Raw genomic sequence first — 42,209 nt, 5'->3', positions numbered from 1 at the left:
ATCAACTACCGCATTTACTGGGACGGTGACTTGCTCGATGAGTATCATGACCGTGCACATATTGACAAATGGAACTCAGACACCAAGACATGGGACCGCATGACCACGCTTTATGCCAATGGTTATGGTGCAAACAGCATCAACGGTACGAAGTATAACCCCAATCTGCAATGCGATCTCTATGGCGATTGGCGCGAAGAGGCCGTCTATTGGGCACAGCACGAGGGCGACTATTATTTGGTTTCTTTCACATCTACGCGCGAAAGTCAATATAAACTGCCGTGGCTGCGTGATGATCACGTCTACGACATGGCCGTGACATGGCAAAACTGCGGATACAACCAGCCTCCTCACCTCGGTTATAGTCCTGTAGAATACTACAAGGCGCTGAAAGACAATCCTGCAACGGCCATCACAAAGCCTTTGGAAACAGCTTCCGACCACGTTCGGACCATATACAACCTCGGTGGGGTGAAGCTAAATGACAACCGTGTTGCGCCGGGTATATATATCATTGACGGCAAGAAAGTTGCCGTGAAATAAACCGCTGCATTCAAAACAAGTGAAGACGCTTTTCTTGTTTCAGCCATATTGCGAGGTAATATCAGTCCTATTGTGCGCTAAAAAGACTGAGATTACCGTGCAATATGGCTGATATTAGGTGTCGCAATTGAAACCGTCAACTTAGAACTCGTTATTCATAAAAACAACCTGATAGTGTTGCTTTTATATTTCTATTTGTATTTGCTCGGAGCGACACCATATTTGGCTTTAAAACATTTGTTGAAATAAGATGGGTCTTGAATACCTACGCGGTAGCTCACTTCGGCTATCGTGTATTTTCCTGACGAAACCAATTCTGCAGCAATGCGCATGCGCTCGTTCATGATGTACTTGTTGGGTGAAATGCCATAGAGGTCTTTCATTTTCCCATAGAATTTCGTGCGTCCCATTTTCATCATTTCGGCAAGTGCGTCTACTGAGAGCATACAATCATCGAGATGATTGACTATAAGCGCTTCCACTTGCTCTTTGAACAACCTTTCTGCTTTCGATACGATGATTTCTCGTGTACCAGATGATGTAACTTCAAGGGGTTTCTCGTTGCGCCATTTGATGAGCTGTACCATTCGGGCAACGAGCAGCCGATAGTTGCAAGGCTTGATCATGTAATCATCGGCCCCAGCTTGGTAGCTTTTGATTTGGTGGGCCTCGTCGGCAAGGGCTGTCAGCATGATAATGGGAATGTTTTTTGTCGTTTCGGTCTTCTTGAACTTCTTCACTATTTCGTAGCCGTCTGTATCGGGCAACATCACATCGCAGATAATGAGTGCGGGCTTCAGTGCCAAACAGCCTTCATAGCCGGTTTCTCCATTCATGAACCCCTTGGTGTTGAAATAAACGCCCACTTCATGCCTGATTTGCTCCATCATGTCGAAATCATCTTCGATAATTCCAACAGTGATATCATTCAGTGCACGGGGAAGAATTTCGCGGATAAAGTTATCTATAGGCTTGGTATCCCCGTCTTCTACAAGCTCCCGACTTTCTGATTGTTTGTATTCTTCGGCGCTGTAGACGGTCTCAGTGTCGGGCAAGGAGATGGTGAAACAACTTCCACCTACGTCATTTACCTGCCGATAAGTGATACTTCCATGATGTAACTTGGCGATTTGAGCTGCGTTATAGAGTCCGATGCCGATGCCGCCTTGAGCCGTCTGCCCGTTCATGAAAGGTGAGAACATTGATTGTCTGAGCTCGGAACTGATGCCGGCTCCATCGTCTGTGATGCAGATGAGTACATTTCTCTCGTTGCAGGTAATCTTTACGTCGATGTGTCCCTTTGAGGGTGTGTATTTCACGGCATTCGAAAGAATGTTATAAACCATCATTTCAACACCTTGTCGGTCGAAGTAAATTTCGTGGCTGCGGTCAAATGCAGTGAATGTCATAACCAGTTCTTTCTGCTGTGCCACGGTATAGAGATCTTGAAAGATATTGCGTGTAAAGGCGATAATGTCTCCTTTCTCAACGGCGATCCTCATGTTTCCCGTGTTGATCTTGCGGAATTGCATCAGCTGGTTCACCAAGCGAAGCAGTCGGTTAGTGCCTCTACGGGCAGTAACGATGGCCGTTTTTGAAACCGTTTCTGCTTTTTCTAACCGCTCAATCGAGTTTTGAATAATGGCCAACGGGGTGCGGAACTCGTGCGTGATATTGGTGAAGAAGTTGAGTCTGAAGTCGGTCAGTTGCCGTTCTACCTCAAGTTTGCGATTCAATTTCAAGCGTTCGTACCAGAAATGTTGACCGGTGAAAGCGATGCCAGCAATGATAACGACATAGAGCAGCCATGCCCATGTCGTAGCATACCACGGCGATTTAATCGTGATTTGCAAGACAGTCTCGGGACTCCAGCCATTGCTTGATTTGGAACGTACGTGGAACGTATAGTTTCCCGGACGAAGGTTGTCATAGTCGGCAAAATTGTTGCCGGTAGAGTGGCGCCAATATCGGTCTGATCCCTCAAGATAATACTGATAGACTTGGCTGCTGATGTTTCTGTAATAGCAGTTGGAGAAGAAAAGGGTCAGCGAGTTTTTATCATGAGGAAGCTCAATTCTTCTTGTCAGCGACAGGTTCGTGTCCGATAATATGCTTGCACCTTCTTCATAGATATCCGTTCCATTAATAAGCAGGTCGGTAATCAGTACCGTTCGGTTGGCTGCATGGTTCTCAGGAATCATGCCGGGGCTGACAACAGCAAGCCCATTTCCCGAGCCGAAAAGTATCTTTCCGTCGGACATAGACATAGAACTATTGGTACAGAAAGCATTGCTCAGAATGTCGGAACTCAGTTCATAACGGTAGATTTCTTCTCCTTGTTCGTTGACACGCGATACCCCTTCTTCCGAACTTGCCCAAATATACCCTCGTTGGTCTTGTTCTATGCTCTGCACATTGTTGTTTGACAATCCGTCAATACGGGTGAGTTGGGTCATTTGCATATGGTCGATTCCTCGACTAAAATCCAGCTTGAGCAGTCCGCAACCTGTCACACCTACCCATAACATGCCCTTGCGATCAATGCGCAGGCAGGTGACTTCGTCGCCGGGAAGCTTTCCGTTCATGACATTGAATACCTTGAAATCAACGTCAGAGATATGTTTCTTTCTTGTGTCCACAGCATACAAGCCGTTATAGGTGCCAAGGAAGAGAATGCCATCGTTCCGAAGTTCCATATTAGTGATGCGTGCCTCGTTGAAATCTTTATTTATCAGCCGGTGGAATTTGAGGGGTGATTGGTTTTGATTGTCAACCAGATAGAGTCCGCTGTTCCATGTTGAGACCCAAATACGTCCGCGTTTATCTTCCACGATATCGGTACATTCATGACTACTTATTCTGTGGTTTGTTTGTAAATCAGAATAGTTCACACTGCCATGGTATAACCCCATGTCGCGTGTTGTAGTCCATGAAGTACCTTTCGAGTCGGTGATGGAGTTCGTAATCTGCCCAGGCAAGGTTGTTATGGGGCTAAACTGAAAAGACGAAACATCGAAAACATAGCTTTTCTTGTCTTTTGTGTAGATGCAAATCTGGCCTGTTTTATTCTTGAAGATGCTCTGTATATGATTCGACCAGTCGCCCCGTTTTCCCGGTTGGGGATAGGCATAAGTTACCATCCTGCTGAGCAAGGGACTCAAGAGACTGATTCCTGTTCGTTCGGAACTGATCCATATCGCCCCGGAATGGTCGATGAGCACGTCAAGCAGAAAGTTTGAATTAATAAGTGGCACAGGATCTTCAGCCGTATAACGCGTAAGTTTATCTTTCGGATAGTCGTAAGTGAAGAGTCCACCACCATAGGTGGCAATGTAAAATAGTCCGTTCTTGCTGCGTGCCACTTTGTAAATGCCATTCTTGTCAATGGTTGATAGTAGGTTGGGAATAATATCCAGTGTCCTCATCTTGCCTTTAGGAGGGAAGATAAACAGCTTTCCACTTTTGTCAGCAACAAATTGATAACCATCGACAACGTCTTGTAAGTGACCGTTTGTGATCATAAAATCGGTTGGTTTTTCAAATCTTTTCCGCTTGATATCGTAAATGAAGGTACCCGTACTTGCAAGAATATACCATTTCCCCTGCCAAATGAAACTCGACCTTATCGCACCTATCCGTCCCATCATCGCGGGCAAAGGGCATTTGCTGATGATATTGCCGTTGCCATTGTAGGCGAAAACCTGCTGTGATTTGCGTGAATAGGCTAACGCTTCGTTTCCGTTAGCGACACACCAGAGCATCTCTTCACCACGCGACAACCACTTTACATGCCCTTGAGACGTGATGAGAACCATTCCCGAACGCGTTGCAAGGTATATATGATGCTGCGAAGTCTCTGCAAGTTGGCGAATATCGTTGTCGAAAAGTCTACGATTGGCAACGGTATAATCGGTAGTTTTAAATCTTCCCTGCCTGTAACTGATGTGGCGCAAGCCGAATTCTCTGCTCCAAAACCAATAGCTTCCCGGTGAGATATGGCATTTATGGAAAGCGCGAGTCATCTCTTTTTTGTCGGAAAAATCTACAAAACGTCCTTTCTTCAAATTGTAACAACCATAGGTGTCGGTCGAAGTGAACACCCATAACAAGTTGTTTCTTTCATCGGGATAGAACTTCCCCACATGCTGAATGGACTTATGGGTAAGTCCTAAATCATTGAAAGCAACAAAACGATAGCCATCATAGCGGTCAAGTCCACCCGTTCCGCCGAGCCATATATATCCAGTAGGGTCTTGATAGAAGCTGTAAATGGTATTTCCAGACATGCCGTTGATGGAGGAGATGTGTTTTACAGCATACTGATTATGATTCTGTCCCGACATCAGAGACAGTTGAATGAGCAAGAATATAAAAGAAAGGATGCGTTTACTCATTTGTATGATTATTCTTAGAGACCGGAGATGAGTTTTTAACTAATGGCAAATATACTAATATTTTTTTATTAAGTGTACTAAAATACCGTTTTTCGTACTATTTCCCCGAAGGTTATTCCCGAGTTTGGCTATCTTTGTAACAAACAATCTTGGAATGAAAAAATTACGAACTACCTTTTTTCTATGCTTCTTCTCGACAGTTTTGTTGGCACAGACTTTTGATATGACGCTCCAACAGCCTCAATATTCGGACGCCATTGGCTATGGATACGATGTCATGGCTGCTCCACCGAAAGGGTCACAGAAGCCTTTCTTCTTTTCTGTGAAAGTACCTGATGGCAACTATCATGTTACAGTTACACTTGGTTCAAGTAAGCGTAAGGCCCAAACGGTAGTCAGAGCGGAAAGCCGTCGTTTATTACTTGAACAGACAACAACAGACAAAGGTAAGTTCAAGACCTATACTTTTGTTGTCAACAAACGTTCTCCAGTTATTGATGGAAACACGAATGTAGTCCTTAAACCAAGGGAGAAAGACTATCTCGATTGGGATAATCGACTTACATTTGAGTTCAACGGACCTGCACCTGCAGTGAAAACAATCGATATCCGACCCGACACAACCGCTGTGACAATCTTTCTTTGCGGTAATTCAACGGTGGTAGACCAAGCCAAGGAGCCTTGGGCAAGCTGGGGTCAGATGATTCCGCGATGGTTCGATGCATCAATTGCCATCAGTAATCATGCAGAGAGCGGACTCAGTGCAACGTCTTTTATCAACCAAAGACGCCTTGACAAAGTGGTTTCCATGATGAGGCCCGGAGACTATGTGCTGTGCGAATTTGGACATAACGACCAAAAAGAGCACCGTTTCGGTGATGGTGCATATTACAACTTTGCCCATTCTCTGAAAATATTCATCGACCGGGTGAGAGCAGCAAAAGGAATAATCATCTTTGTTACACCAACGCAACGCCGACTTTTTAACAAAGATAGCCACCGTATTCTTGAAACCCATGGTGACTATCCCGCTGCTATGCGCGAGGTGGCACGTCGAGAGTGTGTGCCAATCATCGAACTTCATGAGATGACCCGCACTTTTTTTGAGACGCTCGGTGAAGAAGATAGTAAACGAGCACTCGTATATTACGCAGCGGGAACATTTCCTGGACAGGCGAAGGCTTTAGCCGATAATACCCATTTCAATGCTTTCGGTGCCTATGAAGTTGCAAAAATGGTCGTCATGGGCATGAAACAGCTCGGGCTACCTATTGTTTCTGCATTGCGGAAAGATTGGCATGACTTTCTACCGACAGCCCCCGACAGTTGGCAACGCTTCACATGGTATCCCACTCCGGCTTATGATACGATGAAGCCCGATGGTAACTGATATTCTTTTTCAATCGTATGGATATCTAAAATTTAATCATGAGAACTATACTAACAACTTTTTTGTTCGCTTTGATAATGGCTGCTCCCGTTGTTGCACAGCGCGACACCATCAGTTTGAATGATAGCTGGCAGTTTCACCGCTTTTCAGAGGTCGAAAAACTGCCAACATCGTTTGCCGGACTGAAGTTCGAAGAAACTATCTGTCTGCCCCATGACTTTCAGATTTCACAACCGTGGATAGCCCCTTCGCCCGAAGAGAAAGGCGATGCCACGAATGCGGCCGCCAATATCAAGAGCCGTCTGTCGGCACGTGGCTTCAAAGAACTTACCAAAGGCATCTATCGACGGACGATAATACCCCTTGCTGCCTGGCGAAACAAGCGTGTGTTGCTTGATTTTGGAGGCATCATGCTGGTGGGTGACGTCTATCTCAATGGCCAACATATAGGAAAGACCGATTACGGCTACCTTGGTTTTGAATGCGATGTAACCGACAAGCTCATCTATGACAAGCCCAATGAAATCATTGTTACGGCTGAAACACAGGGCCCAAGGAACTCCCGATGGTACACCGGCGGTGGACTTTACCGCGGTGTTCGCATCATCGTCACTGATAAACAAAACCATTTCAACCGCCACCCGCTCTATATCACAACGCAAGAAAACCGAAAGGTAAACATTCAGGCAGACTTTTGCTACATGGAAAATGTGGACACGGTTTGTGTGGGTGTACGCATTCTTGATGCCAAAGGTTGTGTGGTAAATAATGATAAGTTTAATTTACGCTATTACAAAAACTGGCGATCGCATGAATACCGGCTACCAGCTATCACGCTTGCAGCTCCCCAGCTGTGGGATACGGATCATCCTTATCTCTATACCGCAGAAGTCACACTCTATAACAGGAAAGGAGATGTGCTTGATTGTGTCTCCGACCGTTTCGGGGTGCGCACTATTGAGTTCGGACCGGCCTTCGGCTTCCGTCTTAACGGTAAGAAAGTGCTGTTAAAGGGCAATGCCAACCATCATACCTTGGGTGCTCTTGGCGCAGCTGCCTATCCCCGGGCCATAGAAAAGCGCATCCGGTTACTCAAAAGTTTCGGTTTCAACCATATCCGTTGTTCACATAATCCTTATAGTGAAGACTTTTATCGGCTTTGTGATGAATATGGTATATTGGTTGTCGATGAACTCTATGATAAGTGGTTGAAGCAGTATTCCGGCGGACGTGTGGACTGGACCTTACAATGGCAGAATGATATCACAGAGTGGGTGAAGCGTGACCGTAATCATCCAAGTATCATTCTTTGGAGCTTAGGGAACGAACTTCAACAGGAAGCCGGTATGGCCAACAACGATTGGGGTGTAACCAATTATCAGTTGCTCAAGACTCAACTCCACCGCTATGACAGTTCCCGGCTTACAACCGTAGCCATGCATCCTCGCTATCGCTCGCTCGAAACAAACGCTGTTCCGTCTCCGCTTGCCATTGCCACAGAGGTAAATGCCTATAACTATCGGTACATGTACTTCCCGGGCGACAGTAAACTCTATCCAGAAAAGATCTTTTATCAGAGTGAAGCAAGCACCTCAGCCATGGGAAGTAATTTCTTTGAAATGGCTCTTGACAGTGTTGTCGGACTGGCTTATTGGGGCAGTATAGACTATATTGGTGAGAGTAATGGCTGGCCTGCAAAAGGCTGGAGCCAAGGTTCTTTTGATATTTCCTTGCAACCTAAACCAATAGCCTATCTCCTAAAGAGTATGTTCTCTGCCGACCCCATGGTTCATATCGCTGTGGTAGAGGAGGGAAAGGCTACCCGTTGGTGGAACGGAGTGAATGTGGGCACTTCCTTTTTATCTGAGAATTGGAATCGCATTGCCGGTTCTAAGGTTAATCTTCATATCTTTACCAATACTGAAGAGGTGACCTTGTTGCTCAACGGAAAAGCGATAGCTCGCAAATCAAATTCACTTGATCCTAAAAAACGAAATAAAATCACATTCAACGATGTCGCTTATATGCCGGGGACTATTGAAGCAGTGGCCTATAATGGGCATAAGGTCGTGGCACGTCATCATTTGGAAACCACCAATAAGGCTGAACGGCTGCGACTTGTGCCTGATAAGCAGACATGGAAAGCGGATGGCGTCGACTTACAGCATGTGCTTGTCGAGGTTGTTGACAATAAGGGAAGGCGCATTCTCAATGACAACCGTCAGGTTATATTCTCTGTAGCAGGAAATGCTCACCTTGTTGGTGTAAGCAATGGCGACATTTATTGCAATGATAGTTTTGCTGGTCAGAAGATTCGGCTCTTCCAAGGCTCAGCTATGGTTATTCTCCGAGCCGGAAAGACCGTAGGTAAGGTGACACTTCAGGCTATAGCAGAAGGTTTGAAGGCGGTTTCCATAAAACTCATGTAGACTTATTTCACGATGTATAAGCAATTATTACCAATCGTTTTTTTGATGATGTCTGTGGTATCAATAGCCCGGACGAATGAGAGCATTCTCATGCTTTCAAGAACAGTGAATGATTACTTTATGAAACAGTGGCCCGACCCGACTATTGCCACCCATGTGAAGAAAATAAGACCGAGCCATCTGTGGACACGAGCCGTGTATTACGAGGGGCTAATGGCTTTATATAGCATTGATGCACAACAGCGTTATATAGACTATATAGACAGATGGGCCGATTATCATCAGTGGACGGCACGTGATGGGGTCCATACAACCGATGCAGACAACCAGTGTTGTGAGCAAACCTACCTTGACCGTTATGCGATGGTTGGCAATCCTAAGATGATAAACAAAACCAAAGAGAACCTCGATTTACAGATGGCTACAGACCGAAAAGACTATTGGTGGTGGATAGATGCTATTCAGATGGCACTTCCGGTCTATGCCAAATATGCATGGATAACAAACGAACGCAAATATATCGACTATGGTATGCTGAGCTATCGAGACGCACGCGACCGCCGAGGACTATTCAATAAGGAAGATGGATTATGGTGGCGCGACAGTGTTTATAAAGCACCTTACAAGGAACCTGACGGGAAAAATTGCTATTGGAGCCGTGGAAATGGTTGGGTGTATGCTGCTTTGGTGCGCACGATGGAGACACTTTCACCCCACGACAGTTACTATAAGGAACTGAAAGAGGATTTTATCTTGATGAGTAAGGCCTTGCTGAAAGTACAACGAGCCGATGGGTTTTGGAATGCCTCCTTGGTTTCAACGCATTGGGAAGGGCCCGAAATGACGGGAACAGCCTTATTTCTCTATGGTATGAGCTGGGGTATAAAAAACGGTATACTTCGTGTAAACGTTTACCGACCTAGTTGCGACAAAGCATGGAAAGCAATTGCCTCTTGTGTACACGAGAATGGCTTCTTGGGTTGGAACCAAGGTACGGGAGCTGACCCGTCTGCAGGGCAACCTGTAACTTATTCAAGTGTGCCCGACTTTGAGGATTATGGCACGGGATGCTGGCTGTTGGGAGCCTCATCCTATGCAAAGCTAGTCGGACAATAGGAAAATGAATTGAAGATGAAAAAGTATTTGCTGCTAATGATATTGGTGGGGCAGACCATGGGAGCTATTGCACAATCGTGGCCTGTCTCTTCTGTAATAACGAAACCGGGCACCCGATGGTGGTGGATGGGGTCGGCCGTGGATTCGGTTAATTTAAGGTGGAACCTTGATCAGCTGTACAAGGCGGGTATCGGAACCGTAGAGATAACGCCAATCTACGGCATACAAGGGAATGAAAAGAAAGAATTGCGCTACCTCTCGGCCGAATGGATGAAAGCACTAAGAGCAACAGAAGCTATTGCCAAGGAAAAAGGAATGCAGATCGACTTGAACAATGGAACGGGATGGCCTTTCGGTGGTCCATGGGTACCTAAGAACGAAGCGGCCTGCAAGGCAGTTTTCCACGATACGGTCATTGATGGGCGACGAAAGGTCACGGTTGAAGTGGGACGTACGGGGCAAAAGGTGAAACGTGCCGCACCCGGTGGAGAGGGCTTTGTCATTGACCATTTCGACAAATCTGCCGTTAAGAACTATCTGAACCATATTGATTCGGCCTTCAAGACTTCTGCAACCCCTTACCCCGCAACCTTTTTCAATGATTCCTACGAGGTCTATGGGGCCGATTGGACACCTGCTTTGCCCGCAGAGTTTAAGAAGCGTAGGGGCTATGACCTGCTAACGGTGCTCGACAAACTCGTTGATGGCGCCCCCCAAATCGTTAGTGATTACAGAGAAACACTCAGCGATATGCTCTTGGAAAACTTTACGCATCAATGGGTAAATTGGGCACACAAGAATGGTGTAAAGGTCAGAAGTCAAGCTCATGGTTCGCCGGCTAATCTGATAGACCTCTATGCCGAAGTGGATATTCCGGAGACAGAGGGATTCGGACTCTCTGATTTCGGTATCAAAGGACTGCGTACCGATAGCGGATTCACCCGTAAGAACGACAGCGACATCTCCATGTTGAAGTATGCTTCTTCTGCAGCGCATATCACAGGAAAGCCACTTACGTCGAGCGAAACCTTCACTTGGTTGACAGAGCACTTCCGAACATCGTTGTCACAAATGAAGCCCGACTTGGATTTGATGTTCACTTGCGGCGTGAACCGCATGTTCTTTCATGGCACGACCTACTCTCCGAAAGACGAAGCATGGCCGGGTTGGAAGTTCTATGCTTCGGTGGATATGAGTCCAACGAACTCCATTTGGCGTGACGCCTCGGCTTTAATGACCTATATCGACCGCTGCCAACGGTTCTTGCAAATGGGACAACCTGATAATGACTTCCTTGTCTACCTGCCAATAAAAGACTTTTGGAAGCGCGACACCAAGAATCTATTGATGCAATTCGATATCCATTCAATGGCCAAAAAGGCTCCTGATTTCATCAAAACGGTTTTGGAAATCGACTCTCTTGGGTATGATTGCGACTACATTAGCGACCGCTATCTGCTCTCTACACAATATGTTGGCGGAGAACTGCAAACAGCATCGGGTACACGCTACAAGGCTTTAATCATACCTGAAGGTGCCAATATTGACACAAGGCTGCGTCAACATCTGAATGACTTAAAACTACGAGGGGCAAACATCATGGGTGTTGATCCTGAACGAATGGCCTTGGTAGCCCACCCCGAGCAAATGAGACTTGAAGGCATTCGTACCATTCGGCGTAGAAATGTAACTGGATGGCATTATTTCATGGCTAACCTGTCGCCCCACGACATTCGAAAGCCTATTACATTAGCCGTTCCGTTTAAGGATGCCTACTGGTTCGATCCCATGAATGGGGACATCAAACGCGCAGAAATTGTTCATGGCAAGGTAATAATTGACCTTCGCTCTGGAAGGTCGCTTATCCTACAAACCTATAATTCTCTTCTTGCGCCCTTAAAGAAAAGAAGAGCAAAACGGAATGGCTGTGAGAAGGTATTACTTGACGGACCTTGGACTCTGAATTTCACGGAATCAACCCCGAAAGTAGCCCGCACTTTCAAAATGAAAAGCCCCCATACATGGGAAACGCTTAACGATGCCTCTGTAAAAGTGCTGATGGGCACCGGCTGTTATACGACTTTTATTTATCTTGACAAAGCAAAAGCAAAGAAGCATTGGCAGATAGAATTGGGCGATGTGCGTGAGAGCGCCCGTGTATATATCAATGATAAACCAATTGGAGTGGCTTGGGCGGTTCCTTTCGTGCTTGATTGCAAGGATGTATTGAAGGAAGGATATAATAAGATAAGTATCGAAGTGACCAATCTGCCGGCGAATCGCATTGCCGATATGGACCGAAAGGGTGTGAAATGGCGCAAGATGAAAGAAATCAACATCGTCAATTTGGAATATAAGAAGACTACCTATGCTAATTGGAGCCCGGTCCCGTCGGGGCTTACTTCAACTCCCTTTCTTTGCGAAACAAATAACTAAAAGAAACAATGTCACCCGAACAAGTGTCAACCTATAATTTATGTATTTATGAAGAGAATGTTTTTGATGATGATGGGGCTTGTTTATCTCTTGAATGGCATGGCTGCAAACAAACCAAGGTATACATGGCCCGACGGAACACCGATGGACAGATGGTTCTGTGACACCACACGCATTGATGTCAACAGCTTGGGGCGGAAGTTCATCGTAACCGATTATGGCGTTGTACAAGATAGTACCATTGTGCAAACCGGCCGATTGCAGGCCGTGATAGATTTAGCTTCGCAGCAAGGTGGTGGTGTGGTGGTCATTCCGCGTGGTGTCTTTTTGAGTGGAAGTTTGTTTTTCAAGCCGGGTACACACCTCTATCTTGAAGAGGGGAGCAGACTGAAAGGCTCCGACCGCATTGAGGATTTTGAAATAAAAAAGACGCGCATAGAGGGAGAAACCTGCGATTATTTCACTGCACTTGTGAATGCCGACCAAGTAGACGGGTTCACGATAAGTGGTAAAGGCACTATTGATGGCAACGGTTATCACTATTGGAAACAGTTTTGGTTGCGACGCCAATGGAACCACCAATGTACCAATAAAGATGAACAACGTCCACGTTTAGTCTATATCTCCAATTCTAAGGATGTGACAGTGCAGGATATTAGACTGGTGAATTCTCCATTTTGGACCAATCATCTGTATAAATGCAAGCGCGTACGCTATCTCGGTTGCTATATATTCGCACCAACTGAGGGCGTGAAAGCCCCAAGTAGCGATGCTATCGACATTGATGTTTGCACCGATGTACTCGTCAATGGGTGCTATATGCACGTGAACGACGATGCTATTGCACTGAAAGGAGGCAAGGGAGTTTGGGCAGATACCCTTCCCGAAAACGGAGGAAACGAGCGCATCTTGATAGAGAATTGTCACTATGGCAGGGTGCATGGCTGTCTCACGTTGGGCAGTGAAAGCCTTTACAATCGCAACATCATACTGCGAAACATACGTTGCGATGATGTCAACCGAGTGCTTTGGCTGAAGATGCGTCCCGACACACCACAGCACTATGAGTATGTCACTATTGAAGGAATCAGAGGAAAAACGGGCAGTTTCCTTGTCGTTCGTCCGTGGACACAGTTTTATAAGCCCGAAGAACGCAAGGATATGCCGCTCTCAAGATGTAATAATATTACGATGAAGCATATAGAGATGCTGTGCAAGAATTTCTTTGATGTGGGCAAATCAGAGAAATACAAGCTCGATAACTTTACTTTTGAAAACATAAATATCACCGATGAAAGAGGAGCTTTCTCACCAGAAACCATAGAAAAGACGATGGTGAAGAAAGTTATAATTAATGGCGTTAAAAAATAGACGAGTTTCTTCTAAAGACAATAAGCAAGTTTTTTACCGCAAATGAGCGTAGTCGTCATAAGACATATATGAAGGAATCAACCTTTTGATAAAGTAACTTGAATGTTTGATCGAATGAAGAAGTTACCATCTACACCTATTTATACTACGATGGTCTATTCGATACGATGGGATAGTTGATGAAATCGAACAGAGACCTATAAATCAAAAAGGCCCGCACTCAAGAAGAGTAGCGGGCCTTTCATCGTTAGTATGTTATGAAAAATTTGAGAGAATTGAAACTTCGCAGTTTCATTGTTGTTTTAATTAAACGTGATTTATAGAGAAAGCATAGAAATATTCTTATTTCAGAATGGACGTTGCAGGCGTTCCAACGGCATCGATGCTGCTATGTTGCATGGTGTCGATGGCTGCCGAGTCTCCGAGAGCGACCGAACGGCCCTTATGGGTGACATTGAACCCTGAAACGGGGCTCTGTGGTGCCTCATCGTTCATGGAAACCTGTGCTGCATTGCCCAATGTCAGCATGATGGCTACCACGGCTGCTGCCTTGAACAGCGGTTTGAGCTTCTGCTGCAACGTGATGATGCGGGCCTTTACAGGCGCAGGTTCGTTGATGAGCGACATGATTTTCTCATCGAAATCATCACCCAGTACCTCTTCTTTCGGCTCGGAAAGCGTATAATCGAACAGCGCCTTATAGCGGAGCAGCTCTTCAGGAACGTCTTTTTGGCTGAAGAAAGCCTTGAGAATGTTCTCTTCTTCAAGCGAAGTGCGGCACTCCCAATAGCGTTCAAGCAACTGTGTGATGTATTTATAGTCCATAATTGTCTATTTCTTGAAATCTTTGTTTGACTGTTTGCCGGGCCCGATAGATGTTTATTTTCACCTGTTCTTCGGTGATTTCGAGCATGGCGGCAATGGCTTTATAACTCTTTCCTTCGAAATCGCGGAGCTGCATGCAGCTCCGCTGCTTTTCCGGAAGGCCGTCTACGATTTGTTTCACCACCTTGATTCTATCCCGATGAATGATGTCCTCGTAGGGATTATAGGCGCTGTCCGGTGCGTCTTTCCTGTCGAGCGAGTCGCTGTTGTTGCCCAACTTCTTGATGCTGTCAAGGGCTATGTTGCGGCAAATGGTGAAGCTGAAAGCCTCAATAGACTCGATTTCGTCCCAAGAATCTCGCTTGTTCCAGACTTTTATCAGTGTTTCTTGCACGATGTCTTCGGCTTCTGCGCTGTCAAGCGTGATGCGCAACGCAAGTCGGTAAAGCTGATTCTTCAGCGGGAGTACATCGTTTTTGAAGCTGATATTTTTCATCTGCGCTCTATAGGATTGACGAATGGGAGGTGAATTTGTTACAGAATGGCGTTTGTTTTAACTTTCATTAAGCGTAAACGGGGCGGGAAAAGCACCCTGATTGCGGTCTTAAACCGCGGAAAAATCATTTCCGACGTTGTATGACGGTGCCGTGTTTGCCGTCGATGGCCGTTGCAAGTGTAATGATAACCTTACTTACACCGTGGTCTACGGCCGCAAGTGCATTCTCAAGTTTGGGAATCATACCGCCCGAAACAGTGCCATCGGCCACGTAACCGGAGAATTCTTCGCGTGTGATGACGGGAATAAGGCTTGCCTCGTCAGCAGGATTACGGAGCACACCGGGCTTCTCAAAGCAATAAATCAGCGTCACGTTGAAGAACCGGGAGAGTGCTTTTGCCACCTCAGAAGCGATGGTATCGGCATTGGTATTGAGGATATTGCCCTGCCCATCGTGGGTCAATGGGGCCATGACCGGGGTGATTCCTTGTTGGAGAAGCAGCTGTAAGGCATAGCCATTGACGTGGTCTACATCGCCGACAAAGCCGAAATCGATGCCGTTTTTCAGCGGACGCTTGTGACTTTGAACGGCATTCATGTCGGCTCCTGTCAGGCCCAAGGCATTGATACCACAGGCTTGCAGACGCGCCACGAGGCTTTTGTTGACCAAGCCGCCATAAACCATCGTCACCACTTCGAGCATTTTAGCGTCCGTGATGCGCCGTCCATCGACCATTCGGCTCTCTATTCCGAGTGCGCCGGCAACCTTTGTGGCCCTGCGACCTCCGCCATGTACGAGGATTTTATGGCCCTCGATGGCCGCGAAGTCTTTTAACAATCGGGCGAGTTGTGCCTCATCTTCGACCACGGCTCCGCCCACTTTGACGATTGTGAGTGTCTCTTTCATTCCAAATACGTATATCCGTAGAGGCCCGAACGATAGTTATTGAGGAATTCCTTGCCTTCTTCGAGCGAAATCTTTCCCTGTTTGACGCTCTTGGTCACCCATTGTTCGAGCTGGCGCACCAGTTTCTTGGGATTGTACTGCACGTAGTCGAGCACCTCTTCCACGGTTTCTCCGTCGAAAATCTGGTCGATATTGTACTTCCCATCCTTTACGGAAATATGGGCAGCATTGGTGTCTCCGAAGAGATTATGCATGTCTCCGAGGATTTCCTGATAGGCGCCTACGAGGAAAACCCCAAGATAATAGGGTTCGTTCTTCTTCAGTGGGTGCAGCGGAAGCGTGTGTCCTACGTGCCCATCGGTGACGAAATTGGCGATTTTTCCATCGCTGTCGCAGGTGATGTCCTGCAAGGTTGCATTGCGAGTCGGCCGCTCCGTGAGTCGTTGAATGGGCATAATGGGGAACAACTGGTCGATGGCCCAGCTGTCAGGAAGGCTTTGGAAGAGCGAGAAGTTACAGAAGTATTTGTCGGCAAGTAGCTTATCCAAGTTGCGAAGTTCCTCGGGAATGTGCTTCATGTTCTTTGCCAATGTGTTGATTTCCCGGCACACACTCCAGTACATTGCTTCGATTTCGGCCCGCGTTTTCAGGTCAACAATGCCGTGAGAGAACAGTTCTAACGCCTCTTCGCGTATCTGTTCGGCATCGTGCCAGTCCTCCAACATCGAGCGAGAGTCAAGATTATCCCATATATCATAAAGGTCTTTGACGAGTTGGTGGTCGCTTTCTTTGGGCTCAAACTCCTCACGCATTTCGGGAAGGCCAGCCGTTTCGAGCACGTCGATGACCAAGACCGAGTGGTGAGCTGCCAGACTTCGGCCGCTTTCCGTGATGATATTGGGATGCGGAATCTGGTTTTTATCGGCAGCATCTACAAAGGTATAGACACAGTCATTCACGTATTCTTGAATGGAATAGTTAACGGAACTCTCGCTACTTGAGGAGCGTGTACCGTCGTAATCGACCCCTAATCCACCGCCACAGTCCACAAAATCCACGTCATATCCCATCTTATGGAGGTTCACATAGAACTGTGCTGCCTCGCGAAGTGCCGTCTGTATACGTCGGATTTTCGTAATCTGACTGCCGATGTGGAAGTGAATCAGCCGCAGACAGTCACGCATTCCCACGGCATCGAGCTTTGCCAAAGCGTCTAAAAGCTCGGCACTGGTGAGGCCGAACTTCGAGGCATCGCCTCCGCTTTCGGCCCATTTGCCCGACCCCGAAGAGGCCAATTTGATGCGAATGCCAAGGTTTGGCTTCACATTCAGCTTCTTTGCGGCCTTCGCAATGACGTCTAATTCGTTGAGTTTCTCGACAACGATGAAGATACGTTTGCCCATCTTCTGTGCCAACAAGGCCAGTTCGATGTAGCTTTCGTCCTTATATCCGTTGCAGATGATGAGCGAATCGCTCTGACATTGCACGGCAATCACCGCGTGGAGTTCGGGTTTCGAGCCGGCTTCGAGGCCCAGATTGAACTTGCGTCCGTGGGAGATAATCTCCTCAACAACGGGCTGCATCTGATTTACCTTAATGGGATAGATGATGAAGTTCTCGGCTTTGAAGTCGTATTCTTTCTTGGCTTTCTGGAAACAACTGAAGGTTTTCTCGATCCGGTTGTCGAGAATATCCGAAAAACGCAGCAGCACCGGTGCCGTAACATCACGCAAAGCGAGTTCGTCCATCACCTCGCGCAGGTCTACTTGTCCATTGTCTTTGCACGGTGTCACGTAGACATCGCCTTTCTCGTTGATGCCAAAATAAGAGGTGCCCCAGCCGCTGATGTTGTAAAGTTCCTTAGAATCGTCAATCGTCCACTTTTTCATGCGTTGTCAAAAAACGTAAATGTTAGAATTGTTGCTTGTCGTTGCTGTGTTTCAAAGGCTCAGCATGCCTTTTAACCGCTCGACGTAAGTCTTGATTTTCTCGTAGTTGTCCATCAGGTTTACATCGAGTGTGTGCTTGGCTTTGGCGTAGAAAGGTTCGCGAAGTGCCAGCTGTTCATGGATAAAGGCCTTTACTTCGTCGGGCGTTTTGTCCAAAAGCAGGGGCCTTACCGTGCGTCCCATCTTCAGATGCCCATGGAGCACATCGGGCGTTGCCTTGAGATATACTGTCTCACCCTGCTGGTTCATGTAGTCGATGTTGTCGAAGAAGCACGGCGTTCCTCCCCCGCAACTGATGATGACATGCTCGAATTCGGCCACTTCATGCAGCAGGTTGTGTTCTATTTTCCGGAAACCTTCCTCGCCATGCGCATCAAAAAGCTCTTTGACGGTCTTGTGCATGCGACTCTCGATATACCAGTCAAGGTCGTAAAACGGCATGCCTGTCTCGCGTGAAAGGGCTTTTCCGAGCGTCGTTTTGCCGGCTCCCATGTAGCCGATGATGATGATTCGCCCCATTATCTCTTTCGTCCGGCCTTCGGTTCGGGCGCATTGTTCACGATGTCCATGCACTCCTTGTAGGTCAGTTCGGCCGCTTTCTCGTGCAGGTTCTTCGGCATACGGTAGTTTTTCCCGTCATATACGATATAAGGACCATAGCGACCATTGAGCACTTCGAGCTTCGTGTCCTCGTCAAAGGTCTTGATATGCCGCTTCTGTTCCTGTTCGCGCTTCTCTCCGATCAGCCGAATGGCCGTCTCAAGTGTGATGGTCATGGGATCTTCTTCCTTCGGAAGCGACACGTATTTCTTGTTGTGCATCACGTAAGGTCCGAAGCGTCCGGCACCGATCACCACGTCGCTGCCCTCGAACTGGCCCACGGTGCGCGGCAATTTGAACAGTTCCAAGGCCTCTTCCAAGGTGATGGTCTCGATGCTCTTGTCACTTGGGAGCTGAGAAAAGCGTGGTTTCTCGTTATCATCGGCCGAACCGATTTGAACAACAGGCCCGAAGCGTCCGATTTTCACGAACACGGGCTTCCCGGTGCCGGGCTCTTCGCCGAGTTTTCGTTCACCTGCCTTGTGTTCCGAGCGCGCATTCATCACTTTATCCACCGTTGGTTCGAAGCTTTTGTCGAAGTCTTTCATCATCATGCCCCATTCTTCCTTTCCTTCGGCAATGCGGTCGAACTGCTGTTCCACCTTGGCAGTGAAGTTATAGTCCATGATTTCGGGGAAGTTCTGCATCAGGAAGTCGTTGACTACGATGCCGATGTCCGTCGGAAGCAGCTTTCCTTTCTCGCTGCCTGCCATTTCCTTGCGTTCCTTGCTCGTGATTTTGTTTCCTTTGAGCGTGTCGACGACATACTTGCGCTCCTCACCTTTCTTGTCACCTTTCTGAACATACTCCCGTTGTTGTATGGTCGAGATGGTAGGGGCATAGGTCGAAGGACGCCCGATGCCGAGTTCTTCGAGCTTATGCACAAGACTTGCCTCCGTATAACGAATGGGACCCATACTGAAACGCTCGGTCGAAGTGATTTCACGACGCTGAAGCACGTCGCCCGGTTGCATGGCTGGCAGCTTGTAGCCTGTTTCTTCCTGACCGGTTTCATCGTCGTCGGTCGACTCGCGGTACACTTTCAGGAAGCCATCAAACGTGATTACCTCTCCCGTGGCAACGAATTTGGTCTCCGTTCCCTCGACGTTTATCGTGACCGTGGTCTTGTCTATCTGCGCATCGGCCATCTGACTGGCGGCCGTTCGCTTCCAAATCAGGTCGTAAAGTCGCTTCTCCTGTGCTGTTCCTTCTATTTCGGTCGCGCTCATATACGTAGGACGGATAGCCTCATGCGCCTCTTGTGCACCTTTTGCATGGGTCTGATAGTTGCGCGGACGGCTGTACTCCTTGCCCCATAGCCTGATGATTTCGTCCTTACTTGTGTTGATAGCCAATGAAGAAAGGTTCACCGAGTCGGTTCGCATATAGGTGATGCGCCCGTTTTCATAGAGCCGTTGTGCTACCATCATCGTCTGGCTGACCGTGAATCCCAGCTTGCGTGCGGCCTCTTGTTGCAGGGTCGACGTGGTGAAAGGAGGGGCCGGCGTGCGCCGCAACGGCTTTTTGGTGATACCACCCACGGTGAACTGCGCGTCTTTGCACAGCTCAAGGAATTTGATGGCCTCGTCGTGCGTCTTGAACCGCATGTCCGTTTCGGCCTTCACCTCGCTTTGGCTGCCGTCGCTGTTGGTGATTCCGAACAAAGCGTTCACGCGGTAGTAAGGCTCACTCTTGAAGGCTTGTATCTCACGCTCGCGTTCCACGATCAGTCTCACGGCCACACTCTGCACGCGTCCTGCGCTCAATGCGGGCTTCACCTTGCGCCATAAGACGGGAGACAGCTTGAAACCCACCAAACGGTCGAGCACACGGCGGGCTTGTTGGGCGTTGACAAGGTTCATATCCAGCCGTCGGGGCGATTGGATAGCGTCGAGAATGGCCGACTTCGTGATTTCATGGAACACGATGCGGTTGGTCTTCGCTTCATCTAAGCCGAGAACCTCGCAAAGGTGCCACGAAATGGCCTCTCCCTCGCGGTCTTCATCGGACGCAAGCCATATCTTCTTGGCTTTCTTGGCATTCGACTTGAGTTCCGCAACCAGTTTCTTCTTCTCGTCAGGAATCTCATAATCAGGCTCCAGCGTCTTGGAATCAATACTCAGTTCCTTCTTTTTCAGGTCGCGAATATGACCGTAAGAGGACATCACTTTATAGTCTTTGCCCAAAAACTTCTCAATGGTTTTGGCCTTGGCAGGGCTCTCTACGATAACTAAATTCTCTTGCATACTCCTTATGAACTTTTATCCAAGGGCGCAAAAATAATGAAAACTTTCACGTCCCACCTTATTATATGCGTTTTTTTCTACTTTTTTAAGAAATTGTTTTTGCCGGATGGGCTTATCACACAAAGGGAATTTCCTACCACGTTTGTGGCATTTTTCATCTTTATTGCATGCCGCAGGCGTTCGTTTGGAATTTATTCCCTATATTTGCACCGCTGTTTCAAAGTTTAGGATAGCGAGACAGTAATTCATCATAACATTATTAACGAATAAATTTTATTGAAAGATGGAAAAAATAACATCGTTGCTGCAGGCCGTTCTCAATGTTTCGGCCTCACTGAAGGGCCTTGGCGTCCATTTGATTCGCGTCGCAATCTTCATTATTTTCATTTGGATTGGCGGTCTGAAGTTCTGGAACTATGAGGCCGAAGGCATCGTTCCGTTCGTAGCCAACAGTCCGTTTATGAGCTTCTTCTATGAGAAAGAGGCACCCGAGTACAAGGATTACAAACTGAAAGAAGGCGAATTCGACAAAGTGAAGCATGAGTGGCACCAAGAGAACAATACGTATGGCTTCTCGCATGGCTTGGGTTTGCTCATCATGTCATTCGGCATCTTGACCCTCTTGGGCATTTGGTTCCCCAAAATAGGCTTTGTCGGGTCGGGACTTGTCATATTGATGACCTTCGGTACGCTCTCTTTTCTCGTCACAACGCCCGAGTGTTGGGTGCCTGATTTGGGCAGTGGCGAGCATGGTTTCCCGTTATTGACAGGCGCAGGCCGCTTGGTTATCAAAGACACGGCTATCCTCGCAGGCGCAGTGGTTGTGTTGGCCGATTGTGCCCAGCGCATTTTGAAGAAGAAATAACCCCGCGGCGGACGCACCCCGCGTGCGTCCACCCGTTACATCAGCCATATTACGAACTAATCTCAGCCATTTTGCCGTGCAATCTCACCCATTTTAGCGCGCAATATGGCTGAGATTAGTTTGCAATATAGTTGAGAACGATTTTCCACAAGCTCATTCTCCCCTCCTTTGGAGGGGCCGGGGGAGGCTTCCCATGCGGAGAATGTAGGGACGTACGGCTCGTGCGTCCACTCAAACACGCTCATGAAACCAAGTATATTCCATTCTTGTTGCATCAAACGGAGCGGACGCACGAGCCGTGCGTCCCTACATACCGAGGCCTGCAAGCTTGTTCTCCCCTCCTTCGGAGGGGCCGGGGGAGGCTTCCTCCATACAAAAAACAACTCTTGGCCATGGAAATCGCCATGGAATACCCATATTTAGGTATTGCGACATCATGAGGTTTGTCCTATCTTTGCAGCAAATGAAATACTTTTAATCAAATCGGTTTACAGCTTTATTCAGAGAGAGATATGACGAAAAGGGACGGACTGCTTCGGAAGATATTACGAATCGTGACGGTGGCCTTCTTTTTTTGCCCCTTGATTCATGCCCAAACAACAAACGGGCTTCGTGGTGTTGTGACCGACACGAAGGGCAATCCGGTGGAAACGGCATCTGTTGTGCTGAACAATTCGCTGATTGCCATGTCCGATGCGCAGGGAAATTTCAACTTCACGAACGTCAAAACGGGCGAGTATGAATACCGTGTTTCGTGCTTGGGCTTTGAGGAAATGCGCGGAAAGACAACCGTCAAGGCTGACGGAACCGACCGACTCGTCGTTCGATTGAAGCCGTTGACGCTCACATTGAGGGAGGTTACGGTCACCGCAAATCAGCAGGCAATGGGCTCGAAGTCGGTCATTGGGCAGGATGCCATACGCCATATCCAGCCCAAGAGCGTTGCCGATATGTTGCAATTGCTGCCCGGTGCGCTCACCGTGAACCCCACTTTGAACAACTTGGCACAGGCCAATATCCGTGAAATAGACGAAAACGCGGCCAATGCCTTGGGCACTGCCGTTATTCTCGACGGTATACCGGTGAGCAACGATGCCAACCTTCAGGTATTGTCTACCTCGAAAAGCGGGGAAAAGTTGAGCAAGGGGGAAGACGGAATGAACAAGCAGAACACTGCCGGACGTGGTTCAGACCTGCGAACCATGGGAGCCGACAACATTGAGTCGGTGGAGGTGATACGCGGAATTCCCAGTGTGGAATACGGAAACCTTACATCTGGCGTGGTCATCATCAAGACCAAGGCAGGCTATAGTCCGTTAGAAGTGAAGCTGAAAGCCGATCCTTTTTCCAAATTGGCCTACGTAGGCAAGGGTTTCAAGCTTGCACAGGGCGGTACGCTCAATGTGGGTGTAGACTGGTCGCAGTCTTATTCCGACATCAGGCTGCGGTATCAAGGTTACGACCGCATTACGGCTTCGACCGCTTATTCCAATATTTTCAACAAAAACTCAGCCCATCCGATTACGTTCAACGTGAATGCTTCGTTCTACAGCAACGTCAACAGCTATCGCAAAGACCCGCAGTTGCAGCAGTTGGACCTGAACTATAAGAACGAAAATACGGGCGGCAGACTGGCTGTTCGGGGCAGTGTGCGGTTGAACGGCTTCTTTCCTGTCCTGACGTATGACCTTTCCGGACAGCTTGCCCGCATGCTTGATACCCATCACGACCTGATAGAAAATCCCGATGGTGTGGTCACCAACAGCACAACCAACGGCGAAGCGCCGGCCCGTTTCCTCACAAAAGCCTATTACAGTGACTACCGTATAGAGGGCATTCCTTATAACCTCTATGCGCAAGTCAAGACCAATAAATACATACAGCTTGGCAATCGCGACTTCACCAACGTGAAACTCGGCCTTGAATATCGCCTCGATGGCAACGAAGGGCGCGGACTCACCTTCGATATCAACAATCCGCCGCAGGCCGGTGGAGCCCAAACACTGCGCCCAAGGTCCTATCGTGACATTCCCGCCTTGCAGTCGTTGTCGGCTTTTGTGGAGGATAATGCGACCTTGCATATCGGTGTGAGCACGCTACAATTTGCTGCCGGCCTGCGCATCAGTAATCTTTTTCTGAACGAGAGCAAGGCCCATCGGCCGGCTATCTTCGTGGCCGAACCGCGCATGAACATGGAATATACGTTCCTTACCAAGCAAAATAACGGGCTTTTTGACAAGCTCGCCGTGAGCGGAGGCTTTGGTATTTCCAACAAGATGCCCACATTGCTCTACCTTTATCCCAACAAAGCTTACTTCGATAGCAACAGTCTGAGCTACATGGGGGGCTCGGATCCCGGTTCATCATTGGCCATTATGACCACCAAGGTGATTGCCGACACGCAGAACCCCGACCTACGTCCGACGCGAAGCACCAAATGGGAGCTGGGAATGAACGCGCGCATCGGAAAGATGAAAGGCTATGTGACGTTCTTCCGTGAGCGTCATCGCCATGAATATGGCTTCAACGGCCAGCTGGAATGGCTCAACTATAACATCTATAACGTGCCCGTAGGAGCCTCAAAGCTAAGCTATACTGATGGTACCGTGCGCTATGAGTACGGTGGAACGACCCACACGGCCACCATTACGCCCGGCAATGAAATGGTGAGATGGGGAAGACCGGCCAACAACAGTCGCTCGGACAAGTGGGGAATAGAGTATTCTTGGGACTTCGGAACCTTTGCTCCGCTACGCACTTCGCTCAATTTGGACGGTGCATGGTTCCATATCGAGCGCAAAGAAGAGTGCACCAAACTCAATTTCATCAACAAGACGTTCGATTATGTCTCGGTGTTACCGGCCGGAAAAGGCTCGGTGGAAGACCGTGTGAACACGAACTTCCGCTTCATTACACATATTCCCGAAGTCAAAATGATATTCACGACCACGCTGCAAGTGGTGTGGTACGAGCGATCCCACCTTGTTTATGAAGACAATCACGGCAACCCTCGCTATCATCTTTCGTCGGATGGCACGCATTACGTGGTGTCGCCGTTGGGTTTCTACGACCGACAAGGGCAGTGGACCGACTGGCAACGGGCCTTTGAAGACGACAATCGCTATCGCTTGTTGGCCGACCGATACCTGCTTTATGGCTTCCGTGCCGACACCGTCAAGCCGTGGGTGATGTTCAATTTCCGCTTCACCAAGGAGTTAGGCAGCCTTGCCGAGCTCTCGTTCATGGCCAATAACTTTCTAAACATACGTAAATATCATATCAATTCCAACACGCAAGGCAAGAGTCAACTACACCCCGACACCTATTTCGGGGCAGAAATCAAGCTCAAGTTCTAAAACAATGCACGCGTAATGATTGAATCAGCAACATAACAAACCAAACACAAATAAAATGAAAACAACAAGTAAACTCCTGGCAGCCCTCCTTTTGGGAAGCGCAGCCTTGTTCTCATCGTGCAGCAGCGACGATAAAGAAACTGTAAAGAACTATCCGATGACCGTGAAGTTCATGATGAACGACGGTATGTCGTGGAGCAACCTCTCCGACATGAAGCTCATCGTGACCAACGACAAGGGCCTTCGCGACACCATTGACGTGAAAGCCGACACCACCATCACCTTCGTTCAGGGGCAATATAACTTCATCGTGACCGGAAAAGTGAAGGATGAGGCCGCTGCCTACGCGCAGGGTGCTGCCAATGCCAGCCTGTTCGGGGCCGCTACGGTGAACATTTCGCTCAACAAAATCGTGCGTTCACCGCTCGTGTTCAAGTCTATCTTCACTACTGGTGGGAAGATGTATTACATGAAAGACAGCTATTTTGAAATCGTAAATAATAGCGATGAGGTGCAATATCTCGACGGATTGATTCTCTCTGCCCCGTACGGTCAACAGAAAGGAAAGAACGCTTGGCAGGCCAATGGCTATGAAGATCTCTACGCAAGTGGCCAAGGTCAGGTGCTGGCTTTCCCCGGATCGGGCCATGATTATCCCTTGAAGCCGGGCCAAAGCATTGTGATTGCGAATGATGCCACCGATCATAAGCCTCTTGCCAAGTCCGAAAACTGCCCCGATTTGTCGAAAGCCGATTGGGAGGTCTATCTTTCTTATGCAAATGGAGAGGTCGATTACCCGGCAGAGAATCTGAACGTCATCTTCAAGAACAATCCTTATATGAAAGCTTTCGGGCTGGGTGTCATGGGTCGCGCTTATCTCTTGGCACGCCTTCCTAAGGGAATGACACCTGAAGCTTATGCCGCAGACAAGAAGAACGTGATGACCGAACCGGGTAACCCGGGCGCAAAGATGGAGTATCTGATGATTCCGAGCAAATATGTGCTTGATGCCGTTGATATTTGGAATGAAAAAAGCACCGAACATTATGGCACATTCCTGCCGAAAGACGATGCACAAGGCGTGCTGGCCAGCAAGGCTTGGGAGGGAAAATGCGTGCGCCGCAAGGTCACGAAGATTGTAAACGGCCGCCCATATTACCAAGACACGAACAACTCGGCCAATGATTTCTTGAACAATCAGCCCCTTACACCGGGCGTTACGCCGACGGCCGTAGACAAATAACAATGTGTCTGAACCGGCACATCCCCCTCTCACGTCGCTGAGACCCGGGTCTCACGTGCGTGAGATCCCCCTCTCAGCGCAATGAGATCCCCCTCTGAATGAAACGAGAGGGGGATGTTTCAACTTCTCAATCACTGACGCATCATGAGAAAACCCGTATGCTTTGCCTTATTCTGTGCGATGACGTGTGCCGTCCATGCCCAACCAGCAGGCGGAACATCGCTTGCCGACCGCCCCGATGCCAAGGAAATCAACTTCCTTGACAATGCTTTTGCGGGTACATCGAACCCGGCTGCGCTGTCGTTCAACACCATTCACACGCTCACCCGCGCCACGGTGAACACCCAATTCTTGCGCGGTGGCTTCCATGCCATAGATGAATCTCGGCGCGACAACGCCCTCTCGGTGGATATCTTCGGGTTGAAGCGTATCGGCAGGTTAAGCCTTTCGGGCAACATCGTCTACCTGAATGCGAAGGGTTATGACCACCGTTGGAACAATACCGCGCTGCTCTCCGACCGCAATCCGTTCGTCTTGGCCGACTCTGTGGCAAGCGATGTGAACCGCGAACAGTTTGGTATGCATGCTGCAGCAGCCCTTCAGTTGTCGGAAAAGCTTGTGGCTGCGTTGAAATTCCGGTTCACGACGGTTGCGCTTTCCGACCAAACAGACCCTCGACCGAAGACCAATGCCATGCATTTCGAGGTCGTTCCGGGCGTTATCCGACAGCTGAACGGGCACAACCGCATAGGGGTTGCCGGGCACATTGACGTCTATCGGTCGGACATCTCACACACCGTGATGAACAATTTGGTGAACAATGTGTATTTCCTGATGCGGGGAATGGGAGATTATGTGCAGTTTACCTCGGGCGGTAATGCAAATTATACGCGGAATTATCGCGGAACTCGCTTTGCCGGTTCGCTGCAATGGCACTACACAAAAGGTGACGCTTTCGGCAATATGCTCGAAGTGCGCATGGCAGAGAACCGTGAAATGGCCGAAGATGGAGGTGCGTCCTATACCTATAAAGGCGGTGATTATGACGCCACGCATCTCGATTTCTACGATCGGTTGACGTTCCGCACGGGCACAAGCCTTTGGCATCAGTTCATTTTGCGTGCCGCCTTGGCTACCGATAACGGCTTCTGGTATGATCAGGTGAAGCGGGTAGACACGGAACATGCTAATAGAACCTACTATGAAGTGCTGAACAAATCGAAGGTGCACCGCTCCGTTTATACGCAGGCCGGCTTGGAATATCGGTTAGATGAACGCAAGGGAACAGACTGTTCCGCGTGGACAGCCATTTTTAAAAGCGGAGTTTCCACGCAGGAAACCACGCATTACGAGGCCGAAAGCTATAAGCAGAAGTACAGTATGCTGCATGCGGAGGCCGATTTCACAAAGCGATGGAAATGGAACAACAGCAGGATTGCGGCCACGTTGGGCGTATGTTATGCCACAGGATTGGGCGATCCCACCTATAACTCGGTGCGCGATAAACTCGTGGACAGCTATTCCAAGCCCATGTTTGAATATGCCACAGCCTCACAGACCGGTTTTAAGGCACGCCTTGCCATTGATATTCCCGTCAGCATGTATGGCACACCGACGTGGGTCACGCTGTATGCGCAGGCCCTGAACACGTTTTATATGGGCAACAACCGCTATTCCGCGTGGTATAAGAACACGTCGCGCAGCATGATAGATGCAGGTGTAAGCCTCACGCTGTAGGTTGGCAAACGATAGCATGAGCAATGAAATCTTTAATGAACAATATGAAACCAAGAAATAAGATGAAAAAGAGTTTAATCGGCCTGCTGCTCGCGTGGCTCTCGGTTGCGGGAACGATGCAGGCAGCCCCGGCAAAGCATGGATTTGCCATCGTTGTAGACCCCAAGAGTCATGCCGAGGCCAAGACAGAGATAAATGAATATGCGCATGCCATAGAGACCTTGCAGGGCCTGAAGGTGCATATCGTCATCGACAAGTGGGGCGTTCCCGACTCTATCCGAAAGGAACTGTACCGCCTCTACCGCCAAAAAGACGGTATTATCGGTGCCGTGCTCATGGGAGATATACCGGTTGCCATGATACGTGACGCGCAACACCTCACGAGTGCCTTTAAGATGGACCAGCAACATGACCGGAAAGAATCGTCTGTTCCATCGGATAGATACTACGATGACTTTGACCTTCGGTTCGAATATATCGGAAAAGACGATGACAGTCCCTATTTCTATTACTCGCTTTCTGCCTCGTCTGCACAGGTAGTTCAGCCCGAACTGTTCACCGGTCGCATTCGTCCTACGGCCAAGGGTGCGCTCCGTTACGAGCAGTTGCGCCGTTATCTGCGCAAGGCTACAGCCGAGAAGCAACGCCACAACAGGCTCGACCAGATGATGTATTTCAGTGGACACGGCTATATTTCGGCTTCCATGGAGGCCCGTATGGATGAAAAATTGGGCTGGTATGAGCATTTTCCATGGCTGAAGACACAAAAAGATGGCATCAGCTACATTGATCATAGTCAACAAGACAACGTGAAGTTCCTCTTGATGAACGAACTCCAGCGGCCGGAACTCGACTTTGCGATGCTCCATCACCACGGTGCTCCCGACACACAATACCTGAATGGCGCACCACAGATAGCCTCTTCAGAGGAAGCCAAGGCCATGATAAGGGAATATTGTCGCAACTATCTGCGCACACGTGTGCAGAAAGGGCAGGACAAGGACAGTGTGACGCAGGTGCTGTGCAAGCGTTTTGACATTCCGGACACGTGGCTTTCAGATGCTTTCGAGCCGGCAGTCATTCGCAAGGACTCGCTTTCTGCGGTCAACAAAGACCTTGTGCTTGCGGATTTCTCCACCTATTCGTATGCTCCCGACTGCCGTGTTGTGGTGTTAGATGCCTGTTTCAACGGTTCGTTTCATCTCGATGACTGCATTGCCGATGAGTATATCTTCGGACAAGGTCACACGATTGCCTGCATTGCCAACACCGTAAACGTTCTTCAGGACAAGTGGGCCGACCGCTATGTGGGCCTGCTCGGTCTCGGAATGTATGTGGGCAACGTGGCCCGTTTCAGCGGTTATCTGGAGTCACATTGCATCGGCGACCCCACGTTTGCCTTCACTCCGGCCGTGAAAATGGAAGAGGTGAACGACCTGTTGGCTTCGAACGACCCCGTGAGATGGCAGAAATATATCGGCGAAAACACCCTGTCCGACCTTCGCTCGATGGCCATGGAGAAGCTATGGCAGCAAGGCAGGCTCTCTTCGGCACAGCTGTTGCGCATCTTCCGCACGTCGAAATCGGCCTTGGTGCGCTTGCAGGCTTTGGTGTTATTGGCCGAAGCACGCGATGACAACTTCATCGAAGCGATGAAACTCGGCGTCGATGACAGCTATGAACTCGTGCAACGCTTTGCCATCAATTACATCGGAAAGAGCGGAGATGAACGCCTTGTGCCGGCCTTGATAGGCAAATCGATCTCAAACAATACCTCGGAACGTTGCAATTTCAGCCTGATGAACGCCATGACCATGTTCCGGAAAGAACCGCTGATGGCTGAATTTGTCCGCCAATTCGACCGACCCGAGGTGCGCTATGTGCAGAAAAGCCAAGTGAGAAAGGATATAGAAAAGGCGATAAATAGCAATGCCGGCAAATGGACGGAGTACATGGAGAACATTATTGGCAGCGATACTCCGATCAAACGTCGCCTGATGAGCATCCGAACCTCACGCAACTATTGTCCGCCCTACTATGTTCCTCAACTGTTGGAATACCTTGAGAAGTGCGACAATCCCGATATTCAAGTAGCCCTCTTCGAGACTTTGGGCTGGCGACGCTACTCCTATATGGCTCCTCGCATTGCAGCTTTTGCCAAGGCTTGCAGTGAGGACAGCCGCTATGCAGAGTCCGTTCGCAAAGAAGCCTTGAAGACCTACAACCGTTTGAAATGAGAGGCACGCTGCTCTTTCTGCTGCTGTGGGTATTGAAAATGGGGGCGGCCGCGCCCTCGTTTGCCCCGCTTCCCTTGGCTGTAGACAACTCCAAGGCAGCCGCTTTCCCGCCCATCATCGACCAGAAAGGGGGCTCCTGCGCGCAAGCCTCAGGCATTGGCTACATGTTCACCTATGAGGTCAACCGCCTGTTGAGGCGCAATGCTGCCGCAAGTGAGGCCAACACGTTTGCCTATCTCTTTACATGGAACTTCGTCAACGGCGGAGAAGATGCCGGAGGCTTCGTTGATGAAGGGCTGACCATCGCCAAGAACTACGGTGTGATGACGAATGCCGACTACGGATATGCCTCGGCCACGCAGTTCAAATGGGCTTCGGGCTTCGACAAATACCTGCGTGCCATGCGCTATCGCGTGCGCCAAATCCGCTCGTTGCCTTGTACCACCGATGCCGAGATTGAAGCGATAAAGCGTTATCTCTATGACAAAGGCGACGGAATCGGCTCGGGAGGTGTGCTCACCTTCTCTACCCGAAGCATCGGATGGCTCATCGACAACAACTATCAAGGGCCGAGCATGACGGGATATCATAGCCTGCTCAAATCGCTTGCCACGACCGGGGCACACGCCATGACCATTGTTGGCTATGACGACCGCGTGGAATACACCGACGCCGAGGGCACATTGCATCATGGGGCGTTCATCGTTGTGAACTCATGGGGCACATTTTGGGGCGACAATGGCCGCTTCTACCTGCCTTATCGCTTCTTTACGCACCGCTCATCGGCCTCAGAACAGGTGTTGGGCAGCACGATGTTGGGGTGCGAGGCTTGTATCCATGCCCCTTCCCTCGTGTATAAAGTGCGGCTGAACTACACTTCGCGCAACGATCTTGCGCTGACCTACGGGGCCTCTGACAATCCTTTTGCCACCTCTATGCTGCAACGTTACAACAGTGTTATCTTTGATAATCAGGGCGGAGACTACAGCATGCAGGGCAGTTATACGTCGGATAAGGGCGGAAACATGGAGCTTGCACTCGATGTTTCGGGCTTGCTTCCTTCGCCTGCGCACCGGTTTGGCAAGTGTTTTCTGAACGTTATCCGTTCGCAACAAGGTCGGAAATACGGGGAAGGAACGCTTGAATATCTTTCTGTTTTCGACTATCGCGATGCCAATGCCCCGAAAGAGTATGTCTGCCGCAACGTTTCGGGCACGCCGTTGGCGCTCGGAAGCAATCTGTTCGGCGTGCAGTTGCGCCATGCCGGACACTTCTCGGCCAACCGCCACAGTCCTGTTATGCCACAAGGCACCCTCGACACGCGCACATTCCTGCTGTGCACGGCTTCCGGACACTATGCCAAGCTGCGCTTCACGGGCTCGCCCGACCGTCCACGACTCACTTATACCCTTCTGAAATGATGAAAAAAAGCTTCTTTTTCATGCTTCTCGTAGCAACGCTCTTGCTCGCTTCGTGTGGTGAAAACCATGATGTGTCGCCTGCAGACTCGCCTGTGGGCAAGCAAGGGGAACTGGCGCTGCCGGTCGATGACGCCCATTGGACTTATTATTCCTTGGAACAAGGGAAGATTGTGGGCACGAGCCTGTTCGGCGATGGCAACGAAGATGCCCGTTGGAAACAGCGCACCGATTGGGATATTGCCGTGTGTGGCGACTTGTTGAGGACCAACAGCGGCAGTTCGGGCGTGGGCGAAGGGGGCCTGCAAGTCCTCGATCGTGCGTTTCCTTCGGTTGAAGAGGCACCCCGAAGCGGATATACGGTCGATGATTTTCAATGAAACGGACTCCCAAAACACAGTTTTTTCGACCGTTTTTTTGTCTGATTTTTTGCTCAAATGTTGCGTAAATTAATGTTAAACAACCGGCGTTTTACATTTATTTACAAATGGGAAGGTTGATAATCAGACGGTTATGCTCCCTAAGAGAAATGATCAAGAGAAAAGAAAGACGAAGAAAAAGAAGTAGAAAGCGTCGCCGTCGTCGCCGTTTCTCCTCAAGTTGATTTTTATTTTCGCCGCCGCCGTCGTTTCCGCTTTTGTGCTTAAAAAACAGTGCGGGCTGGTATGGGGCATAAAAAAAAATCTGCGAAAGTCTTGCAATCGCTTGCAGAATTTTGTATCTTTGCATGCAGACGAGACCGAAAAACATGTCCCTTGTGTCGCATGCAACGTTGGTTGGGGGAGGCAAGACAGCGCAAGCGAACCAATATGACTGAGACAGCATCGCGAAATGACTGATATTACCATGCAAAAAGACCGAAATTACCGCGTAAAATGGCTGAGATTGAATTACAGAATGGCTGCGATAGGCATGTAGGGACGCACGGCCCGTGCGTCCGCCCAGCACGGTTGACAAGTAAACACATGGACGAGTGAACGAGTTGCATACTTTGAGGCATGTAGGGACGCACGGCTCGTGCGTCCGCTCAAGGAGATTGAAATACAAATGCACGATTATTAGGGCGGACGCACGAGCCGTGCGTCCCTACATGCCTCTTGCATGCAAAGCATTTTTTAATAGAACTAATCATAAAGTTCAAAGTTAAAAATTCAATGTTAAAAGTCAAGGTCCCTACATGCGTTCGAATCGCGCGTCCTATCAGCCATTTACGCATCAGTTCGGCCATGAGACACTGCCCGTGCACATTGAAAATAGCAGGCAATTGGAGTTATTTTTAGAGGAACTTTTCCCGAACTTCGGGTAAATATCGTATATTTGCAGGCAAAAGAGGAGTAGAAACAATGAGACAAATCATCAACCATTTCACCGACGACGACCTTTATAAGTTCTCCATGTGCTGTGCCGTCATCGACAATTATCCCCGTGCACAGGTGCGTTATCAGTTTGTCGACCGCAACGACACGGTCTATCCCGATGGCTTTGCCGACGAACTGCGCCGCCAAATCGAGGCCTTGGAGGGCGTGGTCATCACAGATGAGGAGATAGACTTCATGAAACGGCGCTGTACGTTCATGCCCCATTGGTTCTTTCAATACCTTCGTGGCTATCGGTTTTCGCGCGAATGGGTGAAAGTATGGCAGGAAGAAGGTCGCTTGCACGTGGAGTTCGAGGGCAGTTGGTCGGACACAATCCTCTTGGAAGTAAAGGTGTTGGCCATGATTTCCGAGCTTTTCTACATGATGACAGGCCAAACGGAGCTGTTGAATTATGAGCGGTTGTATCAGAAAACACGTGAAAAGGCCGACCGATTGTTGGCTGCCGGCTGCGTATTTTCAGACTTCGGAACACGTCGCCGCGCCTCTTTCGAAGCCGAAAATACGGCTGTCAGAGCCTTGAAAGACAGTGCGTTGAGCCACGATTGGACAGGGAAATTCGTCGGAACCAGCAATGTCTACATCGCCATGTTGCACGATTTGCAGCCCGTGGGCACCATGGCGCATGAGTTTATCTGCGCCATCGGTGGCATGTTCGGGCCGCAAATGGCCAACCATCTGGCCATGAACGCATGGCGAAATACCTTCCGTGGTGCCCTTGGGACCTATCTTTACGATTCCTTCGGCTGGGATATCTTCGCGCTGAACTTCTCGGAAGACTTCGCAAACCTGTTCAAAGGACTGCGCATAGACTCAGGAAACGACTACGAACAGTTGCAGAAAATCGTTGCAAAATACCGTTCGTTCGGCATTGATTCCCGGTCGAAACAGGTGGTGTTCTCCAATGCTTTGGACACCGACCGCGCCATCGAAATCCAGCAATATGCCCGTAATCTCTGCTTGCCTTCATTCGGTATCGGCACCCATTTCACCAATGATTTCGAGGGAATTGAGCCGATGAACATCGTCATCAAGCTCGTTGGGGCGAAGATAACCGAGCGTTGGCCCTACTATAACGACACATGTAAGCTGTCGGAAGACCCCGGAAAGCACACCGGGAAGCCCGAAGTTATCAAGCGATTCAAGGAGGCTTTGCATATATAGGGAGCCTCCCCCGACTCTCCTAACACCCACCCCGGCCCTCCCAAAGGGAGGGAGAGCGAACTTGTAAGGGGAGAACCTGTATCTATGAGAATGCTGTTAGCTCGCTCTCCCCTCCTTTGGAGGGGCCGGGGGAGGCTTTCTCTGCTCGCGCTCCCTCCCTTTGGGAGGGCCGGGGTGGGTATCAGAAGGGGCCGGGGGAGGCTTTCTCCATCACCTTCCCAACAGCTTTTTGAGTTGATGGTCAACCGTTTGAAAAGTGAAATCGGCTGCCCGACGGTGCACACCTTCAAGGATTTCCGCTTGCAGATGGGCGTCGCTCAACAGTCGATTGACCGCTTTGGCAAGGCTTTCTGCATCGCCCACGGGTACAAGCAGGCCCGCTTTGCCGTCGTCGAGGATTTCTCTTGGACCCGTAGGGCAGTCGGTTGCCACCATTAACTTGTTGAGCAAGAGGCCCTCGACGAGCACCGTTGGCAGTCCTTCGAACTTAGCACTGTGCACAAGCAGCCTACTTTGCTGCAGCCACGGATAGGGATTGGCGCAGAAACCGAGGAAGACGGTGCGGTCATCGATGCCCAATTCGTGGGCTGTTTGGCGGAGTTTGGCCTCCGATTTACCCTTCCCGATGATGTATAACCACTCCTCGCGCCCGAATTTCTCGCGCAATATGGCATACGCCCGCAGCAAGGTTGTAAGGTCTTTCTGCGACTCTTCCAATCGTTCGACAGCCAAAATGAAAGGTCGTTCGAGGCGTTCATCGGTGGGTATTTGGGCCGCTTTCCGTTGGATAAGCACCGGGTCTTTCGCGTTATAAATCACATCCAGCTTCGCTTTCAGGTGGGGAAACAACTGGCACCCCTCTGCTTTCATGGCCTTGGAAATGGTCACGACCCGGTCGTAATGCTCCAATTCACGACCTATCCGCTGCATTCTTCGCGCGTTTTGTTGCATAGACTGCGCGAAACTGAAGTGGAAGAAGGCAATCTTTTTCACGTGTATGGGGCGCAGAAACGAATAAGCACAGCAGTCGAAATCGATGAAAATATCGGTCGTGGCAGCCAGTTTTTCAATCGCTTTTCGTGCTTTGTAGCGGCGAATAGGATTGATAATGAGCTCGTCAAAGGCCTTTGCAAGGGGTGGAGCCTGCTTGAGTGCACGCCTTTGGGGAATGTATGTGAGGACTTTTGACTGCGAGAAATAAACGACATTCACGCACTTTGGCACCTCCCGGGCATAGACTTCGAGGTGGCCCATGGCCGTTGCAATAGCGAGGGTGAGCTGAAACCGGTCGTCTTGGGCAAGGTGTTTCAGGTATTCAGTCAGCACGGTATCAATCCCACCGTCGAGAAATCGCGACATGAGAAAGACGATACGGAGCGGCGGTTGCCTGTCGGTTGTCGGTTGTTCGTGCAGCATAATGAATGGTCAATAGGGATTAAGGCGGCGTGGAGAGCCGTTAAGGTTTATGAAGAGTGCCGTTTTTCCTGCCTCTCTTCGATGAGTTTGGCCACGATGGCGAACTGATAACCAGCGTCGAGCACGGCATGTATCAGTCCCGGGAGGCCGTCCAAGCAACCCCGTTTCAGGAAGTAGGACTTAAAAAAACGGAAGGTCGGGCGGCAAAGCAAGGCCATAATGCCATGGTTTTTCTTGCGTCGGCGGGGCACTTCATAGTCAGAATAGGTGTTGTTTTTCGCAATGATGTCGGCCACGGTGTCGTTGGCAAGGTGCTCAAAGGCAAGGTCTTGCCTCGCAGAAGGTATCTTGATGACTCGCCCGTTTACCTCCGGTGAGGCGTGAATGACGGGCGGCCAGTGACAACGCTCGCGTTTCAAGAACCGAAGCACATAGTCGGGGTAGCTGCTGTGCATCATTCTTCCCATGAAATAGTTCTTGCGTGGAATGGCAATTGCGGCGAAACCGGTCGGCTTTTGAATAGCTTCATAGAGATAATGGCGTAAGGCGCAGGGCACAATCTCGTCGGCATCGACCACCAACACCCACGGATTTTCTGCCCTGTCGATGGCAAATTGGCGGGCCGGTTCAACGATGCGGTGTTCGCCTTTGGGGAAGGTGACAACCTTGCAACCGTGGGAATGCGCGATGTCGAGCGTGCGATCGGTGCTCTCCATGTCGCAGATGAGCACCTCGTCAAAGTCTTTCACCGCTTCAAGACAGGCATTCAGGTGTCGCTCCGCATTGTAGGTGTTGATGACAACCGTGATTTTTTCATTTCCGTTCATGTTTGCAAATATACGAATTATATTCTTTTCCGCTCTTGTTTCGGTCCGATAAAAAAACTTCATGGCCCAAAATAAGGGTCGGGGTGGGTTCTTTCATGCCGCAAAATAATCCGTTCAAAGTCATGGTTTTATCGGAGTTTATTACTACTTTTGCCTTGTGATTGATGAAAATTCGGCCGAATGGTGCGCTGTCAACTGGGCGATAGGGCACGAACAAGGCAACATCACATTGCATCGGGGCCTAAATTGGGGCCCAAAACGATGGAGACCGAAGAACAAGGCGCATGGAAAAAGCCTTTTGAAGCATTAAAACAGGCATTTAAGAACAGTAAAAACGGGAATGATATGATATTGTTGAGTTTTGACACCGAGGAGTTTGACGTGCCTCGCGAGCATGGTGTAGACTTCTCACTCGAAGAAGGAATGCGCGTTTCTGTTGAAGGAACCACTCGGATTCTCGATATATTGAAGGCCAACGGCGTGCGGGCTACGTTCTTTTGTACAGGAAACTTTGCCGAACAAGCACCCGAAATCATGGCGCGTATCAAGGCCGAAGGGCACGAGATTGCCTGCCACGGCGTTGATCATTGGCGGCCGAAGTCAGACGATGTGTTTCGTTCAAAGGAGATTATTGGGCGAGTTTCGGGCGTGAAAGTGGCAGGATACCGGCAGCCCCGCATGTTCCCTGTGTCGGATAATGACATCGAACGGGCCGGATTCCTTTACAATTCGTCACTGAATCCGGCCTTTATTCCCGGCCGATATATGCACCTCACGACGCCAAGGACATGGTTCATGCGTGGCCCCGTCATGGAGATTCCGGCCAGTGTCAGCCCACATTTGCGCATACCTCTCTTTTGGTTGGCCCTTCATAACTTCCCCGAATGGCTCTATCGCAGCTTGGTTCGCCAAGTGTTGCGCCACGATGGCTACTTCGTCACCTATTTTCACCCTTGGGAATTCTATGATTTGAAGCACCATTCCGAGTTCAAAATGCCGTTCATCATCAAGAACCACAGCGGGAAAGCACTCGAACAGCGACTCGACCGCTTTATCAAAGCCATGAAAAACGACGGGCGTTCGTTCGTCACATTCATGGAATTTGTCAACCGACAGAAGAAATCCGTATGATAAAACTTGCCACAGTCTCTCCCTGCTACAATGAAGAAGAGGTGTTGGAACAGTCGGCCGACCGGCTCACGGCACTCTTTGAAGACCTTATTCGCCAAGGGAAAATCGCGGAAGACTCGCTGATTGTCTTCGTCAACGACGGCAGTCGCGACCGCACATGGGAGATTATCACCCGGCTACATGCCCGAAATCCGCGTATTCGGGGCATCAACTTGGCACACAACGTGGGCCACCAGAACGCCATTATGGCCGGAATGATGACGGCAAAAGACTGGGCCGACGCCGTAATCACGCTCGATGCCGACCTGCAAGACGACTATCTGACGTGCATTCCGCAGATGGTTGACGACTTCATGGCAGGCAATGACATCGTCTACGGCGTGAAGGTTTCGCGCAAGGCCGACCCGTTGCTCAAGCGAATGTCAGCGCAAGCGTTCTACCATCTGCAGGAGAAAATGGGCGTGAACAGCATCTTTAATCATGCCGACTTCCGACTGTTGAGTCGCCGGGCCTTGGAGATGCTGTCGGGATATAAGGAACGTAACCTCTATCTTCGCAGTCTTATCCCACTCATCGGCCTCCGTTCAACGACCGTAGACGACCCCATCAGCGAGCGCGAAGCAGGGCATTCAAAATACACTTTGCGCAAGATGCTTGGCTTGGCCCTTGACGGTATCACGTCGTTCTCGGTGAAACCGATTTACTATGTGATTTATCTTGGCCTCGTGTTCCTGCTGATCAGCCTCGGTATTCTGGCCTATGTCATTCATGCTTTCATCAGTCATACGGAGGTAGCTGGCTGGGCTTCACTCATACTCAGCGTGTGGCTTGTCGGCGGAATGCTGATGGTTTCGATCGGAGCCGTGGGCCTTTACATCGGCAAAATCTATGAGGAAGTGAAGCAACGCCCGCTTTATAACATCAGTGAGATATTGAAGTAGCAAGCCCGAATGACCGCTTTTATCAAACGATTTTGGCTGCGTTGGCAGAAAGACTTCTGGCGATTGTTCCGTTTCGGCATCACCGGAACGATCTGTTCGGCCATTCATTACGGCATCTATTGCCTGTGTCTGCTCGTCACCGAGGCCAACCTTGCCTATACGGCCGGCTATGTCGTGGGCTTGGTTTGCAATTACGGACTGACCACCTACTTCACTTTCAAAGGCAAACCCACGAAGGGCAACGCCGCAGGCTTTGCCGGTAGCCACCTGCTGAACTATCTTTTGGAGATAGGATTGTTCAACCTTTTCCTTTGGTTGGGCGCGGGCAAGTGGCTTTCGCCTGTTCTCGTGATGCTGATAGCCGTTCCCATCAACTTTGTGTTGCTCAGGTTGGTGTTCGTTCGCAGGCAGAAAGTGGCCCGATAGAAGTTCAATGAGAAAGAATTCGGTTGGCAGTTGACGCGTAAACGGGTAAACAAGTTGATTGTTTACACGCATGTAGGGATTTTGACATTGAAGTTTGAACATTGAACTTTGACCTTTATGATTAGTCTTATTATGAAGATGATTTGCAAGCAAGAGGCATGTAGGGACGCACGGCTCGTGCGTCCGTCCTAATAATCGTGCATTTGTGTTTCATTCTCTTGCGCGGACGCACGAACCGTGCGTCCCTACATGCCTCTTGTCAACGATCCATTTTATCATTCAGCAAATCATAAAGGTCAAAGTTCAATGTTCAAACTTCAAAGTCAAAACCCCTACATGCCTATTGCGTCCATTCAACAATCCAATTTCAGCCATTTTGTCGTGTAATCTCACTCATTTTACCGTGCGAAATCACCCATTTTCTCATTAAAAAGTGCCGATTCTTTATAACTCATTGATTATAAGCACTTATAAAATTGAAAAAAGGAAAAGGGTTACGATTTGGTTACTACTCAAATTCCCCGGACTTCCTTGATTTGCTGTCGTTTCAAACAACTCTTGTTATTGATGCAAAGATAAATAAAATATGCTGTACGCCCAAAGAAAAACTTATTTTTTCTTGTTAGACAGAATTTTCTGCTGTCATATCGATGGTTTAATTGTCCTGCTGAAATCTTTCTCATCTTCGGCAGGAATAAGTTATGCCCTCTCTTCGCAAACTTCGCTATCAGGCATAACCCATTCCTGCCTTTAGCATGACCGACGAAAAGAGGCAGGGAGCTGTCTGTCGAAAGGGAATTCGGCAAATCTGCTTCCTGCCACTTTTCTGTGTATCGGCCATACTTTCTAAGGTATGGATTCCGGCAAGACAATTTTTCAGATTTTTCTTTTTCGATGTTTTTCCTTCTCTTGGAGGCGGTAGTAAAAGCCGCATTGTTTGTCGTCGGAGAAGTCGGAGCTATTCAGGTGGTGATAAATCCCTCACCCGTCTACCTCCGACACCTCCGACTTGTCTGACAAAGCCGTAGGAAAAGTACACGCCTGCCCATCGCAGCAAGTCCGAAAGGCAGACTTCGTACCTTTCCTTTTCCGTCTTTGTCTTCTATAGGTGGCTTTTACACGCCCGCTTTATTAACACATACCTCCACTTATCTGATTGTATGGCATGCAATCAGATTTTTGATTTCATCCGAATCTGTCTCTTTTCCGTTTACCTCCATTTCGATGCGGTCTTCACCGTATCGCATCCGTTGGTCGTCCCCGTTCAGGCGCAAAGGTAATTCCGGGATGCTACGCTGCTGCAAGGTCGGAGCCTTCGGTTTTGGAGAAAATCTCCACGCCTGCGCTCCACTGCGTTTTGCTCCGGGTAGTATTTTCCCTCAAAAACCTTGCATTCGCTCATCCCTACCTTTGTGAGGCACCTGAAACGAAAACGACCGATGCGACAGGAAGACGCATTAAAAAAAATGTCGGATAAACGAGAGACAGATAAGCAGTGAAACTCAACTCCCTCAAGCTCTTGGATCCGCATTAAATATTAAAACCCTTAGAAAAATGGAAAAGTCAATCAACATTCACCGAGCCTTGCGCGCAACCCTCCGCCTGCTGCTCACAAGCGTTATAAGCATCGTCTTTGGAGCAGTCGGTGTGGTTGTCGGTTTGCTTGCGGAAATCGTCGCAGGCATTCTCCGCACCCTTTGGGCAATAGTCCTCTACGTGCTCACCCTCGTAAGTATTCTCGCCCTTATTCTTTGGATATTCACCCTATAAACATAAATCAAGATGAAAACAAGACACAGCAAGACACCCAGCCAGCAATGCCGATACTACGAAGTGGACAATATCTTCGAGTATATGTATGAAACCTACATCAACGGCAATCATTCGCAACTGAAAACATTGTACAAGGAGTTGCGCAGAGAAGCAAGAAAAGAGTTTATCGCATTCTGCTTTGAAATGGTCAGTCCCCAACACAGAATGCGAGAGAAATGGTTTTTGCTTGTTGTTCATAAAGCGTTGTTTGGTGACGGGTGCGCATGAAAAACGGTCATGCGCCGCCCGTCGGGGTTGGATTGAAATTGTCTTACTTAACTTTCTTGTGGATATAGTGGCAACAGGTGCGCCTTATCCGTAGTCTTTTTCTTTCATTGTCGTTTCTTGTTAACAGGTTATATAAAATCGCGGATGTCGAAGTCTTCGATGCGCGCGGGAAGGACGAGCGGTTTTGCCTCTGCGGCACGGGCGGTATAGAGGTCGATGACCTCGTTGACCCTGTCGGAGATGCCGGCGAAGCTCTCGGTGAGCTTTTGAAAGAGTTCCGTCTCGGCGATGTCCTTGAAAGTCTTGCCGGCGTGGAGCTTTTCTGCTTCGTCCGCCTCGGGCTTCCTCACGGACTTCACCGCCCTGTCGATGTCCTCGAAGCTCGTTCCCCTTGCCGCAGGTGTGTCGGGCTCATCGTCTTCTGCGTCTTCGTTTCCGCCTGCAACATCATTTATCCTGATGTCGGTGAAGGTTTCGTCGAGGCAGTCGGTGGGAACTTGTCGGGAAAGCTTCTCGTCCGTTTCGTCGGCAAAGGTAGTGTCTTCGACGTCTACTGCCTCCGTTTCTTCCTGCGTGGCAGCTTGTGGCGCCGTAGTGGCAGCGAGTGGCGTCGTCCTTTCCTGTTGTGCGGGTACGGAGGCCTCCATTTTGAAACGGCTCTTACCCACGACATCGGCCGCCTCGTCCTGCGCTTCGCGCTTCTTTTTGGTTTCTTCCTCTGAAGCCGTTTGCTCTTTGACGGCGGACAGCCGGCTCAAAAGGTGATAGGCCAGCCAAGCGTTGTATGCCAGCAGGGCAATGATGAGAAAGGTGGTCATAGCTCCATGTTCTTAAGCAGGGCTTCCTCATTGAGGGCTTTGAGCTCCTCGCCGTGTGTTCTGAAATGTTCTTCGAGCATGTTGCACAGTAAATCAGAGATGTTAATCCTGTTGCTGCATATAAGCTGTACGATTTTGAGCATCTTCTCATGATAGACGACCGGAATGTACACCTGTTTGCCGTCTCTTGCCGTGTAATGCGTCTTCTTCAAGAATATTTCCCTGTAAAGGGAGAGGTTGTCTTTCTTTTCCATTGTCTTTTGTTTTTAGAATATTGAACTGTTGTTTTCATATAACTTTTTGATTTCTTCGCCGAAATGCTCGAAGTGGTAGGTCAGTACATTATCTATATAGCTGAACAGAGACACCTCGTCCTTGGCGATGATGCGCAGGATACGCTGTATCCGTTCGTGGTACTCCTTGCGGATGTACACGGTCTTACCGATACGGGCAGGGATGTCCACTTCCTTGTGAAAGGCGGCAAGGTATTCCTGCTCCCTGTCTTTCGACCG

The 42,209-nt window shown here is 49.2% G+C and carries 31 protein-coding genes; 19 read left to right on the top strand and 12 right to left on the bottom strand.

All coding sequences use genetic code 11. The features are described from left to right. Nucleotides 1–543 (top strand): rhamnogalacturonan lyase family protein (locus tag H164_RS15720; protein ID WP_026356366.1); only part of this gene is annotated, 543 nt, incomplete at its 5' end. Between the two features lie 191 nt (nt 544–734). Here the strand turns inward: H164_RS15720 and H164_RS0112445 are convergent. Next, complete coding sequence (locus H164_RS0112445) at nt 735–4,937, bottom strand: hybrid sensor histidine kinase/response regulator transcription factor (protein WP_036887970.1); 4,203 nt, start codon at nt 4,935–4,937, stop codon at nt 735–737. Nucleotides 4,938–5,091: 154 nt separating this feature from the next. On the opposite strand from H164_RS0112445, the gene H164_RS0112440 reads away from it, so the two are divergent. From H164_RS0112440 to H164_RS0112420, 5 genes are read left to right on the top strand one after another with little or no spacing between them, the layout of a single operon-like run. Further along, nucleotides 5,092–6,327: a rhamnogalacturonan acetylesterase gene (locus H164_RS0112440; protein WP_025830304.1), complete on the top strand. Its 1,236-nt coding sequence runs from the start codon at nt 5,092–5,094 to the stop codon at nt 6,325–6,327. A gap of 38 nt (nt 6,328–6,365) precedes the next feature. After that, nucleotides 6,366–8,756, top strand: coding sequence for a glycoside hydrolase family 2 TIM barrel-domain containing protein (locus H164_RS0112435; RefSeq protein ID WP_025830305.1), 2,391 nt, complete (start codon nt 6,366–6,368; stop codon nt 8,754–8,756). Between the two features lie 48 nt (nt 8,757–8,804). After that, a complete protein-coding gene (locus H164_RS0112430; protein WP_019968921.1) occupies nt 8,805–9,872 on the top strand; it encodes a glycoside hydrolase family 88 protein in 1,068 nt (355 codons plus the stop codon). A gap of 15 nt (nt 9,873–9,887) precedes the next feature. Further along, the gene (locus H164_RS0112425) at nt 9,888–12,308 is read left to right on the top strand and encodes a glycosyl hydrolase (RefSeq protein ID WP_026356364.1); all 2,421 of its coding nucleotides are present in this window, start codon (nt 9,888–9,890) and stop codon (nt 12,306–12,308) included. A 48-nt stretch (nt 12,309–12,356) separates the two neighbouring features. Then, nucleotides 12,357–13,679: a rhamnogalacturonidase gene (locus H164_RS0112420; protein WP_019968919.1), complete on the top strand. Its 1,323-nt coding sequence runs from the start codon at nt 12,357–12,359 to the stop codon at nt 13,677–13,679. Between the two features lie 342 nt (nt 13,680–14,021). Here H164_RS0112420 and H164_RS0112415 read toward each other — a convergent pair whose 3' ends face one another. The 6 genes from H164_RS0112415 to topA all read right to left on the bottom strand — a co-directional run bounded on the left by H164_RS0112415 (nt 14,022) and on the right by topA (nt 20,702). Continuing rightward, nucleotides 14,022–14,504: a pyruvate ferredoxin oxidoreductase gene (locus H164_RS0112415; RefSeq protein ID WP_019968918.1), complete on the bottom strand. Its 483-nt coding sequence runs from the start codon at nt 14,502–14,504 to the stop codon at nt 14,022–14,024. Next, nucleotides 14,494–15,000: an RNA polymerase sigma factor gene (locus H164_RS0112410; RefSeq protein ID WP_019968917.1), complete on the bottom strand. Its 507-nt coding sequence runs from the start codon at nt 14,998–15,000 to the stop codon at nt 14,494–14,496. Before H164_RS0112410 ends, H164_RS0112415 begins: the two co-directional genes overlap by 11 nt. A 124-nt stretch (nt 15,001–15,124) precedes the next feature. Beyond that, nucleotides 15,125–15,907 carry an acetylglutamate kinase gene (argB, locus tag H164_RS0112405; RefSeq protein WP_019968916.1) on the bottom strand — a complete coding sequence of 261 codons (783 nt, stop codon included), beginning with the start codon at nt 15,905–15,907 and terminating at the stop codon, nt 15,125–15,127. Continuing rightward, nucleotides 15,904–17,796 (bottom strand): biosynthetic arginine decarboxylase, encoded by a 1,893-nt coding sequence (gene speA / locus H164_RS0112400; RefSeq protein ID WP_008565875.1) that lies wholly within the window; start codon nt 17,794–17,796, stop codon nt 15,904–15,906. The genes argB and speA overlap by 4 nt, the downstream gene beginning before the upstream one ends. Before the next feature lie 51 nt (nt 17,797–17,847). Then, the gene (locus tag H164_RS0112395; RefSeq protein ID WP_008565876.1) at nt 17,848–18,375 is read right to left on the bottom strand and encodes a shikimate kinase; all 528 of its coding nucleotides are present in this window, start codon (nt 18,373–18,375) and stop codon (nt 17,848–17,850) included. Then, entirely contained in the window at nt 18,375–20,702 is a 2,328-nt protein-coding gene (gene topA / locus H164_RS0112390) for a type I DNA topoisomerase (protein ID WP_019968915.1), read from the bottom strand. Before topA ends, H164_RS0112395 begins: the two co-directional genes overlap by 1 nt. Nucleotides 20,703–20,985: 283 nt before the next feature. Here topA and H164_RS0112385 point away from each other — a divergent pair, with 283 nt between their 5' ends. The 8 genes from H164_RS0112385 to pncB all read left to right on the top strand — a co-directional run bounded on the left by H164_RS0112385 (nt 20,986) and on the right by pncB (nt 34,098). Continuing rightward, on the top strand, nt 20,986–21,567 hold the full coding sequence (locus H164_RS0112385; protein ID WP_008565879.1) for a DUF417 family protein: 582 nt from the start codon (nt 20,986–20,988) through the stop codon (nt 21,565–21,567). A 512-nt stretch (nt 21,568–22,079) separates the two neighbouring features. Continuing rightward, entirely contained in the window at nt 22,080–24,923 is a 2,844-nt protein-coding gene (locus tag H164_RS0112375; RefSeq protein WP_019968912.1) for a TonB-dependent receptor, read from the top strand. A gap of 55 nt (nt 24,924–24,978) precedes the next feature. After that, complete coding sequence (locus H164_RS0112370) at nt 24,979–26,166, top strand: DUF4876 domain-containing protein (protein WP_019968911.1); 1,188 nt, start codon at nt 24,979–24,981, stop codon at nt 26,164–26,166. A 144-nt stretch (nt 26,167–26,310) separates the two neighbouring features. Beyond that, nucleotides 26,311–27,903 (top strand): DUF6850 family outer membrane beta-barrel protein, encoded by a 1,593-nt coding sequence (locus tag H164_RS0112365; protein WP_036873203.1) that lies wholly within the window; start codon nt 26,311–26,313, stop codon nt 27,901–27,903. 62 nt (nt 27,904–27,965) lie between these two features. Beyond that, nucleotides 27,966–30,140: a HEAT repeat domain-containing protein gene (locus H164_RS0112360; RefSeq protein ID WP_026356363.1), complete on the top strand. Its 2,175-nt coding sequence runs from the start codon at nt 27,966–27,968 to the stop codon at nt 30,138–30,140. Next, nucleotides 30,137–31,561, top strand: a complete 1,425-nt coding sequence (locus H164_RS0112355) for a C1 family peptidase (RefSeq protein WP_019968908.1) — start codon at nt 30,137–30,139, stop codon at nt 31,559–31,561. The genes H164_RS0112360 and H164_RS0112355 overlap by 4 nt, the downstream gene beginning before the upstream one ends. Next, nucleotides 31,558–31,938, top strand: coding sequence for an HmuY family protein (locus H164_RS0112350; RefSeq protein ID WP_019968907.1), 381 nt, complete (start codon nt 31,558–31,560; stop codon nt 31,936–31,938). Before H164_RS0112355 ends, H164_RS0112350 begins: the two co-directional genes overlap by 4 nt. A gap of 963 nt (nt 31,939–32,901) precedes the next feature. After that, nucleotides 32,902–34,098 (top strand): nicotinate phosphoribosyltransferase, encoded by a 1,197-nt coding sequence (gene pncB, locus H164_RS0112340; protein WP_019968905.1) that lies wholly within the window; start codon nt 32,902–32,904, stop codon nt 34,096–34,098. A gap of 210 nt (nt 34,099–34,308) precedes the next feature. On the opposite strand, the gene H164_RS0112335 is transcribed toward pncB, so the two are convergent. Both H164_RS0112335 and H164_RS0112330 read right to left on the bottom strand, forming a co-directional pair. Beyond that, the gene (locus tag H164_RS0112335) at nt 34,309–35,514 is read right to left on the bottom strand and encodes a glycosyltransferase (RefSeq protein WP_019968904.1); all 1,206 of its coding nucleotides are present in this window, start codon (nt 35,512–35,514) and stop codon (nt 34,309–34,311) included. A 47-nt stretch (nt 35,515–35,561) separates the two neighbouring features. Beyond that, complete coding sequence (locus tag H164_RS0112330; RefSeq protein ID WP_019968903.1) at nt 35,562–36,341, bottom strand: glycosyltransferase family 2 protein; 780 nt, start codon at nt 36,339–36,341, stop codon at nt 35,562–35,564. A gap of 345 nt (nt 36,342–36,686) precedes the next feature. Here H164_RS0112330 and H164_RS0112320 point away from each other — a divergent pair, with 345 nt between their 5' ends. The 5 genes from H164_RS0112320 (at nt 36,687) to H164_RS0112290 (ending at nt 40,879) form a co-directional block, all read left to right on the top strand. Further along, complete coding sequence (locus H164_RS0112320; RefSeq protein WP_025830415.1) at nt 36,687–37,472, top strand: polysaccharide deacetylase family protein; 786 nt, start codon at nt 36,687–36,689, stop codon at nt 37,470–37,472. Then, entirely contained in the window at nt 37,469–38,413 is a 945-nt protein-coding gene (locus H164_RS0112315) for a glycosyltransferase family 2 protein (protein WP_008565894.1), read from the top strand. Before H164_RS0112320 ends, H164_RS0112315 begins: the two co-directional genes overlap by 4 nt. A 9-nt stretch (nt 38,414–38,422) precedes the next feature. Further along, nucleotides 38,423–38,839, top strand: coding sequence for a GtrA family protein (locus H164_RS0112310; protein ID WP_019968900.1), 417 nt, complete (start codon nt 38,423–38,425; stop codon nt 38,837–38,839). A gap of 1,554 nt (nt 38,840–40,393) precedes the next feature. Beyond that, the gene (locus H164_RS0112295) at nt 40,394–40,609 is read left to right on the top strand and encodes a hypothetical protein (protein WP_019968898.1); all 216 of its coding nucleotides are present in this window, start codon (nt 40,394–40,396) and stop codon (nt 40,607–40,609) included. A 12-nt stretch (nt 40,610–40,621) separates the two neighbouring features. Further along, a complete protein-coding gene (locus H164_RS0112290) occupies nt 40,622–40,879 on the top strand; it encodes a hypothetical protein (protein WP_019968897.1) in 258 nt (85 codons plus the stop codon). A gap of 128 nt (nt 40,880–41,007) precedes the next feature. Here H164_RS0112290 and H164_RS0112285 read toward each other — a convergent pair whose 3' ends face one another. The 3 genes from H164_RS0112285 to H164_RS14650 all read right to left on the bottom strand — a co-directional run. Continuing rightward, entirely contained in the window at nt 41,008–41,697 is a 690-nt protein-coding gene (locus H164_RS0112285) for a hypothetical protein (RefSeq protein WP_019968896.1), read from the bottom strand. Then, nucleotides 41,694–41,951, bottom strand: a complete 258-nt coding sequence (locus H164_RS0112280; protein ID WP_019968895.1) for a DUF3408 domain-containing protein — start codon at nt 41,949–41,951, stop codon at nt 41,694–41,696. The genes H164_RS0112285 and H164_RS0112280 overlap by 4 nt, the downstream gene beginning before the upstream one ends. 12 nt (nt 41,952–41,963) lie before the next feature. After that, nucleotides 41,964–42,209: DUF3408 domain-containing protein (locus H164_RS14650; RefSeq protein WP_019968894.1), on the bottom strand; the 246-nt coding region annotated here is incomplete at its 5' end.

Origin of the sequence: Segatella maculosa DSM 19339 = JCM 15638 (assembly GCF_000382385.1) — a bacterium.
In the GTDB taxonomy this organism is placed as follows: Bacteria; Bacteroidota; Bacteroidia; order Bacteroidales; family Bacteroidaceae; genus Prevotella; species Prevotella maculosa.
The sequence above is the reverse complement of the archived record's forward strand: the minus strand, read 5'-3'. Positions and strand labels throughout refer to the sequence as shown.

Excerpts from the sequence above, each read along its gene's own strand:
- H164_RS0112410 (WP_019968917.1), bottom strand. The coding sequence starts at position 15,000 with ATGAAAAATATCAGCTTCAAAAACGATGTACTCCCGCTGAAGAATCAG.
- H164_RS0112350 (WP_019968907.1), top strand. The coding sequence starts at position 31,558 with ATGATGAAAAAAAGCTTCTTTTTCATGCTTCTCGTAGCAACGCTCTTG.
- argB (WP_019968916.1), bottom strand. The coding sequence starts at position 15,907 with ATGAAAGAGACACTCACAATCGTCAAAGTGGGCGGAGCCGTGGTCGAA.
- H164_RS0112360 (WP_026356363.1), top strand. The coding sequence starts at position 27,966 with ATGAAAAAGAGTTTAATCGGCCTGCTGCTCGCGTGGCTCTCGGTTGCG.
- H164_RS0112310 (WP_019968900.1), top strand. The coding sequence starts at position 38,423 with ATGACCGCTTTTATCAAACGATTTTGGCTGCGTTGGCAGAAAGACTTC.
- H164_RS0112355 (WP_019968908.1), top strand. The coding sequence starts at position 30,137 with ATGAGAGGCACGCTGCTCTTTCTGCTGCTGTGGGTATTGAAAATGGGG.
- H164_RS0112420 (WP_019968919.1), top strand. The coding sequence starts at position 12,357 with ATGAAGAGAATGTTTTTGATGATGATGGGGCTTGTTTATCTCTTGAAT.
- H164_RS0112285 (WP_019968896.1), bottom strand. The coding sequence starts at position 41,697 with ATGACCACCTTTCTCATCATTGCCCTGCTGGCATACAACGCTTGGCTG.
- H164_RS0112295 (WP_019968898.1), top strand. The coding sequence starts at position 40,394 with ATGGAAAAGTCAATCAACATTCACCGAGCCTTGCGCGCAACCCTCCGC.
- pncB (WP_019968905.1), top strand. The coding sequence starts at position 32,902 with ATGAGACAAATCATCAACCATTTCACCGACGACGACCTTTATAAGTTC.
- H164_RS0112395 (WP_008565876.1), bottom strand. The coding sequence starts at position 18,375 with ATGGGGCGAATCATCATCATCGGCTACATGGGAGCCGGCAAAACGACG.
- H164_RS0112315 (WP_008565894.1), top strand. The coding sequence starts at position 37,469 with ATGATAAAACTTGCCACAGTCTCTCCCTGCTACAATGAAGAAGAGGTG.
- H164_RS0112425 (WP_026356364.1), top strand. The coding sequence starts at position 9,888 with ATGAAAAAGTATTTGCTGCTAATGATATTGGTGGGGCAGACCATGGGA.
- H164_RS0112370 (WP_019968911.1), top strand. The coding sequence starts at position 24,979 with ATGAAAACAACAAGTAAACTCCTGGCAGCCCTCCTTTTGGGAAGCGCA.
- H164_RS0112335 (WP_019968904.1), bottom strand. The coding sequence starts at position 35,514 with ATGCTGCACGAACAACCGACAACCGACAGGCAACCGCCGCTCCGTATC.
- H164_RS0112385 (WP_008565879.1), top strand. The coding sequence starts at position 20,986 with ATGGAAAAAATAACATCGTTGCTGCAGGCCGTTCTCAATGTTTCGGCC.
- H164_RS0112375 (WP_019968912.1), top strand. The coding sequence starts at position 22,080 with ATGACGAAAAGGGACGGACTGCTTCGGAAGATATTACGAATCGTGACG.
- H164_RS0112435 (WP_025830305.1), top strand. The coding sequence starts at position 6,366 with ATGAGAACTATACTAACAACTTTTTTGTTCGCTTTGATAATGGCTGCT.
- H164_RS0112290 (WP_019968897.1), top strand. The coding sequence starts at position 40,622 with ATGAAAACAAGACACAGCAAGACACCCAGCCAGCAATGCCGATACTAC.
- H164_RS0112280 (WP_019968895.1), bottom strand. The coding sequence starts at position 41,951 with ATGGAAAAGAAAGACAACCTCTCCCTTTACAGGGAAATATTCTTGAAG.
- H164_RS0112430 (WP_019968921.1), top strand. The coding sequence starts at position 8,805 with ATGTCTGTGGTATCAATAGCCCGGACGAATGAGAGCATTCTCATGCTT.
- H164_RS0112330 (WP_019968903.1), bottom strand. The coding sequence starts at position 36,341 with ATGAACGGAAATGAAAAAATCACGGTTGTCATCAACACCTACAATGCG.
- H164_RS0112445 (WP_036887970.1), bottom strand. The coding sequence starts at position 4,937 with ATGAGTAAACGCATCCTTTCTTTTATATTCTTGCTCATTCAACTGTCT.
- topA (WP_019968915.1), bottom strand. The coding sequence starts at position 20,702 with ATGCAAGAGAATTTAGTTATCGTAGAGAGCCCTGCCAAGGCCAAAACC.
- H164_RS0112415 (WP_019968918.1), bottom strand. The coding sequence starts at position 14,504 with ATGGACTATAAATACATCACACAGTTGCTTGAACGCTATTGGGAGTGC.
- speA (WP_008565875.1), bottom strand. The coding sequence starts at position 17,796 with ATGAAAAAGTGGACGATTGACGATTCTAAGGAACTTTACAACATCAGC.
- H164_RS0112440 (WP_025830304.1), top strand. The coding sequence starts at position 5,092 with ATGAAAAAATTACGAACTACCTTTTTTCTATGCTTCTTCTCGACAGTT.
- H164_RS0112320 (WP_025830415.1), top strand. The coding sequence starts at position 36,687 with ATGATATTGTTGAGTTTTGACACCGAGGAGTTTGACGTGCCTCGCGAG.
- H164_RS0112365 (WP_036873203.1), top strand. The coding sequence starts at position 26,311 with ATGAGAAAACCCGTATGCTTTGCCTTATTCTGTGCGATGACGTGTGCC.